Source organism: Thalassospira sp. ER-Se-21-Dark, assembly GCF_017922435.1.
Classification (GTDB): domain Bacteria; phylum Pseudomonadota; class Alphaproteobacteria; order Rhodospirillales; family Thalassospiraceae; genus Thalassospira.
This window is the reverse complement of the sequence record NZ_VDEZ01000003.1, coordinates 1-57,671: the sequence shown is the minus strand read 5'-3', so window position 1 is coordinate 57,671 and position 57,671 is coordinate 1. Positions and strand designations below refer to the sequence as shown.

Annotated in this window: 52 protein-coding genes and 3 pseudogenes; 23 read left to right on the top strand and 32 right to left on the bottom strand. The window is 55.3% G+C overall.

The window, feature by feature from the left end; genetic code table 11:
- The first annotated feature begins 95 nt into the window (after positions 1–95).
- The 3 genes from FHI25_RS12960 to FHI25_RS12950 all read left to right on the top strand — a co-directional run bounded on the left by FHI25_RS12960 (position 96) and on the right by FHI25_RS12950 (position 3,247).
- The gene (locus tag FHI25_RS12960) at positions 96–1,037 is read left to right on the top strand and encodes an aldo/keto reductase (protein WP_210518402.1); all 942 of its coding nucleotides are present in this window, start codon (positions 96–98) and stop codon (positions 1,035–1,037) included.
- 24 nt (positions 1,038–1,061) lie between these two features.
- A complete protein-coding gene (locus FHI25_RS12955) occupies positions 1,062–1,778 on the top strand; it encodes a hypothetical protein (RefSeq protein WP_210518399.1) in 717 nt (238 codons plus the stop codon).
- Between the two features lie 167 nt (positions 1,779–1,945).
- Entirely contained in the window at positions 1,946–3,247 is a 1,302-nt protein-coding gene (locus FHI25_RS12950; RefSeq protein ID WP_210518397.1) for an MFS transporter, read from the top strand.
- 15 nt (positions 3,248–3,262) lie between these two features.
- Here the strand turns inward: FHI25_RS12950 and FHI25_RS12945 are convergent, their stop codons facing one another.
- The 3 genes from FHI25_RS12945 to FHI25_RS12935 all read right to left on the bottom strand — a co-directional run bounded on the left by FHI25_RS12945 (position 3,263) and on the right by FHI25_RS12935 (position 5,138).
- Complete coding sequence (locus tag FHI25_RS12945) at positions 3,263–3,919, bottom strand: LysE family translocator (RefSeq protein ID WP_210518395.1); 657 nt, start codon at positions 3,917–3,919, stop codon at positions 3,263–3,265.
- Between the two features lie 121 nt (positions 3,920–4,040).
- Positions 4,041–4,736, bottom strand: a complete 696-nt coding sequence (locus FHI25_RS12940) for a DsbA family oxidoreductase (protein WP_064782103.1) — start codon at positions 4,734–4,736, stop codon at positions 4,041–4,043.
- A gap of 153 nt (positions 4,737–4,889) precedes the next feature.
- Entirely contained in the window at positions 4,890–5,138 is a 249-nt protein-coding gene (locus FHI25_RS12935; RefSeq protein ID WP_008891599.1) for a hypothetical protein, read from the bottom strand.
- Positions 5,139–5,475: 337 nt separating this feature from the next.
- Here FHI25_RS12935 and cimA point away from each other — a divergent pair, with 337 nt between their 5' ends.
- The 3 genes from cimA (at position 5,476) to rpsD (ending at position 8,934) form a co-directional block, all read left to right on the top strand.
- The gene (cimA, locus tag FHI25_RS12930) at positions 5,476–7,089 is read left to right on the top strand and encodes a citramalate synthase (RefSeq protein WP_064782185.1); all 1,614 of its coding nucleotides are present in this window, start codon (positions 5,476–5,478) and stop codon (positions 7,087–7,089) included.
- A gap of 192 nt (positions 7,090–7,281) precedes the next feature.
- Positions 7,282–8,064 (top strand): RNA methyltransferase, encoded by a 783-nt coding sequence (locus tag FHI25_RS12925; RefSeq protein WP_063087426.1) that lies wholly within the window; start codon positions 7,282–7,284, stop codon positions 8,062–8,064.
- A 252-nt stretch (positions 8,065–8,316) separates the two neighbouring features.
- Entirely contained in the window at positions 8,317–8,934 is a 618-nt protein-coding gene (gene rpsD / locus FHI25_RS12920) for a 30S ribosomal protein S4 (protein ID WP_063087428.1), read from the top strand.
- Between the two features lie 87 nt (positions 8,935–9,021).
- Here the strand turns inward: rpsD and FHI25_RS12915 are convergent, their stop codons facing one another.
- From FHI25_RS12915 to FHI25_RS12900, 4 genes are all read right to left on the bottom strand, one after another.
- Entirely contained in the window at positions 9,022–11,232 is a 2,211-nt protein-coding gene (locus FHI25_RS12915) for a mechanosensitive ion channel family protein (protein WP_210518393.1), read from the bottom strand.
- Between the two features lie 201 nt (positions 11,233–11,433).
- A complete protein-coding gene (grxD, locus tag FHI25_RS12910; RefSeq protein ID WP_044827586.1) occupies positions 11,434–11,769 on the bottom strand; it encodes a Grx4 family monothiol glutaredoxin in 336 nt (111 codons plus the stop codon).
- Between the two features lie 93 nt (positions 11,770–11,862).
- Complete coding sequence (gene rarD / locus FHI25_RS12905; protein ID WP_210518391.1) at positions 11,863–12,771, bottom strand: EamA family transporter RarD; 909 nt, start codon at positions 12,769–12,771, stop codon at positions 11,863–11,865.
- A gap of 182 nt (positions 12,772–12,953) precedes the next feature.
- Positions 12,954–13,187 carry a BolA family transcriptional regulator gene (locus tag FHI25_RS12900; protein ID WP_044827588.1) on the bottom strand — a complete coding sequence of 78 codons (234 nt, stop codon included), beginning with the start codon at positions 13,185–13,187 and terminating at the stop codon, positions 12,954–12,956.
- Between the two features lie 324 nt (positions 13,188–13,511).
- Here FHI25_RS12900 and FHI25_RS12895 point away from each other — a divergent pair, with 324 nt between their 5' ends.
- The 3 genes from FHI25_RS12895 to FHI25_RS12885 all read left to right on the top strand — a co-directional run bounded on the left by FHI25_RS12895 (position 13,512) and on the right by FHI25_RS12885 (position 15,543).
- The gene (locus FHI25_RS12895) at positions 13,512–14,006 is read left to right on the top strand and encodes a glyoxalase superfamily protein (RefSeq protein WP_210518389.1); all 495 of its coding nucleotides are present in this window, start codon (positions 13,512–13,514) and stop codon (positions 14,004–14,006) included.
- A 71-nt stretch (positions 14,007–14,077) separates the two neighbouring features.
- Entirely contained in the window at positions 14,078–14,458 is a 381-nt protein-coding gene (locus tag FHI25_RS12890) for a DUF123 domain-containing protein (protein ID WP_210518388.1), read from the top strand.
- A 47-nt stretch (positions 14,459–14,505) separates the two neighbouring features.
- Positions 14,506–15,543 (top strand): hypothetical protein, encoded by a 1,038-nt coding sequence (locus FHI25_RS12885; protein WP_210518386.1) that lies wholly within the window; start codon positions 14,506–14,508, stop codon positions 15,541–15,543.
- Between the two features lie 13 nt (positions 15,544–15,556).
- Here the strand turns inward: FHI25_RS12885 and moaA are convergent, their stop codons facing one another.
- From moaA to FHI25_RS12870, 3 genes are all read right to left on the bottom strand, one after another.
- Positions 15,557–16,555, bottom strand: a complete 999-nt coding sequence (gene moaA / locus FHI25_RS12880; RefSeq protein WP_210518384.1) for a GTP 3',8-cyclase MoaA — start codon at positions 16,553–16,555, stop codon at positions 15,557–15,559.
- Positions 16,556–16,777: 222 nt separating this feature from the next.
- Entirely contained in the window at positions 16,778–17,590 is an 813-nt protein-coding gene (locus FHI25_RS12875) for a hypothetical protein (protein WP_210518382.1), read from the bottom strand.
- A gap of 156 nt (positions 17,591–17,746) precedes the next feature.
- The gene (locus FHI25_RS12870) at positions 17,747–17,932 is read right to left on the bottom strand and encodes a DUF3553 domain-containing protein (protein WP_008891614.1); all 186 of its coding nucleotides are present in this window, start codon (positions 17,930–17,932) and stop codon (positions 17,747–17,749) included.
- A 282-nt stretch (positions 17,933–18,214) separates the two neighbouring features.
- Here FHI25_RS12870 and FHI25_RS12865 point away from each other — a divergent pair, with 282 nt between their 5' ends.
- The 8 genes and pseudogenes from FHI25_RS12865 (at position 18,215) to FHI25_RS12835 (ending at position 26,436) form a co-directional block, all read left to right on the top strand.
- Positions 18,215–18,820, top strand: a complete 606-nt coding sequence (locus FHI25_RS12865) for a histidine phosphotransferase family protein (protein ID WP_008891615.1) — start codon at positions 18,215–18,217, stop codon at positions 18,818–18,820.
- 142 nt (positions 18,821–18,962) lie between these two features.
- Complete coding sequence (locus FHI25_RS12860; protein WP_210518380.1) at positions 18,963–21,668, top strand: chemotaxis protein CheW; 2,706 nt, start codon at positions 18,963–18,965, stop codon at positions 21,666–21,668.
- A 16-nt stretch (positions 21,669–21,684) separates the two neighbouring features.
- On the top strand, positions 21,685–22,191 hold the full coding sequence (locus FHI25_RS12855) for a chemotaxis protein CheW (RefSeq protein ID WP_008891617.1): 507 nt from the start codon (positions 21,685–21,687) through the stop codon (positions 22,189–22,191).
- A gap of 82 nt (positions 22,192–22,273) precedes the next feature.
- On the top strand, positions 22,274–22,639 hold the full coding sequence (locus FHI25_RS12850; RefSeq protein WP_008891618.1) for a response regulator: 366 nt from the start codon (positions 22,274–22,276) through the stop codon (positions 22,637–22,639).
- A gap of 68 nt (positions 22,640–22,707) precedes the next feature.
- Positions 22,708–23,058, top strand: a pseudogene (locus tag FHI25_RS20635) (response regulator); the annotation flags it as partial.
- Between the two features lie 732 nt (positions 23,059–23,790).
- Positions 23,791–24,357: pseudogene (locus tag FHI25_RS20630) on the top strand (chemotaxis protein CheB); the annotation flags it as partial.
- Between the two features lie 9 nt (positions 24,358–24,366).
- Positions 24,367–25,173: pseudogene (locus tag FHI25_RS20625) on the top strand (protein-glutamate O-methyltransferase); the annotation flags it as partial.
- Positions 25,174–25,788: 615 nt separating this feature from the next.
- Entirely contained in the window at positions 25,789–26,436 is a 648-nt protein-coding gene (locus tag FHI25_RS12835; RefSeq protein WP_210518374.1) for an isoprenylcysteine carboxylmethyltransferase family protein, read from the top strand.
- Positions 26,437–26,536: 100 nt separating this feature from the next.
- On the opposite strand, the gene ctrA is transcribed toward FHI25_RS12835, so the two are convergent.
- Entirely contained in the window at positions 26,537–27,232 is a 696-nt protein-coding gene (gene ctrA / locus FHI25_RS12830) for a response regulator transcription factor CtrA (RefSeq protein ID WP_008891622.1), read from the bottom strand.
- 405 nt (positions 27,233–27,637) lie between these two features.
- On the opposite strand from ctrA, the gene fliI reads away from it, so the two are divergent.
- Positions 27,638–29,224, top strand: coding sequence for a flagellar protein export ATPase FliI (gene fliI, locus FHI25_RS12825; protein ID WP_063087450.1), 1,587 nt, complete (start codon positions 27,638–27,640; stop codon positions 29,222–29,224).
- 26 nt (positions 29,225–29,250) lie between these two features.
- Positions 29,251–29,679, top strand: a complete 429-nt coding sequence (locus tag FHI25_RS12820) for a flagellar FliJ family protein (protein WP_210518365.1) — start codon at positions 29,251–29,253, stop codon at positions 29,677–29,679.
- Here the strand turns inward: FHI25_RS12820 and FHI25_RS12815 are convergent.
- The 3 genes from FHI25_RS12815 to FHI25_RS12805 all read right to left on the bottom strand — a co-directional run bounded on the left by FHI25_RS12815 (position 29,672) and on the right by FHI25_RS12805 (position 31,576).
- Complete coding sequence (locus tag FHI25_RS12815) at positions 29,672–30,244, bottom strand: hypothetical protein (RefSeq protein WP_210518363.1); 573 nt, start codon at positions 30,242–30,244, stop codon at positions 29,672–29,674. The genes FHI25_RS12820 and FHI25_RS12815 overlap by 8 nt on opposite strands.
- A 118-nt stretch (positions 30,245–30,362) precedes the next feature.
- Positions 30,363–30,842 (bottom strand): YbaK/EbsC family protein, encoded by a 480-nt coding sequence (locus FHI25_RS12810; RefSeq protein ID WP_210518362.1) that lies wholly within the window; start codon positions 30,840–30,842, stop codon positions 30,363–30,365.
- The gene (locus tag FHI25_RS12805; RefSeq protein ID WP_063087458.1) at positions 30,842–31,576 is read right to left on the bottom strand and encodes a TerC family protein; all 735 of its coding nucleotides are present in this window, start codon (positions 31,574–31,576) and stop codon (positions 30,842–30,844) included. The genes FHI25_RS12810 and FHI25_RS12805 overlap by 1 nt, the downstream gene beginning before the upstream one ends.
- A 207-nt stretch (positions 31,577–31,783) precedes the next feature.
- Here FHI25_RS12805 and FHI25_RS12800 point away from each other — a divergent pair, with 207 nt between their 5' ends.
- The 4 genes from FHI25_RS12800 (at position 31,784) to FHI25_RS12785 (ending at position 36,065) form a co-directional block, all read left to right on the top strand.
- Complete coding sequence (locus FHI25_RS12800) at positions 31,784–33,013, top strand: ABC transporter substrate-binding protein (protein ID WP_246879097.1); 1,230 nt, start codon at positions 31,784–31,786, stop codon at positions 33,011–33,013.
- A 6-nt stretch (positions 33,014–33,019) separates the two neighbouring features.
- Entirely contained in the window at positions 33,020–34,705 is a 1,686-nt protein-coding gene (locus FHI25_RS12795; protein WP_210518358.1) for an ABC transporter permease subunit, read from the top strand.
- Between the two features lie 12 nt (positions 34,706–34,717).
- The gene (locus FHI25_RS12790; RefSeq protein ID WP_210518356.1) at positions 34,718–35,368 is read left to right on the top strand and encodes an ATP-binding cassette domain-containing protein; all 651 of its coding nucleotides are present in this window, start codon (positions 34,718–34,720) and stop codon (positions 35,366–35,368) included.
- Positions 35,369–35,510: 142 nt separating this feature from the next.
- Positions 35,511–36,065, top strand: coding sequence for a 2OG-Fe(II) oxygenase (locus tag FHI25_RS12785; RefSeq protein ID WP_008891630.1), 555 nt, complete (start codon positions 35,511–35,513; stop codon positions 36,063–36,065).
- A gap of 4 nt (positions 36,066–36,069) precedes the next feature.
- On the opposite strand, the gene FHI25_RS12780 is transcribed toward FHI25_RS12785, so the two are convergent.
- The 18 genes from FHI25_RS12780 to FHI25_RS20740 form a co-directional block, all read right to left on the bottom strand.
- The gene (locus tag FHI25_RS12780; protein WP_064788884.1) at positions 36,070–36,471 is read right to left on the bottom strand and encodes a hypothetical protein; all 402 of its coding nucleotides are present in this window, start codon (positions 36,469–36,471) and stop codon (positions 36,070–36,072) included.
- An 86-nt stretch (positions 36,472–36,557) separates the two neighbouring features.
- Positions 36,558–38,201: a hypothetical protein gene (locus FHI25_RS12775; RefSeq protein WP_210518354.1), complete on the bottom strand. Its 1,644-nt coding sequence runs from the start codon at positions 38,199–38,201 to the stop codon at positions 36,558–36,560.
- A gap of 6 nt (positions 38,202–38,207) precedes the next feature.
- Positions 38,208–38,996, bottom strand: a complete 789-nt coding sequence (locus FHI25_RS12770) for a MinD/ParA family protein (protein WP_008891633.1) — start codon at positions 38,994–38,996, stop codon at positions 38,208–38,210.
- Positions 38,993–39,973, bottom strand: coding sequence for an AAA family ATPase (locus tag FHI25_RS12765; protein WP_210518346.1), 981 nt, complete (start codon positions 39,971–39,973; stop codon positions 38,993–38,995). Before FHI25_RS12765 ends, FHI25_RS12770 begins: the two co-directional genes overlap by 4 nt.
- A 57-nt stretch (positions 39,974–40,030) precedes the next feature.
- Complete coding sequence (gene flhA / locus FHI25_RS12760) at positions 40,031–42,193, bottom strand: flagellar biosynthesis protein FlhA (RefSeq protein ID WP_210518344.1); 2,163 nt, start codon at positions 42,191–42,193, stop codon at positions 40,031–40,033.
- An 89-nt stretch (positions 42,194–42,282) separates the two neighbouring features.
- On the bottom strand, positions 42,283–43,854 hold the full coding sequence (locus FHI25_RS12755; protein WP_210518341.1) for a sigma-54 dependent transcriptional regulator: 1,572 nt from the start codon (positions 43,852–43,854) through the stop codon (positions 42,283–42,285).
- Positions 43,855–43,940: 86 nt separating this feature from the next.
- Positions 43,941–44,735, bottom strand: a complete 795-nt coding sequence (locus FHI25_RS12750; RefSeq protein ID WP_008891637.1) for a MotA/TolQ/ExbB proton channel family protein — start codon at positions 44,733–44,735, stop codon at positions 43,941–43,943.
- A 21-nt stretch (positions 44,736–44,756) separates the two neighbouring features.
- Positions 44,757–45,119, bottom strand: a complete 363-nt coding sequence (gene fliN / locus FHI25_RS12745; protein WP_008891638.1) for a flagellar motor switch protein FliN — start codon at positions 45,117–45,119, stop codon at positions 44,757–44,759.
- Positions 45,112–46,368 carry a FliH/SctL family protein gene (locus FHI25_RS12740; protein WP_210518339.1) on the bottom strand — a complete coding sequence of 419 codons (1,257 nt, stop codon included), beginning with the start codon at positions 46,366–46,368 and terminating at the stop codon, positions 45,112–45,114. The genes fliN and FHI25_RS12740 overlap by 8 nt, the downstream gene beginning before the upstream one ends.
- A 79-nt stretch (positions 46,369–46,447) precedes the next feature.
- Positions 46,448–48,049 carry a flagellar basal-body MS-ring/collar protein FliF gene (gene fliF / locus FHI25_RS12735; protein WP_008891640.1) on the bottom strand — a complete coding sequence of 534 codons (1,602 nt, stop codon included), beginning with the start codon at positions 48,047–48,049 and terminating at the stop codon, positions 46,448–46,450.
- A 354-nt stretch (positions 48,050–48,403) separates the two neighbouring features.
- The gene (locus FHI25_RS12730; RefSeq protein WP_210518336.1) at positions 48,404–50,149 is read right to left on the bottom strand and encodes a flagellar hook-basal body complex protein; all 1,746 of its coding nucleotides are present in this window, start codon (positions 50,147–50,149) and stop codon (positions 48,404–48,406) included.
- A gap of 48 nt (positions 50,150–50,197) precedes the next feature.
- Complete coding sequence (locus FHI25_RS12725) at positions 50,198–50,986, bottom strand: flagellar hook capping FlgD N-terminal domain-containing protein (protein ID WP_210518334.1); 789 nt, start codon at positions 50,984–50,986, stop codon at positions 50,198–50,200.
- 21 nt (positions 50,987–51,007) lie between these two features.
- Complete coding sequence (locus tag FHI25_RS12720; protein ID WP_210518331.1) at positions 51,008–52,648, bottom strand: flagellar hook-length control protein FliK; 1,641 nt, start codon at positions 52,646–52,648, stop codon at positions 51,008–51,010.
- 260 nt (positions 52,649–52,908) lie between these two features.
- Positions 52,909–53,409 (bottom strand): flagellar export chaperone FliS, encoded by a 501-nt coding sequence (gene fliS / locus FHI25_RS12715; RefSeq protein ID WP_008891644.1) that lies wholly within the window; start codon positions 53,407–53,409, stop codon positions 52,909–52,911.
- Between the two features lie 57 nt (positions 53,410–53,466).
- Positions 53,467–55,239, bottom strand: coding sequence for a flagellar filament capping protein FliD (fliD, locus tag FHI25_RS12710; protein ID WP_210518329.1), 1,773 nt, complete (start codon positions 55,237–55,239; stop codon positions 53,467–53,469).
- A gap of 102 nt (positions 55,240–55,341) precedes the next feature.
- Positions 55,342–55,710: a flagellar protein FlaG gene (locus FHI25_RS12705; RefSeq protein WP_210518318.1), complete on the bottom strand. Its 369-nt coding sequence runs from the start codon at positions 55,708–55,710 to the stop codon at positions 55,342–55,344.
- A 93-nt stretch (positions 55,711–55,803) separates the two neighbouring features.
- A complete protein-coding gene (locus FHI25_RS12700) occupies positions 55,804–57,144 on the bottom strand; it encodes a flagellin (RefSeq protein ID WP_210518315.1) in 1,341 nt (446 codons plus the stop codon).
- Positions 57,145–57,575: 431 nt separating this feature from the next.
- Positions 57,576–57,671, bottom strand: a 96-nt coding sequence (locus tag FHI25_RS20740) for a flagellin (protein ID WP_282597590.1), incomplete at its 5' end; no start/stop codon positions are given.

Below are 57,671 nucleotides of genomic sequence, written 5' to 3'. Positions count from 1 at the left end.
AAGTACCTAAGGTTGCGGCAGGGCAGAATTCTGCCCAAATCTTGATGGATCATGTTTGAAGATTGGTCCGAAGCAACGAAAAGGTGCTCTAAGCCATGTCTGAATTTGACCGCCGAGGGTTTCTGAAGGCTTCTGCCTCATTAGGCGCGCTTGGCCTTTTGGCGTCGGGTGTCCCGGCGTGGGCGCAGGGAAGCTCCGATGCGCGCGCATCGGAAGTATTGCAAAAGCAAATCCCGTCAACCGGCGAAGAAATCCCCGCTGTCGGGCTTGGAAGCTGGATCACGTTCAATGTCGGCCAAGACATTGAGCTGCGCAATCAGTGCGCGGATGTGATGTCGGCGTTTTTTGATGCCGGTGGCCGCATGATTGACAGCTCGCCGATGTATGGTTCTGCCCAGGATGTGATTGGCTACGGGCTTGATAAGCTTGGTGCGCGGGATCGGGTGTTTTCGACCGACAAGGTCTGGACCGCGGGCGATGGTGCCGAACAGATCGCCGAGACATCAGATCGGTGGAAGGTCGAGCAGTTTGACCTTTTGCAGGTCCACAATCTGTTGGGCATCAATGAAAACCTACCGCTTCTGTTTCGGATGAAGGATGAGGGGCGGTTGCGCCATGTCGGTGTGACGACTTCGCACGGGCGACGTACCGAAGACCTGATCGCGGTGATGAAGAACGAACGGCTTGATTTCGTGCAGGTGACCTATAACCCGATAGACCGCAAGGTTGAGGACTACCTGCTGCCACTGGCATATGATCGCGGCATTGCGGTGATTGTGAACCGGCCGTTTCGTGGCGGCAGCCTGACGGAGCGTCTGGAAGGCCAACCGTTGCCGGAATTTGCCGCCGAACTTGAAGCCAAAAGCTGGGCGCAGTTGATTTTGAAATATCTGATAGCCCATCCGGCGGTGACCTGTCCGATCCCGGCCACCACCAAACCGGCGCATGCGGCTGAAAACATGGCGGCCGCAACCGGGCCTTTGCCCGATGATAAAATGCGCGAACAGATCGCCGCTGTCATTGGCGTACTGGTGTGATCAAGGCAATCGGGGGCAGACAGCATGACTGAATGGTGGGATTACGGACTGGCGGATTTGTTGCTGTTTTCGCCGCGTGTCTATTACCGGCTGTTTGAAACCATGAACACCACCTGGTGGCTGGTGGTTGCCAGTGCGCTGATTGCCGGGTTGATCGCATCGGGCCTTGCCGTGCGTCACGGTTTTCGCGGCAACCGGGTTATTCTGGTGTTGTTGGCACTTGTCTGGGGCTGGTCGGGCTATGGCTTCCTTTGGCAATATTATCAGCCGATCAATTGGGCGGTGCCTTATCTGCTACCGGCCTTTGCCCTGCAGGTGGTTTTGTTTGCCATCTTTGCAGCGCGTCCGTTGCCGCTTCGTTTTGGCTGGCGCGGGGATTTGTCGTGTTATATCGGGGCGTCTCTGGTTGCCTTTGCGCTGATTGTCTATCCGTTTATTGGCCTGATTGAAGGGCGCGACTTGGTGCAAGCCGAAATTTTTGGCAGTGCCGCCGATCCAACAGCGCTTGGCACGTTGGGTTTTGTGCTGCTGTCGCGTGGCACTTGGCGGTGGGTTTTGTTGCCGGTTCCCCTGGCGTGGTGCGTGATATCGGCAGGCACGCTTTGGGTGATGGATCAGTATGTCGCGTATTTGATGCTAGCCGCCGTCTGGGTGACTGTTTTTTGCGGCTGGCTTGATCTTAAAAACGGGGTCACCACTAAACGCCTGACCGAGGCCGAGATCAGAGACCCGGCAGCTTAGGCCAAAAAATCCCCTTCATACCGAAAAAAGTCTGGAAACTGAATGTGATCAGTGGTTTCGTACTTTTTGCTGAGACTTGTCATTTGTCTGAACCAACACGACATCAGACCAAGGCGCGCTGAGCTCACAGACAGTCCGGTAATCCCCAAAGTGCGAAAGGGCGATTCATGATCCAGGTTTTAACCAGTGTCTGGGCACTTCTTATTGGAGTTGTCCTGATCATGCTGGGCAATGGCATGCATTTCACCCTGATCGGTTTGCGCGGCGGGATTGAGGGTTTTTCCTCTGCCGAACTGGCGATTGTCACATCGGGTTACTTTGCCGGTTTCCTGTCGGGCGCGCGCATTACACCGCGCATGATCAAGCGGGTTGGCCATGTGCGCGTCTTTGCCGCACTTGGCAGCTTTACCTCGGCCGGGTTGATTGCCTTTCCTCTGATTGCCGAGCCATGGGCATGGACGGCGTTGCGCGTGATCTTGGGCTTTTGCATGTCGGGGATCTATGTGACGGCGGAAAGCTGGCTTAATGATGCCTCGACCAACGAAACCCGCGGCAAGGTTCTGTCGGCTTATATGATTGCCCAGACGCTTGGTATTATCGGTGCACAGGGGCTTTTGACGCTTGGCGATGCCGCGAACTCGGCCTTGTTTATTGTTGCGTCCATTCTGGTCTCGATTTCCTTTGCCCCGATCCTGCTGTCGGCCTCGTCCGTGCCAGTGACCGAGGCGGCCCGTCCGATGGGGCTTAGGGAACTGTTTGCGGGGTCGCCGCTCAGTACCGTGGGCATCTTCCTTTTGGGGTGTGTGTATGCCACCCAGACCGGTATGGCGGCGGTTTATGGCACCCAGATTGAAATGACGACCGTGCAGATCGCGACCTTTGTTGCGATGCTGTTTGCCGGTGCGTTGGTGTTTCAGTATCCGATTGGCTGGTTGTCGGACCGCATGGATCGCCGCAAGCTGATTTTTGGTGCGGCGGCAGTTGCCATGTCGGCCTGTATGCTTGGCTGGCTATCAGGTAACCAACTGGTCTTTATGATGTGTGCAGCCTTTGTCGCAGGCGGCATGACCACGCCGCTTTATGCGCTGTTTCTGGCCTACACCAATGATTTCCTGTCGCTTGAGGAAATGCCTGCGGCATCAGGTGGTCTGGTTCTGACCTTCGGGGTGGGGGCAATTCTTGGCCCGTTGATTGCCGGTTGGTCGATGGAAAATTTGGGCCCGCAGTCGTTCTGGCTGGTGCTTGCCGGGACGTTTGCGGTGATTGCGGTTTACGCGCTTTATCGCATGACGCGCCGTGAGGCCCTGCCGGTTGAAGAAACCGAAAGCTATGTCAGCGTTCTGCCGACGGCATCCCCCATGGCGGTTGAAACCGCCGGGGTTTGGGCGGCTGAGCAGGCCGAGGCCGCCGCAGAAGAAGCCGAAGCAGAAAAGGCCGAGGCTGCAGAAGACAAGACGCCCAAGGCATAGCCTTTCACTGACAGCTTAGCGGTTGAACAACAACCGTAGCCCGACGGCTGCAAAGAACACACCAAGCAACCCGTTGATCCATCCGGCTGCGCGGCGATAAATAGAAATCGCCGGAGCGGTGGAAAAGGCGGTGGCATACAGCAAATGAATGCTGGTGGAAATCAGACCACAGCCAATCACAATCGCCGCCCCGACCCAAAGCGGGGCACCTTCGTGAAAGCCGATTGAAATGATGGCGATCCAGGTCAGGATGGCCTTGGGATTGGTCAGGTGAAGTCCCAATCCGCGAAAATAATACCCGCGACCGGATATCTTTCGGGCGTCAATGGCGTCGGCAATGTCTGATGTGGTGGGTGGTTTGCGAAATGCCGTGCGAAACGCCCGATAGGACATCCACAGCAAATATAACCCGCCAAAAATCCGGATGGCCGTCATCGCATCGGCATAGGTGGCAAGAACAGCCGACAGCCCAGTCAGGGTCAAAAGACCGATCGAAAACGATCCGGTTCCAATGCCAAGGGCAAAATGTTGACCAGCACGACGGCCCTGATCAAGCGACACGCCCATCAAGCCCAAAAGGGCCGGGCCGGGGCTAATCAGGCCGACAAGCAGGGCTGCATAAGACAGCAATATTCCAGGCAGATATTGCCCAAACTCGGCAAGGCTGATCATGGGGCGTTTCCTTGTGTGGTGGCAAGATCAGCCTAGATCGGTATTTGAGTTCTGTCGAGGGCAACGAAAAAGCCCGATCCAATGGACCGGGCTTTGTTCATCTGTCTGCACTTGGGCCTAATCAGGCGTCGTTTTGTGCTTCGGCAAGGATTTCATCACCCTGACGCGCGATTTCCGAAAGGGCCTGTTCGAACACTTCTGGTGGGTGGCCGCCGGAAATGGCGAATTTTCCATTGACCACATAGGTTGGTACCGAACTGATGCCGGCATCGCCAAATTCGTCTTCCTCGGCGCGGACTTCCTTGGCGAATTCGTCGCTGGCAAGGATTTCGGCGGCGCGTTCCGGTGAAAGGCCAACTTCCTCGACCGCGCGTTTCAAAACACCATGGTCGGCGGTGTTGTCACCGCCCTGGAAGTAGGCGGCAAACAGGTTGAGTTTAAGCGCGGTCTGCTGGCCGTATTCGCCTTCCTTGCCCGCCCAGTACAAAAGGCGGTGGGCGTCAAAGGTGTTATAGATGCGTGCATCTGACCCGAAATGGATCGGGAAGCCGACATTTTCGCCCATCATGGTGATGCGGGCGCGGTTATCGGCACTTTGATCGGCGGTCAGGCCGTATTTTTCGCTGATATGTTCCGACAGGTCCTGGCCTTCGGGTGGCATATCGCGGTTCAGTTCGAACGGATGCCAGCGCAGGGTGACGTCAATTTCGCCGTCCAGGCGGCTGATGGCATCTTCAAGGTTCTTGTACCCGATGATGCACCACGGACAGACAACGTCCGAAACAATGTCGATCTGCATGGGAATGGCTTTGGTCATTGGATTAGGCTTGCCTTGGATTATGTAACGTTGTGCTACCCCAACACATAATCGACATGGCGTCAAACGCAAGGAAAAGCCGGGGCGGACGCTTATTCGAAGGGCAATTCATTAGTTGTATCTGATTTTGCGGGCATGGTTACCCGCCGGTCATCAGGACGATTGCCGCCGGGCGTTATCAACCATGTATTCGGCAAAAGTTTCAAGGATTGGGCAAGACCAGTCCGCACGGGTCAATTCCCCGTCCCGTTCCCAGTCGCCATACCAACGTTCATCGATGTCACGGAATATGATGTAGCGGGCAAAACGGTCTGATGCAGTCCAGCAATTGCGACCGGTACGTTCCCACGTCAGGCCGGCAAGCATCATGATATCAACGCTGGTGGGGGCGTCATTTGCCATTTTTATTGTCCTTGGACGTCGCGCGATCATTAGCTTTGTTCTACATGTGCAGGGATTTGATCAAGCGTACTACAACCTAGGATAAAGGTAATCATCGCATAGTGGTGGTTGCAACCATTCAAGGGGACAGGTCGGCTATCCTAAAGATGGGTAATTTGTTGAAATAGAGCAGAAATTATCGTCGGAATGCCAATTTGAGTAATGCTGTTGCGCTGCTGTCTGTTTTGCGGCAATTTGCCAGACCCGCAAAAGACATGAAATCATGAGCCTTGCGAACAGAATAGCGGCGGCCAAAAACGGCCGCGGCACCCGAGACGATCGATCAGTTGGAATGAAAATGTCAGACAAGCGCGTCTATCTCTATGACAGTACCTTGCGCGATGGGCAGCAGACCCAGGGCGTGGATTTTTCGGCCGCGGACAAGACCGCGATTGCCAAGGCACTGGACGAACTGTCGATTGACTATATTGAAGGCGGCTGGCCGGGGGCAAACCCGACGGATGATGCATTCTTTGCCAATCCGCCCAAACTCAAGAATTCCAAACTGACCGCCTTTGGCATGACCCGCCGTGCCGGGCGTTCGGCATCAAACGATCCGGGGCTGACCAGTTTGGCACAGAATGCACCGATTGTTTGCATGGTCGGCAAAAGCTGGGATTTTCAGGTGACCGAGGCGCTCGGGATCGAGCTTGATGAAAATCTGGCGATGATCTCGGACTCAATTGCCCATCTGAAAACCAAGGTTTCCGAAGTCATGTTCGATGCCGAGCATTTCTTTGATGGTTACAAGGCCAACCGGGACTATGCGCTTGCCGCGATCAAGTCGGCCTATGAAGCCGGTGCGCGCTGGGTTGTTTTGTGTGACACCAATGGCGGCACACTACCCGACGAGATTTTTGACATTGTCACCGATGTCTGCCGCCAGATCCCTGGCAGCCATGTTGGCATCCACTGCCACAACGATACCGAGAATGCGGTCGCGAACTCTTTGGCCGCCGTACGTGCCGGTGCGCGGCAGGTGCAAGGTACTTTGAATGGCCTTGGTGAGCGGTGCGGCAATGCCAACCTGATTTCGATCATTCCGACGCTGATGCTCAAAATGGGCTATGACGTTGGCATTTCCCATGACCAGCTGACCCATTTGCGTCGCATTTCGCACATCCTTGATGAGCGGCTGAACCGTGAACCTCTGCGTCAGGCGGCCTATGTCGGTGACAGCGCCTTTGCCCACAAGGGCGGCTTGCATGTTTCAGCGGTTGAAAAGAACCCGACCTGTTACGAGCATATCGAACCGCATCTGGTTGGCAATCAGCGCCATATCCTTGTTTCCGATCAGGCGGGCCGGTCCAACATCCTTGCCCGTTTCCGCGAGATCGGCGTTGAAGTTGATCCCAAATCCGAAGCCGTCGGCAAACTGGTTGAGACCGTCAAGCGCCGTGAGTTTGATGGCTATGCCTATGACGGGGCCGAGGCCAGCTTTGAATTACTGGCGCGCAAGGCCATGGGCGAGCTTGATCGGTATTTCCGGGTGACGTCTTTCCGTGTGATTGACGAACGCCGCTGGGTTGATGAGCAGGACGAACAGGTCATCACCATGAGTGAGGCCACCGTCAAAGTCGTGGTTGGCGATGATCAGTTCATGTCGGTCGCCGAAGGCAATGGCCCGGTTAACGCGCTTGATGCGGCCCTTCGTAAGGTCCTTTTGACCGTGCCGGAATACCGCGATGCGGTCGAACAGATCGAACTGATCGACTATAAGGTCCGCATCATAACCCGCGGCGATGGTACGCGTGCGGTGACCCGCGTCATGATCGAAAGCCGCGATGCCGAGGGCAATAACTGGGCGACGGTGGGCGTTTCGACCAACATTATCGAGGCGTCCTATAACGCGCTTCGCGATTCCATCACCTATAAACTGTTCAAATCCGGTGTGCGCAGTCAGCACGCCTGATGATGTGATCGGATATCAGCCAAATATATGCAGCCGGGCCATATCAAGGTCCGGCTGTTTTCGTTTCAATCCGGAGGCTTAAATCTGGAGGCTGGCGCGAACGGTTGGCTTTTGCTAAGTAAGCGCCAATATGGACGGGGACGCCCGAAAAACAGCTTCTATGCCTTCCTTTGACGACCGGAGAATACCGCGATGAGCGAGCCTATCGGCAGTGCCAAGCCTGAAACAGGAGGGATTGCCAATCCGCCCGTAATCATTCTGATTGAGCCGCAGCTTGGCGATAATATCGGCAAGGCCGCGCGCGCGATGCTCAATTGTGGTTTGGTGGATTTGCGTCTGGTGCGGCCGCGTGATGGCTGGCCAAATGAGCGGGCAACCGCCAATGCGTCAGGTGCCGATATCGTCATCGACAACACCAAGGTGTTTGAGCGCGAAGAAGATGCGCTGGCCGATCTGAATCGGGTTTACGTCACCACCGCGCGCACCCGTGATGCCATCAAGCCGGTCTTTACCCCCAAGGGGCTGGCACCGGAAATGCGTGCTGTGATCGGGCGTGGTGAAAAGGTCGGCGTGATGTTTGGTCCGGAACGCACCGGCGTTCGCAACGAACATATCGCCATGGGTGATGCGGTCGTCACCGTGCCGCTTAATCCCGGTTTTACGTCGCTTAACCTAGCCCAGGCGGTTTTGTTGATCGGCTATGAATGGTGGCAGGCGGGCGTTGATGTGCCCGATTATCAATTGATGATGGCGGATACCTTCCCTGCGACCAAGGATGATATGGAACGCCTGTTCCTTCATCTTGAAAGCGAACTTGATGAGTCGGGGTTCTTTCGGGTGGCGGAAAAGCGCCCCGGCATGGCGCGCAATATTCGTAACATCTTTAACCGTGCCAATCTGACCCATCAGGAAGTCCAGACTCTGCGCGGGATGATTGTTGCCATGCGCGGTGGCAAGCACAAGCCAAAGGACTGATTTTCCACCCGATTGCCAATCGCGGTGCAGGTGGGGTGCCATTCAAGCAGAACTCGGCAGAAATGCAGGGCTTCCATGCGGGATGGCGGGCGCGATTAATGTTTGACTCTTGATCAATCATCTCTATATTGCGCCTCACTTCCGAGAAAGTGGGTCGAAACATGTGGTTTCGTCCCCGTTCCGCATGCTCAGGTTTGGGCGGCTGGAAACTATCGGGACAATAAGTGATCTTTAAAAAAAGAGAGTTACAAAATGTCGAAACGTATTGCTGCAAAGCATAAGATTGACCGCCGCCTTGGTGTGAACCTTTGGGGCCGTGCAAAATCGCCGCTGAACAAGCGCGAATATGCACCGGGCATGCACGGCGCAACCCGCCGTAAGAAGCCGACCGACTATGGTACCCAGCTGTTTGCGAAACAGCAGCTCAAAGGCTACTACGGCTCGATCTCTGAAAAACAGTTCCTGCGCTACTACAAAGAAGCATCCCGTCGTCCGGGTGATACCTCCGAAACCCTCGTTGGTATTCTTGAGCAGCGCCTCGATGCGGTTATTTACCGCATGAAATTCGTTCCGACCGTGTTTGCGGCACGTCAGTTCGTGAACCACGGCCACATTCTTGTTAACGGCAAGAAAGTAACCATTCCGTCCTACCTGGTTCAGGAAGGTGACGTTGTTGAAGTGAAACCTGCTTCGCGCGAAATCCCGATGGTTATGGAAGCTGCCAACCTGAACGAACGTGACGTTCCGGAATATCTCGACGTTGACGCGAAGGCCTTCAAAGGTACCTTCGTTCGCGTTCCGAAATTCGCAGAAATTCCGTACCCGGTTCAGATGCAGCCGAACCTGGTCATCGAATTCTACTCGCGTTAATCCTTACGGATTTCGCGACGAACCGATACGAAGACGCCCGCTGGAAACAGCGGGCGTTTTTGTTTGTCTGCGTTCTGGGCAACGCGATCAGGCGGGCGGTTTGTTCAGTTGCTCGGATGCCTGCTGGGCGGCGGCGGCAACCGCTTCCTGTTTTTGTTCAGGTGTGGCATCTGGCGGCACATCGACCTTGACGTTGCGCGAGGCCATCTGGATGCCGTTTTCCTTGAACATGGCGAGAACCCGCTGATAGACGGTCTTGCGGATGGTGAATTGTTCGCCGGGTTTTGATGTGTATTTCAGCCCGATCACCATGTTGAATTCTTCCATCCGGCGCACGCCCTGGGATTTCAGCGGTTCGATGAAGCTGTCGCCAATCAGCGGATCTTCCAGAAGCTCTGCCGCCAGCTTCTTGACCAGTTTCTTGATCTTGTTGACGTCGGTTTCAAACGGCACACGGAATTCCAGTTTGACGATCACCCAGTCGCGGCTGTGATTGACGATGGATTTGATCTCGCCAAACGGGACGGTCTGAAGTGGGCCACGATGATGGCGCAACTGCATGGACCGGATGGAGATGTTTTCGACCCGGCCACGCAGATTGTCGACTTCGATATATTCGCCAAGCCGAAACGCATCATCAAGCAGGAAGAACACACCGGCCACCACATCGCGCACCAGCGCCTGACTGCCAAAGCCAAGGGCAAGGCCGACAACGCCGGCACCGGCAATCAGTGGCCCGATATCAACGCCCAATGATGACAAGGTCACCATTGCCACCATGATGACAATCACGGTCAGCGCGAAGTTTTTCAAAAGCGGCAAAAGGGTTTCAACCCGCGAAAGCCCGGTGCCACCGCCTTCATCGCCGGCATTGCCCGTTGCTGAGGCGCTCATGCGTTCATCAAGGAACGTCTTGATCAGCGACCAGATCAGATCGGCGATCAGAAGGATCATGATGATTTCGGTCGAGCTATCAATGATCCGGGCAATGATCCCGGCATCATCGGCCTGAGCCAACCGGTCAAAGCCCCAGATGCGCCAGATACTTGCCAGCACAAACACCAGTGCCAGAAGCCGCACACCGCGTTTAAGCACCTTGGTAAAAACAGGTGCCTTGGGCTTTATTGGTTCAAACACTTCGTCATGTTCATGGGCCGCCGCCTCTGCCCTGGCATTGTGCTCTGCGGCTTCCTGTTCGGCCACTTGCAGCTTCTTGCGATGCTGGCTTTCGATGATGTTGCGAAACACCACGTCAAACAAACAGGCAAGCCCGATGGCAAGCAGTGCCTTAAGGATGCGTTCGGCACCAATGATTGCCACCCCGCCCACCAGAATGAACCAGCCACAGACAATCATCGGCCACAGACGGGCAATCGATGTTGGCAGGGCCATCTTCTCGACCTCGGCACTTGCCGCATGGCTGGCAAAGAACCGGCCAATTGACAACGTGACCGCGCAAAAGGCGACGACAGAAATCACCACGGCCGCATCAAACAGGATGATATCACCCGAAACCATGGTCGGCGCGGCACCGAACACATTGGCCAAGGCAAAGGCAAACAATGATATCCCCACCGCCCAGGTCAGGCGTTTGGTCAGCACGGTGGCGGCCTGCGGATCGACATTGATCATGCGAAGACCTTCTGCCTTGGGCGCAAACAGGAACTGCAACACGATGATCAGGACACGCAGGGCAAAGAACGCCATCAAAAGCGACATCACGGCCGATTTCATGATTGGCGGCCAGTCAAACATCATGAACGCGCCAAGCGATCCGATGGCAAAGACAAGCAGAGAAAACAGCGACAGCGCACAAAGCCCAACCATGTGTTTAAGGCGTTCCGAGAATTTCCGGGGGCTTTGCGATTCAAGATAGGCACAGGCCGGTGCCGAAAGACGGCGATAAATCACCTCGGCCAGGATACCGACACCAACGAAAATGACGGTAAACAGCAAAATACGCATCAAGCCGGTCTGGCCAAAATCGGTCGACAGCAAGGCCCGTGTGGCATCGAGTTCTTCTGGAAAGGCATCAAGGCCGGACATGGTTTCAGCAATGCGGGCCTGGGTGCGGGTGACGCCTTCTTCAAGGAAGCCATAATAGCTGAAGGTTTCGGCAACCACCCCATCTTCGGGAAGTTCTGTGGCGGGTTCTGATTCGTCTTCTGAGCCGCCCTCTGAGCCGCTTAGGGCGGTAACGACCGCCATCTGGGCTGCTGTGGGCGGGATGGGCAAGGCAAACCAGATTGCAAACAGCCAGATCGCAAAACATGCCATTGTTTTGATTGCCGGTTTCATGCCTGTGATTTCCCCTGTGGCGCAAATTGCAGCATGCCCTAAAGATGGGGAATGTCGATCAAACCATCAAGAAATAGTTTTATCCAGAACAGGATATGATCGCATTTGGCGAGTTTTCCGGAAGTCCGGGCACAAAAAACGCGCTGGCAGAAAACCTGCGCAGCGCGTTTTGAATGGGGTCAGGCCTTATGCCTTCTTGCCTTAGGCGGCAACGGCAACGCCCTTGTCTTTAAGGTGCTGGGACAGCTCGCCGCTGGCGGCCATTTCACGCACGATGTCGCAACCACCAAGGAACTCGCCCTTGACGTAAAGCTGCGGAATGGTCGGCCAGTTGGAGAAGTCCTTGATGCCCTGACGGATCGCCGGGTCGACCAGGACATTGATATCCTTGAACTGAACGCCAAGCTCGGCCAGGACCTGAACAACAGCGGCAGAGAAGCCGCACTGCGGGAACATTGCGGTACCCTTCATGAACAGGACGACGTCATTGTCATTAACGTCTTTCTGGATGCGCTCGAAAACCGGATTGTCGGTCATGATGATTGTCCTTGGCTTTGGGCGGTGATCTCTCGACCGCGAATACGGAGTAAACTTTTATGGCCGAAGATATGGCTGGAACCTGTGGTTCTGTCAACTCTTGGCGCGATTTTGTCGTGCGGTGCGCAGGTTGTCCCAGGTGAAAATAGCCAATCCGAACCAGACCAGCCCATAGGTGACCATGTGCGCTTCGGTGAACGCTTCGCCAAAGATCATAACAGCCACAAAGAATTGCAGCGTCGGATTGAGATATTGCATCAATCCAAGGGCGGAAAACTTCATATTGCGCGCGGCATAGGCAAACAGCACGAGCGGTGCGGTTGTGCAGACCCCAAGTCCAATCAGAAGCGCGTCTTCGACTGGCCCGATATTCCCGAATGTCATCTCGCCGTTATAGGTCAGCCAGCCCAAATAACCGAGTGCGAGTGGCGTAATCAGAATGCATTCGACAAACAGCCCGGCAATCGGATCGGCCGGAACAAATTTTCGAATGACGCCGTAAAATCCAAACAGGGTCGAAAGCCCAACCGCCACCCATGGCATGTCGCCATAAAACACCAGAAGGTTCAAAACCCCGGCAGCACAAATCGCGACAGAAAGGATCTGTATCCGGTTGAGTTTTTCGGCAAAGAAAATCCGGCCAAGGATCAGCATGATCAGCGGCATGATATAGTAGCCAAGGCTGGCTTCAAGGGCATGGGCGCTGTTGACCGCCCAAATGTAAAGCAACCAGTTGCCCGCGACCAAAAGACTTGAGAGAAACAAAAGCCCGATGGTGCGGGCCGATGAAATCAGTTCCCAAAGCTTCTTGCGTCGGCCCAGCACAAAGACCAGCAACAGGGTCAGGGCGGCAGACCAGACAATTCGGTGCGACAGGATTTCAAGCGGGGTGGCAAAAGCGACCTGTTTGAAATACAGGCCGAAAAATCCCCAGAAGATAAAGGCACCAAGGCCTGCGAGGGGGCCGGGACCGATCAATGCCGGTTTTTCCTGAGACGACATGGGGCAGGACCTAACGTATAGCGGTGGTCAGTTAATTGGGGCGTTGTGACCGGCCGCTACGTTTTTGGACCAGTTCAGTGTGCTCTGAAAGTCGTTGAGGGCCGAAATGAAACGGCCCTCGAAAAAGTTTGGCAAGGCGGTCGTGGTGGTGGCGAGGTGGCGCTGCCTTGCAGATGGTATGATCAGTCCGGGGCAGAGGTTTGCAGGGCCAGCGCATGCAGATCACCGCCCATTTTGCCCTTGAGCGCGGAATAGACCATTTGATGCTGAACCACGCGGGTTTTGCCGCGGAACTGTTCGGAAACGACAATTGCCGCATAATGATCGCCATCGCCGCGCAAATCCTCGATGCGGACCTGTGCATCGGGCAGGGCTTCCTTGATCATGCTTTCGATTTCATAGGCTTCCATGGCCATGGCGCGTATTCCTCATGGTTGATCGGCGCAATATTCGGGACCGCCGATATGACTTGTTTTCACTGGTATATGTCGTTGTTAAGGGGGCTGTCAATTTTTGTGAAACGCCCGTTATCCGGTGATAACAGGCTCATCCGACGGAGGATGTGCCCCTTGTATTTCTGACGGTATTGGGCTAACACGCTTTTTGAAGGTTGCGCACGCCTGCCGTCCGCACGGTTTATACCGTTGGTAAAGTGCGTTGAATGAATTTTTCGGACCCGTTTCCCGATCAGGGTACGGCCCGGCAATGCGGACCCCCGGCCTCCTGCGTGGAGACGATCTATGACTTCCAATACGCTCAATATCGCTCACACCGATATTCAGTCTGAACCGACCGACGCGCTTAAGGCACAGGCCAAACGCCTGCGCAAAGCACTGGCGGCGCGTGATGTGTCCGTTTCACATGCCGGTTCGCTTGAACTGCTCGCACAAAGCCACGGCTATCGTGACTGGAACACAGCTGTTGCCATGGCACGGCGTAATATCCCGACCAATGTGTCGGACCTTGGCATCGGCAAACGTTTTGCCGGGTCCTATCTGGGGCATGCGGTGACGGGGCTTATCCGTAGTATCACCGCTACCCCGACACCCGGTGTCTTCCGGGTCGAGGTGCATCTGGATGAACCGGTCGATGTGGTGGCATCAAAGCGTTTCACCGGTTTTCGCCAGCGCATCGGTGCACGGATCAACGAGCATTGTGAACCGGTGCTGACCAACGGCATGGCCGGACCCGGACTTTCGATTGATCTGTTGCTGCGAGAGTCTCCTGACGCGTGAGCACGTTTTTCCCAGAGATAAATGACCAAACCCTCCGGCAGCTTCCCAAAGTTGCCGGAGCTTACGTTCTGGTGATCGAACTCGAAACTGACCTGACGCTTCAAAACAAACGTTTCGCCGGGATCACCCTTGCCAAAGGAACCTATCTTTATTGCGGCTCCGCCAATGGCCCGGGAGGTATCGCCGCCCGCGTAAAACGCCACTGCAAGGCGACCAAGAAACCCCATTGGCATGTCGATGAACTGACGTCAAATGGGTTCGGACGGGTTGTGTCGGTGCTGGTGGTGCCGGGTGGGAATGAGTGTGAATTATGCGCTGCCTATCAGGAAACGGATACACAGGTTCCGGTTCCGGGATTTGGCAGTACTGATTGCGTAAGTTGCCATTCGCATTTGCTGGTGGTTCAGAGCTTCGAACTTACTTGGCAACCATTGGTTGCTTGTGCGCCCTAGAGTGAGCATTATTGATTTCTAATCTCATAATCAGAGAGAAGTAAGCTGTGGCTGGAATTCAAGGAAGTTGGAATGGGCGTATTGTCGGGACGCATCCAGGAAACGTCTCTTTAAAGCTTGATGAAGAAGGGAGAGGCTTGCTGAGGCTAAAGGAGGCCGACTTTAGTGAGGTCTTGGCATTCCGTGTTGAGGTTAAGAGTTTTCCTGACGGGCGACTTGACTTAACCGGCTATCGAGTTGATCCGGTTCCGGAGAGCGGTGCTGGTTCCTTTAATGCTGTAGGAGAAGTTGACAGCGAGGGGAATTTTCGCGGTGAATGGAACACAGATAACAATGCCGCCGGCGACTTTCTGCTTTTCCCATCTAATCTCAAAGAAGAACCGAAAAAGTCCATTCCTGCTGTGAGCTTAAGGATGGAGAGGCACGAGTTTGGTGCTGTTTCATTTAGTTTCAGCGAACTAGTAAGGCTATTCGAATCTATTCAGAATGAATTTCAAGCGCCTGTGTTTATTTCATTTAAGCAAGGTGTTCATAACATTCTTTCTTTGAGCAACTTTAAGGAAGCCGATTTTGAGCCCGATATGGCAGACTTTGTTACTATTAGGGGAGCTGAACCGTCAGACGCTGGCCTAAATAAGGTTATTCAGGTGGATTTTGGGCAGAAACAGAATGTTCTGACTGTGCAAGGGCCGGATGAAAATTGGACCTTCGCGACTTTTGAGCGGCTTCGAAGACGCATTAAATCGAAGGAAGACTTCTACGTAACCTACGCGAAAAGATACGTTGGAGATTTGAACTTCTTACTGTTTTGTTTGGCGCTTGTTTTTCTAATGGGCGTACAAAACGATATTCACAGATACGTATCAATGCTCGTGGTGATATTGGGGATTTCATCACTCACTTTTTACAACAAAAAAATACTTAGAAACTTCAAATGTTGTTTTGGAGAGCAGAACTCGGCTGAAACTCGCGGCATCAAAGGGGCTGTATTTTCGAAAGTGGGTTCGTTGCTTTTTACCGTTGTAGACGGTCTTTTGGTCGCCGCGGCGTTGTGGGCAATCAAAACCTATTTTGGTATACTGTGAAGCGGTTTAGTTCTTAGCCCCCGGTCATACTCATATGCCGACCAACAGCCGGTTTCTGGCCTTTGCGATCAATCACAAAATCATGGCCTTTGGGTTTGAGGTCCATGGCAGCATCAAGCATCTGATCAAGGGCACGCGGGTCGCCGGTACGAAGGGCGGCGCGCAGGTCAACGTGGTCTTCCTGACCAAGGCACATGTAAAGGGTGCCGGTGCAGGTCACGCGCACACGATTGCAACCTTCGCAGAAATTATGGGTCAGCGGCGTGATGAAGCCAAGACGTCCGCCGGTTTCGGCCACCGTGGTATAGCGGGCCGGGCCCGGGGTGACATATTCGGACGGTATCAGGGTGTATTCCTGTTCCAGACGTTCACGCACAGCGGTCAGGGGCAAATACTGATCGGTGCGGTCACCGTCAATGTCGCCAAGCGGCATGGTTTCGATCAGGCACAGGTCAAACCCTTCCTTGCCACACCAGGAAACAAGGCGTGACATTTCGTCTTCGTTGAAATTGCGAAGGGCGACGGTGTTGATCTTGATCGAAATACCGGCCTGTTTGGCGGCCTCAAGCCCGGCCAGCACCTGTTCAAGGCGGCCGCGACGGGTGATTTCGGTGAATTTCTGGGAATCCAGACTATCAAGCGAGATGTTCAGGCGCTTCACACCAAGGCGGGCCAGATCATCGGCATAGGTGGTCAACTGGCTGCCATTGGTGGTCATGGTCAGCTCATCAAGCGCGCCGGTTTTTAGATGGCGAGAAAGATTGGCAATCAGATCCATGATGCCCCGGCGTACCAGCGGTTCGCCCCCCGTCAGGCGCAGTTTGCGCACGCCACGCGTGATGAAAGCCGTGCAGAGCTGATCGAGTTCTTCGAGTGAAAGAACATCGGATTTTGGCAGAAATGTCATGTTTTCCGCCATGCAATAGGTGCAGCGGAAATCGCAGCGGTCGGTTACCGAGACGCGCAGGTAAGAGACATGTCTGCCATATTTGTCGATCAGCGGTTTGGTCATGGTGGCGTTTCAAAGGTGTTGTTGAGTTTCCGGGCTTTTTGCAATCGTTGTGAGGCGAATGTGGCACAGCAGACGGGGGTTTGACCAGTCTGTTTCGATCTGTGGTGTTCACCTTTCCGTCAGGTGAAAACGATATAAGCCACGATTCGATAACAGATCGCAGCTCATATATTCGTTCGTTAAGGGGTAACCGTCAGGTAACGGGTGCCCGCAGGTCCACCATCACTTTGGTAATTTGGCGACGTCCGCATCAATGCATTTGACCACTTCGCGCAGCGTGGCGACGTTTTCGCGGCCCATCCGCGCGACCAGTTCGGCGGACTGTTCCGGCACGGCAAGCGTTTTGCGCACGTCGGCAAACAACGCATCAAGCAGGCGGATGCAGTGGGTTTCGGTAAATTCCCAACGTTCTTCGCCATGGACCATGTTGTCATTGACCAGCTGGATCAGCCATTTCTTGCGGTGTTCATAGTTGCTGAAATGCAGCGCCATGCGGGCAAACACCAGATTGACCCGCGACCGGACTTCCGGGGTTTTCGCCAGATGATCCCAGTATTCGGAAGGATTGCGCAACTCGTCATCATCATTGGCGTGGGCTTCGATGATTTCGTGAATTTCGCGATCGATTTCCTGAAGCATGTCCATGCCGACCATCATGCGGATGACCTTGAAGAAAGGCTGCAGGATGGTGCGGGACAGAGCGCCGTGTTCGGTATCGCCGGCTGCGTTGCCTTCAAGCAGATGATCAAAGCGCGAGACCAGCAGACGTCCGAACGGATCGTGGCGCAGGGCAGCATGTTCGCGGGTCTTGATCGCTTCGAGGTCGCTTTCAAGGATCGCCCATGCATTGTCGAACAAATCTTCGTTGTCGCGCAGGCTATTGAGCGATTTCAGGATCTGTTCTTCGGTAACGGAACCGCCATGGTTGCGGGCAACATGCACAAGGCCCTGGGCAAATTGTTCCAGCACGGTAAAGGCCGCGACGTGGTGGCGCTGTTTAAAGCTGTCACGCGGTGGTTTATTGGCTGCGATCATGGGCTTCGAAACCTTCTTAAGACTGTTGTGCTCGTGTCAGGTTCATCTATCGAGTGTGTGATAGAGTCCATCTTGTATGGTGAATTGATTAACAATTCGATCCGAGCAATCCATGTGCCAAGCGTTGCCTTCAAGGACCGGTTGCAGGAAGGGCGCTTATTCGTAGCCCGCCGCGGCTTCGACAATTTCCAGAACGACATAGCGCTGGCGGATGATCTGGCGACCGGCCTCTTCGAAATTGACAGCGATTCGATCTCCGTCAACGGCCTGAATGCGGCCCAGTCCCCAGTCCGGTTGATTGGGATGACGCACGATGGCGCCTGGCGTCAGCAAGAAATCCATTGGGTGCTCTGTATCCTGTGTTGCTGGCTTCAATATAGGTCGTTTGCCGAGGTCGCGCAATTTGCGGCTGCGTGTTGCGGACCCGATATCGCCAAGAGGCAAAATTTGCCGGGTCGGAAAAGCCTGATTTTCGAGCGTGCTAAATAAGCTCTTAATATATCGGCGGCAATCTTGTGGCTTCTGCGAGTGACCTGTTCGGTCAGAACGGACCATTCGGGAAGCGCATTGTGTCTTGGGGCACGATGTTGTGACGATACGCAAAGACCTTGGAGAGCCCGCGCTATGGAAGAGGATGCCACCCTTGAACTGACCTTGATCGAACTGATCAGTTCGCGGATCTGTCATGATCTTGTCGGTCCGGTCGGGGCGGTCAATGCCGGGGCAGAACTGATGGGGGAAGACGGGGTTAGCGACGATGAGGCGCTGGCACTCATGCGCAAAAGTGGTCTTGAGGCCGCACGTCGTTTGCAACTGTTCCGGTTGGCCTTCGGGCGTGCGGGCAGCAGTGCCGATACCGCCGCGATGCGAGAAGCGGCAAAACAGACTTATGCGGCCGAAGGGAAGGTCACACTTGATTGGCCGGATCTTCCGATTGATCCATCTCACGGGCGAATCGTATTGAACATGGTTATGCTTGCCCGTGAAGCTTTGCCGTTCGGTGGAACGCTTTCGGTTATGCGCGACTCCGGTAAAGTAACGGTTCTGGGCGAAGGCAAACGCGCTGCCTTGCGCCCTGAAATCATGAATGTATTGGAAAAAGAAGTTTCTACTGATGCACTCGATCCGCGCAATGTTCAGGCGTTTTTCTTGCGGAAACTGGCTAAACTCGGGGGTGGAGTGCTTTCGGTCTTGCAACAGGACGGAAATATTGCATTGATCTATGGATAAAAATTTGACCGGCAGGTCTGGTAATGGCGTGCAATAGCTTCTACCTAAGATACCGAAGTATAGTACGTTTGCGCCATTTGGCGCTTTAATGGGAGTTCCAGTTCCGACAAGCTATTGATTGTTGGAGATTTGGAGGGGGTATATGGACGATCTTTTAAGTGAATTTCTGACCGAGACTTCTGAAAGCCTGTCGACGCTTGACGTCGAACTGGTGAAGCTGGAACAGAACCCGAATGATCCGGACATCTTGTCCAATATTTTCCGCTTGGTTCACACCATTAAGGGCACTTGCGGCTTTCTTGGCCTGCCGCGCCTTGAGGCTGTTGCCCACGCTGGCGAGAACGTGCTCGGTAAAATCCGTGACGGCGAACTGGTGGTGACACCTGATGCCGTGACGCTTGTTCTTGAGTCGATCGACACCATTAAGTATCTGCTGGGCGAGCTCGAACAGAACGAAGCCGAGCCGGACGGAAATGATGCTGATCTGATTGGTCGTCTGAACCACTTTGCCGATACCGGCCAAATTCCGGGTGGTGCGCCGGCTGCTGCAGCAGCCCCGGCAGCAGAGGAAGCCGACGAAGAAGTTCCGATGACGGACGACGAAAAACTGCAGGCTGCTTTTGACGCCGCAGAATACGATCCCGATTTTGAAGTTCCTGACGAACCGGCGGCGGCCGCTGAACCGGAGCCTGAAGCACAGGCAAAACCGGCAGCTCCGCCCGCTGCTGCGAAATCCCAGGAAGTTGCGCCGGCCAAAAAGGCTGCCGAAAAGCCAAAGGCAGAGGCACCGCGCGCAGAAGCCAAGGAAAGCTCGGTTGCAGCCCAGACCATTCGTGTGAATGTCGAGCTGCTTGAAAACCTGATGACGCTCGTTTCCGAACTCGTCCTGACCCGTAACCAGCTTTTGCAGATGGTTCGTGGCAAGGATGACAGCGAATTCACCGTGCCGTTGCAGCGCCTGTCGCACATCACGACCGACCTTCAGGAAGGCGTGATGAAGACCCGTATGCAGCCGATCGGCAACGCATGGGCGAAACTGCCGCGTATCGTTCGCGACCTTGCCCTCGAGATGAACAAGAAAATCGATCTGCAGATGATCGGTGCCGATACCGAACTGGACCGTCAGGTTCTTGAACTGATCAAGGACCCGCTGACCCACATGGTGCGTAACTCTGCCGACCATGGTCTGGAAGATATTCCGGGCCGTCGCGATGCAGGCAAGCCTGAAACCGGTACGGTCACGCTGAATGCGTATCATGAAGGCGGTCACATCATCATCGAGATTTCCGATGACGGTCGCGGTCTGAACCTTGAGCGCATTAAAGCCAAGGCGATTGCCAACGGTCTTGCGACCGAGGGCGAGCTTGAAGGCATGGGTGAACAGCAGATCCAGCAGTTCATCTTCAAGGCCGGTTTCTCGACCGCGGAAAAGGTGACTTCGGTTTCCGGTCGTGGTGTGGGTATGGACGTTGTGCGTACCAACATCGAAAAGATCGGTGGTACGGTCGAACTGAAATCGGTCGAAGGCCGTGGGTCGACCTTTATCATCAAGATCCCGCTGACGCTGGCCATCGTGTCGGCCCTGATCGTGGAAAGTGGCGGCGAACGCTTTGCCATTCCGCAGATCAGCGTTCTGGAACTTGTTCGTGCATCGAACAATTCCGAACATTCCATCGAACGCATTCACGACACGCCGGTCCTGCGCCTGCGTAACCGTCTGCTGCCGCTGGTCACGCTCAAGAAAATTCTTGGTCTTGATACCACTCAGGAAAGCGACGATGCCGTCGATGAAGAAGCATTCATCGTCGTCGCACAGGTTGGTACCTATTCGTTCGGTATCATCGTTGACCGCGTGTTCGACACCGAGGAAATCGTTGTCAAACCGGTGGCCCCGATCCTGCGCGATCTGTCGCTGTTCTCGGGTAACACCATCCTTGGCGACGGTAGCGTGATCATGATCCTTGATCCGAACGGCATTGCCACCCGCACTGGCGAGATCACCGTTGGTGGTTCGCAAGGTGTCGAAGGCAAGGCCAAGGCGGATGCATCGGATCGTGAAACCACATCCATGCTGGTCTTCCGGGCCGGTGGCAGCGAAGTGCGTGCGGTTCCGCTGGCACTGGTTGCCCGTCTTGAAGAAATCGATGTCGAGAATATCGAACATTCGAATGGCCGTCCGCTGGTCCAGTACCGCGGCAAGCTTATGCCTCTTGTCTTTATCGACGGTAGCTACCAGATGAAGTCAGAAGGCCGTCAGCCGACCCTTGTGTTCCAGGATCGTGAACGCACCATGGGTCTGGTTGTCGACGAGATCGTCGATATTGTTGATGACGTGCTGAATGTTGAACTGACCGCGGATCAGGATGGTCTGGTTGGTTCGGCCGTGATTGACGGCAAGGCGACCGACCTGATTGATGCCGGTTACTATCTTGAATTGGCCTTCAGCGACTGGTTCGGCACCGAGGATAACGGCGGCGAGAAGAAGCGTGTTCTTTTGATCGATGACAGCCCGTTCTTCCGTAACCTGCTGACGCCGATGCTGTCGGTTGCCGGTTTCAATGTGACTGCGGTCGAAAATGCAGAACAGGCCATGGACCTTAAAAACCGTGGTGTTCTGTTTGACGCGATCATCAGTGACATCGAAATGCCGGGCATGAACGGCTTTGAATTTGCCGAAGCGCTTCAGGATGATGCAGAATGGGGTGAAATTCCAATCATTGCCCTGTCCTCGCACACCAAAGAGGAAGACTTCGAACGCGGTCGTCAGGTCGGTTTCAGCGACTATGTGGCCAAATTTGATCGCGATGCGCTTGTCTCGACCCTGATCCAGACACTGAGCAGCATGTAAGCGGGAGAACAGTCCTATGAGCGATAAAAACGCACTCGTCCCGAGCCAGGAAAAAGGCGGCGCCCTTGAACTTGGTGGTGACAGCCAGGATTTCGTGACCGCGAATATTGGCAAGCAGCTTTTCGGTATCCCTGTCCTGACCGTTCAGGATGTCCTGGGGCCGCAACGCATTACCCGCATCCCGCTTTCACCGCCGGAAGTGGCCGGATCGTTGAACCTGCGTGGTCGTATCGTGACCGCGATTGATGTTCGCAAACGTCTTGGTCTGCGTGACCGTGAAGACGATGAACCGGGCATGAGCATCGTTGTCGATGAAGGTGGCGAGCTTTACAGCCTGATGGTCGATCAGGTGGGTGAGGTTCTGAGCGTTCCGAAAAAGGCGTTCGAACAGAACCCGGCAACGCTTGATCCGCGCTGGCGCGAATTTTCGGACGGTATATTCCGTCTCGACAAGAAGCTTCTGGTGATTCTCGACGTGACCCGTCTGCTTGATTTCACGTCTTCGATCAAGCAGGCCGGTTAACCTGATTTCCCATGCCGGGCACGCAATGTGCCCGGTTCCTGCCATTGTGGCTTAACGACCTAAGTAAGCGAGAAGGAAGTCGATGAAGAGTTGTCTCGTCGTCGATGATTCGAAAGTCATCCGGATGGTAGCAAGACGCATTCTCGAGGAAATCGGGTTTGCGGTTGTAGAGGCAGTGGACGGTCAAGAGGCGCTCGACAAGTGCCTTGAGTCCATGCCCGACGCGGTTCTGCTTGATTGGAACATGCCCGTCAAAAGCGGGATCGAGTTCCTGCGTGAACTGCGTGCAACGCCTGGTGGCGATGATCCTGTTGTTGTGTTCTGTACAACTGAAAACGACCTTGAACACATTCAGGAAGCCATCACCGCTGGCGCGAACGAATACATCATGAAGCCGTTCGATAGCGAGATCATCCAGGCCAAGTTCGAGCAGGTCGGCCTGATCTAGGCCGGGGTGCTCACGAACCTTTAAGCCTTCAAGATCCGATCTCCATCATCAAGCGGGGACGCTACCACGTGGAAGAAACGCCCATCCATTCGCCATACAAAGTCCTGATCGTGGATGATTCCGCCATCGTGCGCGGACTTGTTACACGTATGATGACCGAAGACGCCGAAATCGAAGTCGTCGGATCGGTCAGTAATGGCGAAGAAGCACTGGCAGTCATGGAAAAAGGCGGCATCGAAGCCGTTGTTCTTGATATCGAAATGCCGGTAATGGATGGTTTGACGGCCTTGCCGAAACTGTTGGAGATCGATCCGACAGTCCGCGTGATCATGGCGTCCACACTCACCAAACGAAATGCCGATATCAGTTTCCAGGCGATGACGCTGGGGGCTGTGGATTACATCCCCAAGCCAAGCTCGTCAAAAGACCTGAATGTCGGCGAGGGGTTCCGCGAAGAACTTCTCGACAAGGTGAAAGCCTGGGCTGAACAGCGTCGCAAGATGCTTGAGGTCGAAGAAACTGCCGCGGCAGAAACGGCTGCTGCCCAAGCCGCACCCGAACCGGAACCAGAGGAAAAATCAACTGCGCCCGATGCCGAGGCATCCGAGCCGGATGACGTGACTTCTGACGGCAAGGCGGCTGCTTTCCGGGCGGAGATGTCGGTCGAACATCAGCAGCTTCACAAACAAGGCCGGATCCAGCGCAAACGATTTACCGCCGAATTGCGCCCCCGCCCGATGCAGCAACACCGTCCGCAGCCAACGCAGATGCGCCAGACGCCGATGCCGCAGCAACCGGCACCAAAGCCGCAACCGGCCACACCGGCATCGTCGGAGGCCGCAAAACCGGCTGCCAACCCGGCTGGTGGTGCGGTGCGTTCGACGGCACCGTCACGCGATCCGGGCAGACTTATTCGCGATGCGGCCATTGCGGCAGGCGGGCAGGGCAAAACCGTGCCCAAAATGCCGGAACGCCCCGCCACAGCAGCACCAAGCGCAAGAACGGCACCGCCGGCCAAACGGCCAACCGCACCCGCGCCACAAAAAAGTGCGCGCGCCCAACAGGCCCGTTCGGCAAGTGCACCGGCCCCGGCAAAACGCCAGTCCGCACGCGGTGGCGTCACGCTTCTGCCCGAAAAACGCATCAATGTCGAAGCCATCGCGATTGGCAGCTCGACCGGTGGGCCGCAGGCCTTGTTTGAAGTGTTGCGCGGCCTCAATGGCGTGCGCCAGCCGATCTTCATTACCCAGCATATGCCCGCGACCTTTACCACCATTCTGGCCGAGCACATCACCCGTCTGACCGGGCTTAAATGTCAGGAAGCACAAAACAATATGCCAATTGTTGGTGGACAGGTTTATCTTGCCCCCGGTGATTACCACATGACTGTAGAGGGGCGTGGTGCCAGTCGGCATCTGAAGTTGAATCAGAACCCGCCCGAGAATTTCTGTCGTCCGTCGGTCGATCCGATGTTGCGCAGTCTGGTCGCGAGTTACGGAGGAAACATTCTGACTGCAATACTTACCGGAATGGGGCAGGATGGTATGCTTGGTGGACGTGACGTGGTCAATGCGGGGGGCATGGTCGTGGCACAGGACGAGCAGAGTAGCGTTGTATGGGGGATGCCGGGCGCTGCGGCGCATGCCGGTATCTGTTCTGCGGTTTTGCCGGTGGGTGGGATTGCGGCCTATATCAAAAAATTCGCGGGGGGTCGTTAACCCACAATGATGAAGCCGGATGACTTCGAGTTTGTAAGCAGATTGATCAAGTCAAAGTCCGGGCTCGTTCTGAGCCAGGACAAGACTTATCTGCTCGAAAGCCGGTTGATGCCGATTGCACGCAAACGGGGTCTCAAGGACCTGACGGAGCTGATCGGTACGCTGCGCGGTGGCGACCGCAATCTGGTCGAAGAAGTCGTTGATGCGATGACGACCAATGAAAGCTTCTTCTTCCGCGATACCAAACCGTTTGACCAGTTCCGCCATGTTGTCCTGCCGCACATGATCAAGACACGTGCGTCGAAGAAACATCTGCGCATCTGGTGTGCTGCCGCCTCTTCCGGGCAGGAACCCTATTCACTGGCGATGATCCTTGATGAATTCAAGTCGCAGCTCGCTGGCTGGCGGATTGATATCGTCGGGACTGATATCTCGCGCGAGATCCTGACCAAGGCGCGTGCCGGCCTGTATTCGCAGTTCGAAGTCCAAAGGGGCCTTCCGATCGGCCTTCTGGTCAAGTACTTCCAGAAGAAGGAAGACCAGTGGCAAATCTCTGCCGATATCCGGTCCAAGGTACAGTACAAGGAATTCAACCTTCTGGAAGATTTCCGTCCGCTTGGGCAGTTTGATGTCGTCTATTGTCGTAACGTGCTGATCTATTTCGATCAGCCGACCAAAAGTGATGTTCTTTCGCGTGTTTCTGCCCTGATGCCAGATGACGGTTTCCTGTTCCTTGGCGGGGCAGAAACGGTTCTGGGCATTTCCGACAAGTTCAAACCGCTTGCACGTCAGCGTGGCATTTATCAGCTTAACCGTCCGGGGGCACCGGAAGTCGATCTGACAGCGCTTGAAAAGGCGCAGGCGGGGGCCGCAAGTGCGGCCGGTGCTGCTGCACCCGGGGGCTTGGCCTTCCAGAAGCCCAAACATATGCAAACCGGTGCCGCAACCACGACCGGTACAACGGCCCGCCCGGCAGTCGGGACAACAGGAACAACCGGAACAGCAGGGACGGCAACAACCCGCCCCGCAGGTTCAGGTTTTGGCACAACGTCTACCCAGCGCCCGCTTGGCACCCCCCCGTCAACCACCCGCCCGGGAACAACCGGAACCGGTAGCACGGGATCGGGTACAACTGGCAGCGCGTTCAGCAGGCCGTCAGGTTCGACTGGTACAGGTTCAACCACACGTCCGGGAACAACGGATACCACTGGTTCGACCTATCGCCGCCCGCTTGGCACCGGAACCGGTGCAGGTGCCGGCGGTACAACACAACGGCCGGGGACAGGCAGCAGCAATACAAGCGGTTCCAGCGGAACCACGCGCCCGTCCACGACCTTTGATCGGTCCCGCTTTGGCAAACCGGACGACAAGAAGTAGCTGACAGTTGGTTTCTTGCCGACTGTTCTGTTGAACTGAAAGTCGGGAAGGCCAATGACCTTAAATCCATCAAACACGATCGCCACACCGCGTCAGGACCTTCGCCGTGTCCAGCGCCGTCGCAAGCTTGCCATTGCAGGCATTGCGCTGTTGGTGCTGTGTGCGCTTCCGCTTATGCAGTCGCTGGCACAGGTGGAGATGTTTACCCATGAAACGGTCGAGACCGGCGGGATTGTCCTGATCCTGATGGCTATTTTCGGGCGGGCCTGGTGCACGCTGTATATCGGCGGGCGCAAGGCCCGCGATCTGACCGATACGGGCCCCTATTCCATCAGCCGCAATCCGCTTTATATGTTCAGCTTCATCGGCGCGGTCGGCATTGGCGCGCAAACCGGCAGCCTTTTGATTGTCCTGTTGTTCGGGGTGGGGGCGTTTGGTGTGTTCTTGCCGGTGATCCTGCGCGAAGAAAGGGCGCTCGAGACACTTTTTGGCACATCGTTTGAAGATTACAAGGCGCGCGTGCCGCGCTTTGGTCCGCGGTTTGGTGCCTGGCGCGATGCCGAGATCCTTGAAGTTCGCCCGCATCTTTTGTGGCGGACATTGCGCGACGGGCTGGTCTTTCTGATGGTGATCCCGATTTTCGAACTGATTGATCGGTTGCAGATCAGCGGCCTTGTTGATCCACTTATCTATTTGCCGTGATCGGAAACGAAAAACGCCCCGGATATGAACCGGGGCGTTTTTCGTATAGCGGCAACTGTTGGGGCGGCATCAGGCATGCCTGATACCAAGTTCCCGAAAATCAGGCCGCAGCGCTGTTGGTGTCGGGATCGCGCAGGACATAGCCCCGGCCCCAAACCGTATGGATGTAATTGTCGCCCTTGGTCGCAGACTGGATTTTCTTGCGCAGTTTGCAGACAAAGACGTCAATGATCTTGAGTTCCGGCTCGTCCATACCGCCATAAAGGTGGTTGAGGAACATTTCCTTGGTCAGTGTCGTGCCCTTGCGCAGCGACAGCAGTTCCAGAATGCCATATTCCTTGCCGGTCAGATGCAGCGGTTTGCCATCGACATCGACGGTGCGTGCATCCAGGTTGACGTTGAGCTTACCGGTCGAAATCATCGACTGGGCATGGCCGCGTGAACGGCGAACAATTGCCTGCACACGTGCCAGAAGTTCGGTTTTCTCGAAAGGCTTGGTCAGATAATCATCTGCGCCAAAGCCAAGGCCTTTGACCTTGTCTTCGGTTTCGGTCAGACCCGACAGGATCAGGACCGGTGTTTCGACGCGTGCGTCGCGCAAACGTCTCAGGACCTCGTAGCCGTCAATATCTGGCAGCATAAGGTCCAGAAGAATAATGTCATAATCGTAAAGCTTGCCGATCTCGAGACCATCTTCCCCAAGGTCGGTAGTGTCAATCACCATGCCCTCAGACTTAAGCATCAATTCGATGCTGTCAGCATAGGTGTTGTCATCCTCAACAAGCAGCACCCGCATGTCTCTGCTCCGTTACCGTGTTCCGCAATAAGTCCGTGTTGATCCGGTAGATCGACAAGCGCCCCAACGATTGCCGGCCTTTGGGAAATTTTCCCCATTCGGTTAACGATACGTTGCTTTGCGACTCGTGGCAAGCAGGCGAGTCGCAACTTGTTAACTTTTTTTCGTTCAAAGAAGCGACTCGGGGACGGAACGCAAGTTTTCCCAACGGTTTGCGGTGTTAATTCCAAAAGCCTTATGCAACGAAAAAAAATCGAATTAATCGTCTACACGGCTTTTTAATACCGATTATGACTATATATTTGGTACGACGCGGTACGATTTGCCACCCCTGTGACCGTTCGGCGGGGCAAATTTCCGTGTTACAAGAGTTGTTTGTACCATTTTCGCTGAAAAGAACCGCCCGTGTTTCAGATTGGCCGCAATATCGTTGCAGAACTCCGCCGTATTCCCGACTATCGCGTGGTTGGCCGGGTGACTGCTGTTTTGGGCCTTCTGGTCGAGATTGGCGGTGTCGAAGGTGCGTTGTCGGTTGGCGACCGCTGCAAGGTCAAACGCCGCGACGGCAAAACCGTCATTTGCGAGGTTGTCGGTTTTCGCAATGAACGCGCCCTTTTGATGCCGTTTGGTATTCTGGACGGGATCGGGATCGGCTGCGAAGTCGAACTTGGCGATACCCAACCGCAAGTCTATCCCGATGAAAGCTGGCTGGGCCGTGTGGTCAATGCCTTTGGCGAGCCTGTGGATGGCAAAGGCCCGCTGTCTGAGGGCAATCGCCCTTATCCGATCCGCAACATGCCGCCATCGGCCCATTCGCGCCAGCGCGTGGCGGGCAAGATCGATCTTGGCGTTCGGGCGATGAACACGTTTCTGACCTGCTGTCGCGGGCAACGTATGGGCATCTTTGCCGGGTCGGGTGTTGGTAAATCAAGTTTGCTGTCGATGATGACGCGCCATACAACATCGGATGTGTCGGTGGTGGGGCTGATTGGCGAACGTGGCCGCGAAGCGCGCGAATTCATCGAGGATGATCTGGGCGAAGAAGGCCTGCGTCGTTCGGTCGTCGTCGTGGCGACATCGGATGAACCACCGCTAATGCGCCGTCAGGCGGCCTATATGACTATGGCGCTTTCGGAATATTTCCGCGATGTCGGGCGCGATGTGCTGTGCATGATGGATTCCGTGACCCGCTTTGCCATGGCGCAACGTGAAATCAGTCTTTCGGTGGGCGAGCCGCCGGCATCAAAGGGCTATACGCCGACCGTCTTTGCCGAATTGCCGCGTCTTTTGGAACGTGCGGGTCCCGGCGGGCCTGGGCAGGGATCGATCACCGGGCTGTTTACGGTTCTGGTTGATGGTGATGACCATAACGAACCGATTTCTGACGCGGTGCGCGGTATTTTGGATGGGCACGTGGTGCTGGACCGTGCGATTGCGGAGCAGGGCCGCTATCCAGCGATCAATATCCTGCGCAGCGTGTCGCGTACCATGCCGGGCTGTAATAACGAGGAAGAAAACCAGATCGTTGCCCGCGCGCGCCAGCTTCTGGCGACCTACGATGATATGGCCGAACTGATCCGCCTTGGCGCCTATCGCAAGGGAACTGATCCCAAGGTCGACGAAGCCATTCATTACTTCCCGCTGATCGAGGAATTCCTTAAACAGCGCAAGACGGAATGCACGCGCCTCAATGAGGGATATCTGGAATTGGCCCGGCGCCTCGATATGCTGGCCGAGCAACCCGAACAACCTGCCCCTGCCCAAGGACAACCGGGTGGACAGGCGCGGCAAGCGGGAAGTGCCAAGCCGCAACAGCCCGCCGGAGGGCCGGAAATGCCAGCCCCCCGCCCGGCACCACCGCCGTCAATCGGGCCCAAGATCAATCGCGGACCCAAGGTCAACAGCCGGTCACAACGTGACGGGCAGGACCTGAACGCGGCCAAGCGTGCGCTGAGCGAAGGCGGGAATGACGCATCGGGGAATGGATCGTAATGATCGCGGACCCTAGGGGGTAACCCATGGCCAAAGATTTCAAAACACTGGTGCGCATGCGCAAATGGGCGCTTGATGAAAAGCAGCGCCAATTGGGCGAGATGCTTGGTGTGCTGGGAAATCTTGAGGCGGAAAAAGAGGCCCTCGAACAGGCGGTGCTGGCCGAACAAAAAATCGCGGCCGAAAATCCGGAACTTGCGGGGTTTGCCTATGGCGGGTTTGCCACCGCGGTGATCGCCGAGCGTGAGGCAATCGAAAAAATGATTGCCGAACAGGAAAAAAAGATCGACGTCTTTCGCGATGAAGTTGCCGATGCCTTTAAGGAATTTAAAACCGCCGAAATTGCCGAACGCAACCGGCTTGAGGCCGAACGCGCCGAAGAAGACAAGAAAGAACAAGACGAACTTGACGAAATCGGCATGCGTTCGGCGACACGCGATGACGGGCTTATTTAAGCGCTACGTTCCCGCCTGACATTTCAGGCGAAACGGTGATGACGCGTTCAATGAAGGCGGCGATATTGTTCTTTGCAGAACCTTCGTTTGCCAGTCGCAGACGCTGGATCGCAAACGGAGAATCGCCAAAGGTCGCGGTATGGGTTGCTGGAATTTCTTCACTGAAAACAGTTTTATCGCTGTCCTTTTCGATGATTTCGTAACGCACACGGGTTTTGACCGTCAGGTCCAGGCCAAACAGGGGCTGGTCAACCTCGAGCAACGTGACACGCAAACGATATGGCGCATTTTCATCAAGCTTTGCCAATAGCTGCGCATTTTCGAGTGATGCGATCAAAGCCTTTTCAAAAGCCTGACTGCTGATTTCAGACGTCCACATCGGATTGGTCTCTTCGCCGCCATCGACCGATTTCACGACAATGCTGTCTTTGAAAGCGGAGTTTTGCGTCGCGGCAGTGTCAATGCCTTCGGTCACCACCATGTTCTGGAACTCTGCCGGTGATGCGCAAGCGCTCAAAAGTGCCAAGCACAGAATTGCTGCAGCTTTTTGGATGGCGGTCTTCATCTGTTTGATACTCCAGTAGAAATCAGAAACTCGGTCCGATTCAGGAATATCTTTTCAGATTGTTTTTGTGAATAGAAAACAATCTGAAATAGAGAAGGTTTAAACTGCGTTGGCGTTGTCAGACGGCGATATTAACGCCGGTTTCGATGCCGGTTAAGCGCTTGAGGTCGCTTGTTTTAAACTCAAACACTGTTTTGGGTGTCCCGGCGGCAAGCCAGACGGTTTTCTTTGCCAGAAGTTTTTTATCAATCAGCGTTTCCACGGGCTTGGCGTGGCCAAAGGGCGGAACGCCGCCAATGGCGTAGCCTGTATGTTCGCGGACTTCGGCTGCATCGGCCTTGCGGACGGATAAACGCAGCAGGGCGGCGACCTTGTCGAGATCGACTTGATCGGCACCGTTCATGATGATCAGGACCGGGCGGGATGCCTCGGTCATGAAGACCAGTGATTTCCCAATGTCGCTGATATCGCAGCCAATGGCGTTTGCGGCGTCGGCGGCTGTGCGTGTGCCTTCGGGAAACTCAAATACGTCGACGTTTTCAAGTTCGCGTTCCATGAAGGCGTTTGCCAGACATAGCGGCGGATCAACTTTTTTCATCAGCCATTCTCTTGCGCACGACGTTTGAGTTTACGTTTGTGGTTCAGAAGATTGAGCGTCTCCACCGACAGGCTAAAGGCCATTGCAAAATAGATGTAGCCTTTCGGCACGTGTATTTCGACCCCGTCAAGCAGCAGCACAAACCCTACCAGAATAAGGAATGATAGCGCTAACATTTTGACAGAGGGATTTTGTTCGACAAAATCGCCAATGGTCTTGGCCGCCATCAGCATCACCAGAACTGATGCGATGACCGCAATCACCATGATCGAGATATGATCGACCAGACCAACCGCTGTGATGACGCTATCAAGCGAGAAAATCATATCAAGCAGCATGATCTGCACGATGGTCATGGCAAAGCTCGACATGATTTTGCCCGGGCCGTGTTCTTCGGGCTCGTCAATGGTGTGATGAATTTCCTTGGACGCCTTGGCAATCAGGAACAGACCACCAAAAATAAGGATCATATCGCGGCCGCTGATTTCCTGACCAAAGGCTGCGAAAAGCGGCGAAGTCAGTTGCATGACCCATGCGATACCCGCCAAAAGCCCCAGCCGCATGCCCATCGCCGCAAGAAGACCGATGCGGCGCGCCGATGCCTGTTGGTTTTGCGGAAGTTTCGAGACAATCACCGACAGGAAAACGATGTTGTCGATGCCCAGAACAATTTCCAGCGCGGTCAGGGTGGCAAGGCCCATCCACATGTTGGGATCACTCATCCATTCAAACATCGAAAACTTCCTAAACAGGGGCGCAAAAAGCGAACAACTTGTTGCAGACAAAGTGTGTTTGATAGGCCCCTAACGCAAGCGTGAATTGATTTTATGTGCCGTCTGTTGAAAAACTGACGGGTATAAAACCAATCAACCAGTCACACCCGGCATGCGGGAACGGCTTTGGGTCATCAGGTAAAAGGATTGTCCGAGATGCGATCAAAAATGCGCACTTTCGTTTCTGCTTTGGCGTTGGCAGTGGGGTTTGCGACGACGACGTTGTCGACGCCTGCCTTTGCAGACCCGGCACCGGATGTCGGAAACTGGCAATCGGTTCTTGATCAGGCCCGTGGCCAGACCGTTTACTGGCATGCCTGGGGTGGGGAGCCGCGCATTAATGATTACATCGCCTGGGCCGGTGAACAGGTGCGCGAACGCTATGGCGTTGAGGTGGTCCAAGTCAAACTGACCGATACCGCCGATGCCGTTACCCGCGTTTTGTCGGAAAAGACCGCCGGTGTTGATGATGGCGGTGCCGTCGACATGATCTGGATTAATGGCGAAAACTTTGCCGCGATGAAGCGCAATGACCTTTTGTTCGGGCCATGGGCAGAACAGACGCCAAACTTTGCCTATGTCGATGTCGAAGGCAAACCAACCGTGATCAATGACTTCACCGTTCCGACCGACGGGCTTGAAGCCCCATGGGGCATGGCGCAGGTCAGTTTCTATTACGATACCGCCAAGCTTGATACTGTTCCGAAGTCCGCCCAGCAATTGCTGGAATGGCTGGTGAAACATCCGGGCCGCTTTACCTATCCGCAGCCGCCGAACTATATGGGCTCTACCTTCCTTAAACAGATTCTGACCGAACTGGTCAAAGATCCGAAAGTTTTGCAACAGCCCGCCGATGAAACCGATGCCGAGGCGACCCTGGCACCGCTTTGGGGCTATCTTGAAGACTTGCAGCCGCTTTTGTGGCGCGATGGTCAAGCCTATCCGCAGAATGGGGCATCGATGCGCACCCTTCTGGCCGATAACGAGGTCGATATCGCGTTTTCGTTCAGTTCTGGAGAAGTGTCATCGGCGATCGAGGCGTTCGAGCTTCCCGATACCGTGCGGTCCTATGTGTTTGAGAATGGCACCCTTGGCAATACCAACTTTGTCGCCATCCCCTATAACGCGTCGGCCAAGGCAGGCGCGGTTGTACTGGCCGATTTCCTGATGTCACCCGAAGCCCAACTGCGCAAGCAGGACCCGAAATATTGGGGCGCGGATACGGTTCTGGCGATGGATAAACTTCCCAAAGACATGCAGGAAGCCTTTGCCAATCTTGATCTCGGCATCGCATCGCTTGCGCCCTCTGAGCGCGGCACTGTCTTGCCCGAACCGCATCCAAGCTGGATGTCGCTTGTCGAAACGGAATGGCAGAAGCGTTACGGCGTTGTGCAATAATCGCGCATGCTGCGATTTATCCCGATCCTGACGATTGTTCTGATGATTGGCCCGGTTTCTGCCGGACTGATCGGAACAATCTTGCCTGCGTTCGGGATATTGCCGGCCCTTGGGGGCACAACGCCCAGCCTTGATCCATGGCAGGCTTTGGTAGCACAGCCGGGGTTAGGGGCCTCGATCCGGCTTTCATTGGCCAATGGATTGATCGCAACCTTTGTCTCGGTTGCGATTGTCATGCTGTTTTGTGCCGCATGGCAGGGCACGCGCACTTTTCACGCCTTGCAGCGGATCCTCTCGCCGATCCTGTCGGTACCGCATGCGACGGCGGCGTTTGGTCTGGCATTTTTGATTGCGCCATCGGGCTGGTTTGTTCGGGTGGTGGCCCAATTTACCGGTTGGGATCGACCCCCGGATGTTGCGATCATCCATGACCCGTGGGGCATCGCCCTGATTGCCGGACTGGTTGCCAAGGAAATCCCGTTTCTGTTTCTGATGACGCTTTCAGCCTTGCCGCAGGCAGACACAGACCGCACGGCACAGGTCACAGCAAGTCTTGGCTATGGCAGGATTGCCGGATGGTTCAAGGCAACATTGCCACGCATCTATCCACAGATCCGTTTGCCGGTTCTGGCGGTTCTGGCCTATTCGACGTCGGTTGTTGATGTGGCGATCATTCTGGCCCCGACAACACCGGCTCCGCTTGCGGTGCGCATTCTGGGATGGTTGTCCGATCCCGATCTTGCATTGCGGTTCATGGCATCAAGTGCAGCCGTGCTGCAATTGCTGATCGTGATCGCGGCCATGGCAATCTGGATTGCGGGCGAGCGGCTTGTGGCGATAATCGGTGCGCAGTGGGCTGTTGATGGCAACCGGTGCAAGCGTGATGGTGCTGCGCGCGGGGGGGCAGCGGTGATGGCGCTGGTGGCGGCTGGGACGGTGGTTCTTGGGCTTGTGGTCTTGCTGGTCTGGAGTGTTGCCGGGTTCTGGGCGTTTCCCGATCTTTTGCCGCGTGGTTTTTCATTGCGTCTCTGGGCGCGGGAACTTGATGCGATTGGCAATAGCCTGACCACGACCCTTCTTATCGGTATTCCGGCGGTTGTGATTGCCGTGACAATGGTTCTGGCCTGTCTTGAGAACGAGGTACGCACCGGCAAGGTCGCGGGGCGGCGGGCGATGTTTTTGATTTATCTGCCGCTTCTGGTGCCGCAAATCAGCTTTATGTTTGGCTTGCAGGTGTTCTTTAGCCTGCTTGGGCTGGAACGTACCTTGGTCTCGGTCGTTCTTGGGCATCTGGTGTTTGTTGCACCCTATGTGTTTTTATCCCTGTCTGAACCGTTTCGCACCCTTGATCCGCGCTATGGGCAGACGGCCCTTTGTCTTGGCGCGTCGCCCGCGCGGGTGTTCTGGCAGGTGCGTTTGCCGCTGTTGACCCGTGCGGTTTTAACCGCCGCCGCCGTCGGGCTTGCCGTGACGGTCGGGCAATATTTGCCAACGCTTCTGATCGGGGCAGGGCGCTTTGCCACCGTCACCACCGAGGCGGTTGCCTTGGCATCGGGCGGAGATCGTCGGATGATCGGGATTTATGGGCTGTTTCAGATGGTTTTACCGTTTGCCGGATTTGCCCTGGCCTTGCTGATCCCGGCGGTTTTATTCCGTCACCGGCGCGGCATGGGTGCCCAGAACAAAGGATGAGAAGGATGCTGCATGCCTGAAGCAGCCAAAAACGGTCTGGAATTGCATGACGTGCGGGTGCGCCTTGACGGGCGTGAACTGGTTGCGGTCGATATGACCATTGCACCGGGCGAGATTGTCACCCTGATGGGGCCCAGCGGATCGGGGAAATCCAGTTTGCTTGGGCATATCTGTGGCACCTTGCCCGATGCGTTTGAGGTGACCGGCCAAGTGGTTCTTGATGGCAGGTTGCTTGATGGCTTGGCACCACAAGACCGCCATGTCGGCATTCTGTTTCAGGATGACTTGCTGTTTCCTCATCTTTCGGTGGGCGGCAATCTGGCCTTTGCCTTGCCCTTGCATATCAAGGGGCGTGCGGCCCGGCGGGCGCGGGTTGAGGCAGCCCTTGGCAGTGCCGAGATGGACGGGTTCTATGATCGTGATCCGGCAACACTGTCGGGCGGACAGCGCGCGCGAGTGGCCCTGATGCGGGTTCTGTTGTCAGAACCTTGTGCCTTGTTGCTTGATGAGCCATTTTCAAAACTCGATAGTGGTCTTCGATCCCAATTCAGGTCGTTTGTGTTTGACCTTTGCCGCAAGAACAGCCTGCCGACCCTGATGGTAACCCATGATCCCGAAGACGGCGCAGCGGCCGGTGGTAGGGTGATTGAACTGCGTGGCTAGATACACGAACATGGATCGATGACATGTTTTGAATTTTCTGGTATCGCGCGATGATTGGTCTTAAGAGCATCTTGTCGCAAAGAATGATCTTGGGCCCCAGACGTTAAATCAAAAGGCCCGTGCGGCCTGGAGAGTGTCGTAAATGTTCCCTGAAGAAATGTTTGCAATTGTCCCGGATGCGCTTGATCCGGCGACCTGTGACCGTCTGATCAATGGCTTTGCCCACGAGATGGATGAAGGTGGCCTCGTACAGGGGCAGGCAGCGACCCATATTCGCCGATCCAAAATCACATGGTTTAACGAAGAACAGGAACCGGTTGTCTGTCGGCGCATTGTCGATCTGGTTGCCGAGGTCAATCGCAACGTCTTTGACTTTTCCCTGACAGAGTTTGCCGAGGATGCCCAGATTGCCTGCTATGCCGGGGATTTGCGCGGCCATTATGATTGGCACAGTGACGTCGGCGCATCAGACGTTGCACGTCGTCGCAAACTGACCATGGTGATCCAGCTTTCCGAGCCCGATCAGTATGAAGGCGGGCAATTGCAGCTTAACCCGGCCGGGCATTTTATCGATGCACCGATGGCGCGGGGATCTGCGATCTTCTTTCCGAGCTTTGTTTTGCATCGCGTTGCACCGACCACGGCGGGTCTTCGTTATTCCCTGACCCAGTGGGTGCACGGGAACCCGTTCCGCTGATTGCTTAGTAACGTTCAAGCCGATCCAGAAGCCGCGGGTTGCCCCATTTCGGCTGCCGGTCTTCAAGCGCGGTTTCGTGGTGGAAGACCTGATCGTTATCGGCTGTCTGTTTGTCCAGACGCAGGCTGATCCAGCGCGGCACCAGTTCGTTGTTGAAATCATCCATCAACAAAACGGCGGCGGCTTCGAAATTCTCGAACTCGATACTGGCGATCTCTGCGTAATATTCTGCGAGATTGCTGGTTTTAAGGATCAGGCGGTCCGGCACATAACGCAGCGTCAAGCGTGCCGGAAAGACATCCTTGGCACCGGTCAGATTGCTTTGCAGGGTAACGACATAATCAATCCTTGTACCCGGGTTCGGCTCTGTCTGGATCAGATTACGGCGCTGATAAATCTCAAGCATGGCTTCCAACCGTTGTCATAAGAGGTAAATTCAAGGATAGGTCCGCGCCCGAGGCAGGAAAAGCATTCATTTCAGAATGATGATGCTTATGCCTCGATCCCATGGTGGGAATGCGGGTCCTTGCCATCGGGCACCGGGGCAATTTCGACAAAACGCGACCCATCCTGAAACAGGATATGGCCGGTGTAACCGGCAATTTGAAGGGCTTCGCGGAAGATGCCGCGAATGTCATCGCGGTTATGGGATTGCAACGGGTTTTCGGTGCGGACAATCAGATCAAACTTGCTGTCCTCGCCCTTCACCAACCCATCAAGCTGCGTGTGACCCACCACACTGAAAGACAGATCCAGCAGGAAACGGGTGCCCTGATCATCGGGTTTGTCGGGATCATTTTCACGATCGCCATGCCGCCAACCCAATTGAAGCTGTTCGATCTTGTCGCCCATATTGAACGGCATCGCCATCACGCGCCAGCCATCCGGACGTTCTTCGGTTGCCATCGCTCGCAACTGGGCAAAATCACCTTCAAGCCGTTTAAGCCCGCCACCGTCTGTATCGGATAGTGTGGCCAGGCTGGTCGCGGCGCGATCGCCGAGCCAGCCACGCAAACTGCCGCCCTGACCTGTCATGGCAGCAAAGAAGAACATCATCGTGGTGGTCAGTTTGGGGCCAGCCTGGGGAATGTTGTTCAGCATGCTGAGTGCTGCACCGGGATCATGTTGCTGAAGGGCACTAACCGCCCTGTGCAGACTGTCCCAGTCATGGGTAAGGGCGGCGGCCTGACCGCGCGCAATCAATTGTGCCTCGGTCATCGGGACGGATGTCGATACCTTGGCACCGCCCGATGGATCAACGTTAAATGACAGGGTTGCGCCCGTGGGCGCGGGAACCGGCAATTTGATGCCAACAATCCCGGCAGAGGTGCGAAGGGCGGTGAAACCCTGCGGCAGCAGGCGGGCCTCGGCACTATCAGGGGGCAAGACTGTCCCGGTCAGCATCAAGGTGCCAGCGGGGGCCTGCCCGGCGGCTGTTTGTGCGGCAATGGTTGGTCCCATTCCGGCAGCCATGCTGCCCGTGCCAGCGCCACCTGCCATACCCGCCGAACCAGCAGAACCGACTTGGGCAGCGGACGCCATGGCATTGGCGGCCTGCTGTGCGGTTACCGTGCCCTGACCCAGGAAGATGACCTGTGTCTGGCTTCCGGCCGGCAACTGGGTGCCATTGGGCATGGTCAGGATGGATGTCGTGACCGCGCCAAATGTCTGGCCGGGTGTCAGGCTGCTGCCAGCGATATTTCCGTTGGCAAGGGCACCGGTCACCCCGGATCCCCCTGGCAACAGGGTTTGCGGCAGAAGTTGCAGGCGCATGCCATCGGAAGGGTTGCCGCCCGTTGCGGATTGTCCGGTGCCGGGATTGGTTGTAGGAATGCGGGCCCACAGAAGATCGCCGAGATTGCTTGGAAGCGGAGTGGGGATCCTGACCGTGACCGAACCAAGGGCGGTGGCAAGGGTCAGTTGATTGCCCGATTGCGATTGAACCGATGCCTGCAACAACGTTTCCACCGGGAGTTTTGCCAGTGCGGCAGCGACCTGTTGCGGGGTGGCGGTTGTGACGGTTGCATTGATTTGTGCCGGGACCGACCCCTGATTGGCCTGCCCGGCAGTACCACCCGCCGAAGCATGTCCACCGACGGCAGCGCCGGGCGATATTGCTTGTGGCGGGAGCGTCATGACAACCTACTCCTCAAGAAGGGTTTGGGCGATTGCCTCTATATCTTGGGCGGCATCGCAGTTCGGATGACGGGTCAAAAGTGGCGTCTGGTTGCGAATGCATTCCGATACCTTGGAATCCGCACGAATAACGCCAAGCAACGGCGGCGAAATCTTCAAGAAGCCCTCGCACGCCTTGAGAAGCTTGTTATAGATCGCCTGACCTTCTTTCTTGTCCTTGGCCATATTGACCACCACCCGGATATCGGTTTTCGGGCGGGCCATATGGGTGATCTTGATAAAGGCATAGGCGTCGGTCAAAGACGTCGGATCACCGTTGGTAATCACAATCACCGTATTGGCAAGGCCGGTCATCTGACGCACGCCCTGATCAACACCGGCACCAAGATCGATCAATACTTTATCATATTCCTTGCCGGTCTGGAGCAATTCGTCCGACAGCGCCTGAAGCCGGGTGGCCGGCAGGTTGGCAAGGCTGCCCGATCCGCTGCGCCCGGCAATGATATCAAAATCACCATCGGGGAAGTGGGTGACCGCATCTTTCAGGCTGATCCGCCCGGCAATCACGCCACCCAGATCATATTTCGGCATCAGGCCAAGCTGAATGTCGATGTTCGCCAAGCCAAGGTCACCGTCAAACAAAAGGGTCTTGTGGCCTTCGAGAACCATCGCATGGGTGAGCGTAATGGAAAACCAGGTCTTGCCAACGCCGCCTTTGCCAGATGCAACTGCAAGGACATTGCGGCCTTTGGCCCGCGGGGCAGATTTGGGTGATGCATCAGACTTGGTAGTCATTTCACGACCTCGGAGAAGCTCGGTTTCGCGGTATCAGCGCGATGGGACGGTATCAGAAGTTTTGCCAAGGCAAGAGGACTAAGGGCGGTGAGGCCGTCCGCAACCTGGGCTGTCATACTGACATTACAAAGGGAAAGATTTCCTGAATCGGCTCCATATAGCGCACCGCCAAGTCGGGCGGCAACATCAAGTCGCGAGATCACGACACGTGTTGCGCCACCATCGGCGAAGGCATTGGCAATGTCAGCCGCCTCGTAGGCATCAATCCCCGCAGGGTTCACCAGCACCGGTTCGCTCGGCACTGCTTTCATGAATTCACGAAGCGTGCCAATTTCGGTTTCAAGATACGGGTTGCAGCTTGCCGTATCGATCAGGATGACATCGGCTTCGCGGATTTCGCCAAAGCGGGCCTTGAGATCCTCCGGTGATTTCGCCGCAAGCAGATCAATCTTGAGAATTCGCGTAAAGGCCTCAAGCTGGGCCATGCCACCGGCACGTTTGTAATCGGTTGAAAGAACAGCAACTTTGCGTTTTTTCATCACCGCACGTGCCGCGGTTTTGGCAACCGCCAGTGTTTTGCCCGATCCGGGCGGGCCAACGAAGGCCAGCGCGCGCGGCGTGTTCTTTTCCGGCAGGGGTGAGAAATCAAAGATTTCATCAAGCGCACCAGCCAGCAATTGTTGCTCGGATGCAGCAGCCGTTTCGCGCCCCATCAAATCGCACAGGCGAATGCGCAGCCGTTCCGGCAAATTATGCCGCGTCAGGGCGGCCTCGACCGCATCAAGTTGTTCCTGAAGGGCGGGGGCCGGGCCGTCGTCATCGCCATAGTCGGGATCACGATCAAGGGCGGCGGTCAGGCGCACACCACTGCCGGGGATATCCTGGGTGGAGACGATGATGGCATCTGTGCCCATGTGCTCTTTAACGAGCCCCATCGCCTCGGTCATGGTGGGGGCAGTGAAGGTCTTAAGACGCATTCAGTTCCCCCCGGTTTGTCATTTCCGCAAGCAGGGCGGTTTGGTTGATCATGCGCATCAAACCTGCCCCAGCGTTTTCAGCTGTGCCTTGGGGTGGATTTCGTTTTGCGACATCACCACGGTGCTCGGGCGGAAACGCTCGACAATGGATCGCACATAGGGGCGAATGCCCGGGCTGGTCAGAAGAACCGGGCTTTCGCCCATCATGCCGAGGCGCTCGAACGTCGTTCTGACCTTGTTGATAAATTCCTGAAGCTGGCTTGGCGGAATGGAAAGCTGCTTTTCCTCGCCCTGACCAACCAGGCTTTCGGCAAAGATCTGTTCCCACTGCGGCGACATGGTCACCAGCGGAATGACGCCATCCTGATTGGTATTCACATCCGACAACTGGCGCGCCAGTCGTGACCGCACATGTTCGGTCATGAAGGTCGGATTGCGGGTAAAGGCGGTGGATTCTGCAATGCCTTCAAGGATCGTCGGCAGATCGCGGATGGAAACGCGTTCGGTCAAAAGGTTCTGCAATACGCGCTGAACACCACCAACCGAAACCTGACCCGGAACGATATCCTCGACCAGTTTTTTCTGGTCTTCATCAAGTTCATCAAGCAGCTTTTGCGTTTCGGCATAAGACAGCAGTTCGGGCATGTGATCCTTGATCACTTCGGTGATGTGCGTCGTGATCACGGTTTGCGGATCAACCACCGTATAGCCACGGAACATGGCCTCTTCCTTCATGCCCTGTTCGATCCACATGGCCGGCAGGTTGAAGGTCGGCTCCATCGTCTTTTCGCCAGACAAGGTAATTTCCTCGCCGCGCGGATCCATCACCAGCAACATGTTCGGGCGCAGATCACCGCGGCCTGCCTCGATCTCCTTAACGCGGAGCACATAGGTATTAGCGGGCAGTTGCATGTTGTCCTGAATGCGCACCGACGGCATGACAAAGCCCATGTCACCGGCAAGCTGGCGACGCAGTGCCTTGATCTGATCGGTCAGTTTTTGGCCACGTTCGGTGCTGATCAGCGACAGCAAGCCATAGCCGAGTTCAAGACGGACATAGTCCATGCGCAAGGCATTGGCGATGGGTTCTTCTGGTGGCGGGCCGGCGGCATCGGCCGCGGCCTGGGATTCTTTCATCTGTTCTTCGGCAACGGCTGCGTTCTGGCGTTTGCTCATGTAGTAGGCGAGATACCCCAACCCGATCGCCAATCCGAGGAACCAGATCATCGGAATGCCCGGCAGAAGTGACATGCCGCCCATCAGGGCAGCAGCAACGCCAAGGGCCGCCGGATAGTTACTGACCTGCCCGAAAACGGCCTTCTCGGTTGCGCCATCAAGGCCACCCTTGGTGACCAGAAGACCCGCAGCAGTCGAAACGATCAGGGCCGGGATCTGCGAGACCAGACCGTCGCCGACGGTCAGGATCGTGTAGGTTTCGGTTGCCTCGGCGAGGGAAAGGCCCATCTGGGCGGTGCCGATGATGATGCCGCCGATCACGTTGATAAACGTAATCAGAATACCGGCAACCGCATCACCGCGAACAAACTTGGATGCACCATCCATCGAGCCAAAGAAGGAACTTTCATCTTCAAGTTCCTTACGGCGGGCCTTTGCCTGTTCTTCATTGATCAGGCCTGATGACAGGTCGGCGTCAATCGCCATCTGCTTACCGGGCATGGCATCAAGGGTAAAGCGTGCCGCGACCTCGGCAATACGGCCGGAACCCTTGGTGATAACGACAAAGTTGATGATGACAAGGATGGCAAAGACGATAATCCCGATGACGAAATTGCCCGAAATCAGGAAGCTGCCAAACGCCTCGATCACCGCACCGGCGGCATGGGTACCTTCGTGCCCATAGCCAAGGATCAGTCGCGTTGTCGCAATGTTCAGCGCGAGCCTGAGCGACGTTGCCACCAGCAGGATCGTCGGGAAAGAGTTGAATTCAAGCGGCTTCTGGATGAACAGCGATGTCATCAGGATCAGCACAGAGAAGCTGATTGAAAGCGCCAGCATGAAATCAAGCAGCCAGGGCGGCATCGGGAACATCATGACCACAAGGATCATGATAAAGCCGAGCGCCATGGCGATATCGCCACGTTTCATGGCCGAAGCGACACGCGACTGAATGGCGCCGAGATTTAACCCGCCCGGCGCACCGCCGCCGGGGCCGTCAGAGCCGCCGGAACCAGTCGGTGTGATGTCTTGACCTTCGGCCATTGTCTTTGCTTGTTATCCTGTTGCTTGCTCGATGTTCGTTGCGCCTTTACCTGCCTTGAAGATGGGGACAGCGCGCCGAAATTTCATGTTCAGTCGTGACCGTCGCCCGGGGCCGGTACAGCAAGTCCTTCGTCGGTATACTGGCGCAGCTTGTTGCGCAGGGTCCGGATGGAAATGCCAAGAATGTTGGCCGCATGGGTGCGGTTGCCAAAGCAATGCTTGAGCGTATCAATAATCAGATCACGTTCGACATCAGCAACAGTACGCCCGACAAGTGCCGAGGTCACAGAACCGTTTCCAGCCGTGCTTTCATCGGATGCACCATCATCGCCGCTGTCTGCGTCATTATCCCGAGAAGGGGCCTCATTCGCCGGTGCGGACGGCGAAGGGGCGGCAGGTGCAGGTGCGCTGGGCTGATAGGCCGATGATGCCGCGCCATAGGCGGCATTGGCACTGGCATAGGCCGAACTGGCGCGTGCCGTCGTAGACGGGGCCGGTGCAGACGCAGATGGTGCCGGGGCCTGCGACACCGGCGCTGCGGCTGCCGGGGCAGGTGCGTTGCTTTCGCCCGACAGCATGATGGCTTCTGGCCCGATTTCATCGGGACCGGCGATCAGAACCGCACGGTGCATGGTATTTTCAAGTTCGCGGACATTGCCCCGCCAGTGGTGAGACAGCAGGCGCTGGATGGCAAGCGGGCTGATCGGGCGGACCGGAACGTCATTGGCATCAGAGTATTTTTTGACAAAGAACTCGGCCAAAACCGGGATGTCATCGGGACGTTCGCGCAGTGACGGGATGTCGAGATTGACCACGTTCAGGCGGAAATACAAATCCTCGCGGAAGTTGCCGGCATTGACTTCGGCCTCAAGATTGCGGTTCGAGGTCGCAAGAATTCGGACATCGACCTTGACCGGGCTTTTGCCGCCAAGCCGGTCAATTTCCTTTTCCTGAATGGCACGCAGAAGCTTGGCCTGAAGGCGCACATCCATTTCGCTGATTTCATCAAGCAAAAGGGTACCGCCATTGGCTTCTTCGAACTTGCCGATACGTCGTGCCTGAGCGCCGGTAAAGGCGCCCTTTTCATGGCCAAACAGTTCGGATTCAAGAAGGTTATCAGGGATGGCCGCACAGTTAACCGCAACGAACGGCTTGTCCGAACGATTGGACTTGCGGTGCACATAGCGCGAAATGATTTCCTTACCGGTGCCGCTTTCGCCCGTGATCAGGATGGATGCCGAACTGTTGGCCACCTGACTTGCCAGGCGGAGCGTCTCGGCCATGCGCGCATCGCGATGGATCAGGGCGTGACTTTCTTCGGTGACGGCTTCGAAAATCGCGGCAATCAGATCGGCTTCTGGGGGCAGGGGGATGAATTCCTGGGCACCTGCCTTGATCGCATTGACCGCACCATTGACGTCATTGCCGATGCCACACGCGACCACCGGGGTTGTGATGCGCTCGGCAACCATGCCTTCAATCAGGGCGGCGACATCAAGGGTGATATCCGCCATAACCAGATCAATCCGGTTGCCCGCCCGCAGGATGTTAAGCGCAGTCGTGACACTTTCGGCCAACTGGACCGAAGCGCCGCGCGCCATTGCGATCTTGCTGGCTGCGCCTATCTGTCCGCCCAGTCCACCAACGATCAGTACCTGCATCGTATCATCTCTTTCCGATCAGTTTCGGGGACCCGGCGCATCACAAGAGCGTTGATGCGCCAGAACCACCATATTCACATTCACGATCAATCGAAGTAGCTGACGCGTTTTGACGGCGGCAGGATCGAGTTGATCAGCATTTCCAGACGACGGGGGTTTTCCTGTCGACCGATGGAAACAGCACCAACCATGTAGACCGAATTCAAAAGTTCCTCGTCGCTGGAGTTGCGTTCAAGCTTCCCGGCAAGCGGCATGAACACCATGTTGGCCAGAACCGCGCCATAGAAGGTCGTCAAAAGTGCAACAGCCATCGACGGACCAATCGAAGACGGATCATCAAGGTTACCAAGCATCTGCACCAGGCCGATCAGCGTCCCGATCAGGCCCATCGCAGGTGCAACGTCACCGGCTTTTTTCATGATGTTGGCACCTTTCTGGTGGCGGCCGATGGTGGCGTTCATGTCCTTGCGCATGATGGCTTCGACTTCTTCGGGCGGGGTGCCGTCAACGACAAGCGACAAGCCTTTCCAAAGGTATTCTTCGCTTTGCAGGCTATCAAGATGCCCCTGAAGGGACAGAACACCGCCTTTGCGGGCGATTTCAGCAAGCTGAAGAATTTGAAGTGCCGCATCTGCCGGATTGCGCGATTTGTGGAAAATCGTGCGCATCAGCACTTTGCCAGAGCCGAGAAACTCGCCCAGCGCAAAGCTGACAGCCGTGATGGCTGCTGTACCGCCGATAACAATCAGGACAGAGGGGATATCGATAAACGCACCAGGCGATCCACCAAAGATGATTGCAGCAATCACCAACGCAAAGCCAATGGCCAGTCCCCCGACTGTCGCAATGTCAAACGACGTTTTAGTCCCCCCTTCGGCCATAGTCGGATATCCTCTCTTACGTTAGCTTTTCTCGGATTTGATGATTTCCGTCATGGTCACACCAAGCCGGTCTTCCACGACCACCACCTCGCCGCGTGCGACGAGACGGTTGTTCACATAGATATCAATAGCTTCACCAACTTTACGGTCAAGCTCTACCACGGCACCACGACCAAGTTTCAGCAATTGACTGACTTGCATGGTTGCTTTGCCAAGAACTGCCGAAACCTGAACGGGAATATCGTACACGGCTTCGAGATCCTTGGAAGTCTTCATCTGCTCGCTGCCAGCTTCGGCCGCAGCAAGAAGTTCGGTCCCTTCGCCCTCGAGTTCGATGTTATCGTCGTCGAGCTCCGAGAGTTCTAGATCGTCATCATCAGCCATTTTCGTCTCCTGCGTCTTTGGTCGGTTGCTTCACAGCAGCCGTTTCATCGGCTGTGGTCGTCGGGTCTTCCTGCGCAGCCGTCTGTTCGGTTTCCGGGCCGGAATTGCTTGGCTGTGCAGGGCCTTGCGCTGTCGCCGTTGTCTGGTCTTTTTGTGGTTCAGGCTTGTTTCCCGCCTGATCTGTAATGTTTGCTTCTGGTGTCGGCTGTGGCGGCGGTGTCGTGTCCGTTTCAGGTCCGTGCATCGCGCCATCGGTGGTTGCCGATTCAGCCTTCGTATCTTCTTGCAATGTTTGCATATTCCGCGCCGCGGTGCCATCGCCTTCTTGCGTATCAGAGCCGGGCTCAGCGGGTTCTTCGGCGGATGGCATCTCGGGTGTGATCTGATTTGCTGGTTCTGCCTGATCCGGCGCCGGTCCGCTTGGCTGAACCGGTGCAGAAGGCTGTGCCGGTGCCTTCGCCTCGGGGGCGAGGCGGCTTTCCTGAATTTCGGGATCGCCCATATCGCTTTCGGGCAGATCATGGTCGTTGGCATGCAGGGTCAGTGCATTGTCGATGATGGCGTTGATTTCCGACCATATCCGCGCACTGTCGCGAACCGCGGTGCCATCGCCCCAGGATACCTGACAATCACCCCTTGCGACGTCCGGTTCGCCAACCACAACAACCTTGCCGGAAAAGCCACGGGAGTCTGCAATGCGCTGGGCTGCGGCACCGACTTCTGTTTCAAGGTCGGGATTGACCTTGATCATGACTTTCGGCGCTTCAAACAGGTTGGCAAGACATTGGCGCACGATGTCTTCGATTTCGGTCATCTGGTACTGTTTTGACCAGGCCGGTGCCAGCTTGCGAATGACACCAAGGGCAACGTGAATGGCGTCTTCGTTGATTTTGGCATTGGCGCGCTTTTGCTGCTCGTCAATCTGGGCGAGCTTTTCGGCGATTTCGGATTCCACATCGCCAACCGCCTTTTCAAGCGACGCCATGATTTGCTGATGGGCTTCATCAAAGCCCTGTTTGTGACCTTCGGCAAAACCCTGTTCGTGGCCGCGCTTTTCGGCATCGGCGACCATCTGTGCGCCCTGGTCCTCTGTATAGACAGGCGGCGGGGGCGGCGGGGCTTCTTCTTCTTTCTTTTTCTTCTTTTTCGTGCCCAGTTCGTAATGCTCATCCTCTTTGCCTGCCGAACGGATTACGTTGTCGGCATCGTCGAAGCTGAGTGAGAATGTGAACTTTTCAATGGCCGTCATATCGAACTGCTAAAACGCCTTGAGCAACAAAAGGAAGGCAGCCCTGCGGCTGCCAGTGAGCCGATAACTGTCAGGAGAATTAGCTCTCCTGATACAGCCAGTTGCGAATGATCGAGAGAGCTTCTTCCGGGTGTTTCTCCACGATCTCGCCAATCTTCTTGACCGAGGATGCTTTCACGCGACCTTCAACCTGCGACAGGTTGATCAGTTCTTCGCCGTCATCCATGCCAGGTGCCATCGGAACAGGTGCCGGACCTTCAAGGGCCGGCGTGCCGTCGGCGGTCATGTCATCGGCAAGAAGCTGACGCTGTGCCATATCCGCCGCACTCGGCAGAGTTTCGAACGCACGGGTCAGAAGCGGGCGTACCACCAGCAGGATGACGAGGATGGCAACAATCGCCAGCACCAGCATCTCGGCGATGCGGAAGATCTCAGCCTTGTCGAGGCCAAGGAACGTCTCGATCTCTTCATCCGGGAACAGGTCGGCAGTATCAGCAAACTGCATGTTGATGACTTCGACCTGATCGCTGCGTTGCGGGTCATAGCCGATGGCACTTCGCACGAGTGCTGCGATCTTTTCAAGGTCTTCCGGGGAGCGTTCCTGATACAGGCGCTCGCCATTTTCATCCGTGGTGTAGGTGCCATCAACAAGGACGGCCACTGTCACACGCGAAATCTCGCCGATTTCCTTGATCTGTGTGGTGGTTGTTTTGGAAATCTCGTAATTGACCGTTTCTTCGGTGCGGCTTTCCTGACTTTGGGTTCCTGCACCGTTTGCGGCATCAAAATTGGCATCCGGCAGATTGTTCTGAAGCGTTACCGGATCGGTGCCCTCTGTCTCGGAATTGGTCGCGTTTTCTTCAATCGTCTGGCTTGAACGAATGACGCGCTCATCCGGATTAAACCGCTCGTTGGCGGTCGTAATCTTGTTGAAGTCCATTTCGACCGAAACTTCGGCACGGACTTCGCCATAACCAAGGGAACGCGACAGAAGATCTTCGATGGTATTGCGCAGGCGGCTTTCGGTGCGAATGCGCATTTCATCGGCGGTCTGGGTCAGGAATGTCGAAGACTGTTGTTCGCCATCACCGCGCGCAAGCAACCGGCCGCGTTCATCAATGATCGATACCTTGCCCGGATCAAGCTGGGGCACCGCAGCAGCCACAAGATGCTGGATTGCGACAACCTGTTCAGGTTTCAGTTCGCCACCGGCCATCTTGACCGCGATAGAGGCACTGGCTTCCTGGGTTTCACGTGAGAACATCTGACGTTTTGGCAGAACCAGATGAACGCGTGCCTGCTGGATCGCCTGAATGGATGCGATCGTGCGGGCCAGCTCGCCTTCAAGGGCGCGAACATGGTTGATGTTCTGTTCGAAACTGGTGGCGCCAAAGCCGTCGGAATTGTCAAATACTTCATACCCGACAGAGCCGCCGGTCGGCAGGCCGCTTTCGGCCATGGTCAGACGCATGCGGTTGACCTGATCGGCCGGGACAAGAATTTCGGTACCGTTGTTCAGCAACTGGTACTGAACCTGCTGGTCTTCGAGGCGATTGACGATCTGGCTGGCGTCAGCCGGATCCAGATCGCGATAGAGCAGTTCCATATTCGGGGCTGAAACACGCATGATCAGGAATGCAAAGAAGACAAGCAACAGCACGCCCACGCCACTGATAGCCATCAGCCGCGTTGGTCCCAGACCCTTGAGTGTTTGTAACAAGCCGCCCACGTTCGACTGCTCCGAAACGAAAATTTACCACTGTCCCCATGCGGATCGATCCGTGCGGAATACGACCAGCATTAACAACGAATAGTTCTCCATGCTGAAGAACAGGTTAACAACCGGCAATTTTTGCCCAGTCATCGGATTCAAATTTATCAGTGATTTGAATCGCTTGGATATCTGATGACCGAATTGTTCTGCCCTTAATGTAGTGAGTCAATCGGGCAAAAAGAAGCCCGGCAATTGTGCCGGGCGAGTCTCTATTGGTGCAATATGTTTCAGGGCGGGCTAACGCCCTGAAACAGATGTCAATTACCGTTTGATACGGATCAGCTCGTCGAGCATTTCATCGGTTGTGGTGATCGTCTTGGTGTTCGCAGAGTAGGCGCGCTGGGTAACGATCATGTTGGTGAATTCCTCACCAAGATCGACGTTCGATCCTTCAAGCGCAGATGCGACAACGTTACCGGCACCGTTCAGGCCCGGTTCACGCAGCAGGTAATCACCCGACTCACGTGTCTGTCGATAAACGTTACCAGTGTGGTTTTCCATTTCATCAGGGGCTTCGAACGTTGCGATCGCCAGCTTGTAGACCGGGCGTTTCACACCGTTTGCGAATTCCACCTGCAGGAAGCCTTCCTCGGTGAAGGCATAGTTCACCATGGTCCCGGCCTGCGCACCGTTCTGGTTGATGAAGTGAGTTGTGTATTCGACGAGGTTACCGTTCGCATCAGAACCGGCAGCGAACTGGGTAATGCCGTTGCCAAGGCCGATGGTACCGAAATCAAGGGTGAATTCGCTGGTGTCGGAACCATTGGTCCATTCAGCCGAGATATCAGTGTCGACCAGGCTGCCGTTTACACCGATGGTTGTGGCGCCGATGGTCGCCTGCACACCCGTAAAGCTCTGAAGGTTACCAGAACCGTCGAATGTGACCGTACCTGCCTGGATCAAACCGTTCGGATGATCGGTGGTATCAAGTTCACCGGTCGTGGTGTTGCCAATAAGCTCGAAGCCCCAACGGTTCTGACCCAGTTTGACAACCTGAAGGTTCACAGTGTGCGCCGAACCAAGGGAGTCGTAGATCGTAACAGGCATCGAGTTGTCTTCGGCAACTGTTCCGGTTGCAAGGTTACCTGCAGTATAGGTCGGCGCGAGGGTGCCTGGGACACCAGGAACCGTAATGCCCGTTGCACTAAATGGTGTGCCGGTGACGTTGGCGAAGGTCACTCCTTGATCGGCAAAAGCAGCTGTGAGTGTCAATGTGTCGTTCGTGCCAGTTGTGGTGGTGCTGGCATTGATACCGGTCACCGCACTGATGGCAGTTGCCAGATCTTCGAGCGTATCACCCGTATTGATGGTGATTGTCGTCGTTGTGCCGTTGTGAGTGATGCTGAACTGGTCGCCGTTGTTGATGCCGGCAAGTGTCGTCAGATCGGTCGTATCATAATCGAGACCCGTGGTGGTCGAGGTTGCCGTGCCACCGGTAACAGCCGTTTCGTCCGAGTTCAGGTTGGCGCCAAATTCGATAGTAGTGGTAGAAGCAGCTGCCGTCAGGATCGAGTTGATATCAAGGACCTGAAGATCGGTGACAGCCGAACTGTTTGAAGTCGTGGCGTTACCGTTCGCATCAAGAAGGCCACCTTCGCGGTCAGTCGCCCAACCCTGAACATAGTAGCCTGCGGTGTTGCGCAGATAGCCGTCATCATCCGGCTTGAAGTCGCCAGCACGGGTAAAGAACAGCTCGTCATTGGTGCCAGGCGATGCGGTACCGCGAACGATGAAGAAACCATCGCCAGAAATGGCTGCTGCCGTGGTTGACGAGGTTGCCTGCAACAGACCCTGCTTGCTGATCAATGCGGTCGGATGGAACCGAACGCCACCAGGCGTGTAGCGGGTATCTGTGGCAGATTCAGTTACAAGGGTCGAGAAACGACCGATGGTTCCCTTGTAACCGATCGTGTTTAGGTTCGAGATGTTGTCCGAGATGACGCCCAGGTTCTGAGACTGGGCATTCAGGCCGGAAACACCGGAAATCATTGCACCAAAAAGGCTCATTTTTCTTCTCCTGTTTCACAGGGTGTTGATCAAATCCGGATGAATGCCCTAGGCGGCTTCTTCCTGCTGTTCAGATCCGGAGTTATCCCCGGTATTATCAGTATTATCGGTATTGTCAGTGCCAGTATCGGTGCTGTTCGCGCCCAACTTAACGTTGGTAAGCGTCGAGAACGGCACAGAGACATCGCCAAGACGGAGATAGATGTCGGTATCGTCGATATCGACACTGTCGACAGTGCCGATGATCCCAATCGCGACAGAGGCGGGTCTGCCCTTGTCATCCTTGAAGGTGTCACCGTTTGCGGCCATAGGTTGAACAACCAGCGTGTAGGCACCTGCGTCCTGTTCAACACCATTGTTGTTTTTGCCATCCCAGGTAAAGGTCTGGAGGCCAGAAACATCGGTGAGTTCTTCGGAGTAGATCGTTTTCCCGCTCTGATCCTGAATTTGCAGTTTCAGGCGCGGAACTTCCGGCGCGACATTGTATTTGTAGGTGAGCTCTTCGCCTTCGTCGCGCCAGTTGGTATCACCAACTGCCTCGATCTGCGCACCGACATAAGACAGGGCAGAGAGCTGACGCTGCTGTCCCTGCATTGCGAGCAGGTCTTCGAGGTTCTTGTTGCTCTGAATGCCTTGCTCAACCTGGGCGAACTGGCTCAGCTGGTCGGTGAATTTGTCACTTTCCATCGGCGAGGTCGGATCCTGATTCTTGAGCTGCGTGGTCAGCAGGGTCAGAAACGTATCAAAGTTTTGCGCTAGCTGACTGGCAGAGCTGCTTGAACCGGCATTGGTGTTGGACTGAGAAAGGCCAACGTTTGTCAGGGATGAAACGGTCATGGGATGTGCCCTCTACCTTTTCTATATCCGGATATCGACAAGGCCGTTGGGATTAATCCCGTAGCCAATGGCGACATGTTCGGCGAGTTCGGTTCCACTCATGACGTCACCTTCATCCGGGCTGCTGCCCTGATCGGCGGTCATACGGGATTGGCCGTTGCCTTCCTGACTCTGGCCACCTTCATTCCTGTGTTCGAAGGTGAAGCTTTGACTGTCTGCATTCAGACCGGCGTCTTTCAGCGCTTGCTGCAAGGCACGGGAGTCTTGACGCAACATGTCGAGTGTTTCGCGTGTGTCAGCCTGAATCACGCCCTGGATTCGGCCATCCTGACCGATTTCCATTTTGACATCGACGCGCCCAAGATGTTCCGGTCGAAGCTGAACAGAAATCTTGTCAACGCCTTCGCTGGCTGCATTGCGGATCGAAACGGCGACTTGCTGCTGAACCTGTTGCGAGGGGGCCTGACGTGCGGTGTGCGCGGTCTGACCACCCGTGTTGGTCTGATGCAGACTGCTGGTACTTCCCGGTTGGCCGTTGGCTGTTGCTGTGGCCTCAGTGCCGCCAGTTGCTGTAACCACACTGTTGGTTGACACATTCTGCGCGGCGGTCGGGTTGTTTTGCGCGTTCGGCCCGGCTGCTGCGGCCATTGCCTGCTGTGCTGCCTGGGCAGTTTGTGCCGGGTTGGCTGCGGAAGCCTGCTGGGTGCTATTATTGGTCTGGCCGGTGGTTGCTGCGTTCGTGGTGCCGGTGACATCGGTTTTACCTTTGCCGTCACCGGTCATTGAATCGACAACCCGCGAAAGGAACTTGTCCGAGGACATTTCATCACCGGCCCCTGCATCCGCACCATTCAGTGCCATCTTGGCAGAGGACGCTGCAGCAGGTTGCGACAGGGCAGTTGAATTCATCAAGCCGTCTGTCGTGCTATCCGCAGTGGCGCTACCATTGGTGGCACCGGTTGCTGCCTGACCATTTGCCAAGGCTGCGTTCTGGGCATTTGCTAAACCATTAGTACCAGCAGCCTTCATTTTAGCGGCTTCGGCCTTGGCCAATTCAATGGCTTCGGGGGATCCCGGAAGCGGAACGGCTTGTGTCGGCTGGTTGGGATCGACCACGTCAGCGTCGGCCGTCAGGGCGCTGTTGCCATCTGACTTGGTATCATCTGATTCTGCTGATGTGGTTTCGTCGGATGCGGAAGCAGTTTTTTCACCGTCCTGGGACGTCGCTTCGTTATCGTTTGAACGATCACCGCCATCTGCAGTTTCCATGTCCTCGCCAGCGCGATCATCTTCCGAGTTGGCTTCCACGTCGCGCGGTTCATCGGATTTTGGATCTTCGATTTTGGCATGATCATCATGATCTTCGTAGTCATCATGTGATGCGCGGACAGGGTCGTCTTCGCGGCGATCTTCGGAACGCGCCTCATTGATGCTGCGTTTGTCGCGTGCGGATCTTTCGGCTTCCATATCTGAGCGCCGATCATCGAAATTCTTCTGGGCAGATTTTGCCGCGTCGTATTTGACCTGATGACTTTGCTCAGACCAGTTGTCTGTGATTGACGCCATGACATCACCAAAGCCCGATCCCTTGCGTTCGCTCGGGTTTGTGCCGGGAATGGAGACAGTTGGCATCACGCTGTTTGTAATCGCAGAGCTGTTCATGACCTTGGTCCTTATGGAAGCAGTGTCAGAACATGTGCAAGTGGCGGGCCAGTTTTGATTGTTAACGTTTTCTACATAGTTTCAGCAGGTTAGCAGTGTGTTAGCAGAAAGGGCAGATTTTGCCTTCTGCGGGGTTGGCCGATGCCGGGCAAAAATGAACCTGTGATTTAGGGGCCCGGTCAAAAGCAGGCCAAAAACAAAAAAGACCTCCGAAAATTTCGGAGGTCTTTAATCCGGTGCGCGATACCTGGTGTTTGGGATCAGGCAGAAATTGACAGGCCGGTTTTCGCCGGTGCCTGTGGTTCTGTTTCTTCGCTTGCAGTTGCCGTTTCGTTGGTAAGCGCCGGGCGTGCTTGTTGCGCGGTCAAAACTGCCTGACGCAGTTCGCCTTCGCTTTTCTCAGAAAGCTCGGCCCATGAATCCCGAAGTGGTGTCAGAAGCTTGATCACTTCTGCTGCGGCGTTGGGATCATTTTTCCGATCCACATCCATCAGACGGAGCATGCAGTGGGTATAGAGTCGTTCCAGATTTGCAGCGATCTCGCCGCCCTGTTCCATATCCAAAGTGTTCGAAAGATGGGCAATCAGTTCCTGTGCACTGCAGTTCGCATTGCAACGGCCCTGAATGTCATTCCGCTCAATCGCGTGTTGCGCCTCCTGCAAGCGCGACAAGGTCTTTTCAAACAGCATGAACACCATCTTTGCCGGTGTGGCTGTATTGACCTGCTGTTGCTTGTATGTATGGGCGGCGTGTTCGTTCATGCGACACTCCTTGGTATGCTAAGCGTGAGTTCAGTGTGCATGTATGGCAGACAAAAGTTAACCTTTATCTCGTCCTGCAGCCATTAATTCGTCAAGAGAACTCTGAATGTTCTTCATGCGTGCAAGGGCCGATTCCATTGCAATGAACTGATCCATAAGGACTTCTCGCTGCCGGGTAAGACGTTCGTCAATGCGGTCAACTTTTTCTTCGTAAGAAGTGGTCTGCACTTCCAGATCGGAGATGGCCTGGGTCAAAGTCCCGTCTTCTTCGTCCAGAATAGAATCCAGTTCGAAGTAGAATTGCGCACCGATCCCGATGCTGGTGGTTACAGTCGCTGTATCGGATGCATTTGCATCCCCACCATAAAACAGGCGCAAACCGTCGGCCGTGCGGATGCTGTTGCCCGATACAACGGCGTTCTTGCCGGTCGTTGTCACGCCATTGACGGTGATATCGTAGGTGACGCTGTTGATCGTACCGCCCGATGCATCAATGTTGAACTCATAGGTTGCAGCATTGGTTTTGCCATCAAAACCGGTCATGGTGACGTCAGAATTGTCCGACTTCCCGCGGAACAGGAACAGTTCCATCACTTCTTGCGGTTCGTTGAGCAACGCCTCGTTCAGGGCGGCCTCGTCAAGATCGATGGTCTTGCTGAGCATCGGGTCTTCGTTCGCGCCATAGGCAACGAAATCCAGACCAATTTCAGCCAGAACCGAATAATCGTCCTTGTCGGGTCTGTCGGTTACGCCGTTCGCAAAGGAGCCCGCAATCTGTTGCAGGGCAGATTCAATGCCTTTGACAGACGTATTGCCGAGCAACACCGCATCTTCCGATGACTCGCCCGTGGTCGGGTCAACAAAAGTCTTTTCATTGATGAATGTCTGAACAGCATTATAGGCTTCGACAAAATTGAGGATTGCCGTTTTCGCCTGATTAAGGTCCTGTTCGATCTCAATCGTGATCTCGGTCCCCGGTTCAGCGTCATAGAGGCTGATGCTCAGGCCATCAATAAGATCAGAGAATTCGTTGGATCCGCGCGTAACAGTGATGCCATCAAGCGTAATGCTGGCATTGTTGCCATCATCAATAACGTTGGCAGCATTGATCGTTGTTGAGTCTGTCAGAACACCGAGGTTTTGCAAAACACTGCCGCTGTCGTCACTGAACGACATGCGATTAGCTTCGCCTTCCTCGACCGAGGTCAGGATCAGTGTACTTTCGGTTTCTGACACCTTGACGACCGAGGCCTGGATGCCGGTCGTATCCTTGACGTTGTTGATCTTGTCACGGATGTCCTGAAGCGTATCACCGGCCGCGACGGTCACGCTTGAGCTGCCAGTGCCACCGGTTATCGTAAATGTGCCAGTGCCCGTAAGTCCGGTGACGTCAGCGCTTGCCGCGACAGTCTGGGTATTACTTGAAAGCTTGTGTTTGCTGGCGACCTGGTTGATTTCGAACTTGTAGCTTCCGGTCTCGGCGGCGTTTGAGGCGACAACACCTATTAAAGATCCTGCTTCGGTGGTGTTGTTCGTAGAAGCAAAAATTTGTTTGGATTCAAAGATGTTGCGCGAGTTGTCAAAGCTGGTCGCACCATAGAGGTTCGCCATGGAGTCCTTAAGGGTACCAACAAGCGTCTGCAGCTCTTTCAGCGCAGCAATTTTCTCGTCGTTTGCTTCAATCCGTTTTTCAAGATTGTCGGCAGGAATACGACGGGCAGCAATCATCTTGTCGACGGTGTCGACGAAATCGATGTTGGAGGAGCCGCCAGACAACTGGACACGGCCGTTATCGCCAACATAGATATTATTTAAATTCAGACTGCTCATTGGTGTAGCTCCTTGGGTGCTCCCGGCTGATTTTGCCTGCTAGCGGTATGTTTTGTCAAACCGAACTGCAAGAACCGTGCCTATATGCGCCCACTCGCTGTGTTAAATTTCTTCGTCGACAAAGCTGCCGAGATACTCGCGCATTTGCGAGAACAGTTGCTGCAGTTCCTTGGATGGCAGCTCGCGCAGGACTTCACCGCTGGTGCGGTCGGTGACTTTTGCCACGACGCGGCCGGTGTCCTGGTTGAAGTTCAGCTCAACCCGTGCCGTGCCATCGGCAAGGTCAGGCAGATCCATACTTGCAAGGGCATCCTGCATTTTCTGCGGAACTGCAGAAGGTTTGTTGTCCGGTTTTGCCACCGGTGAAGAAACCGCACTGACTTTGGCTGGTGCGACTTCCGGTACGCTCGCAGCAGCATGGGGGATACCCCCAGAGCCACTCGACGCACTATAGTTTTTTACGACTTCCATTTTTCAGCTCCTTAAAGCCGCCATCCTGTAACAGCAGGATGAAACTTGAAAAAGACGATTGCCGGCAATCAGTGCCGGGGGACGAGAGTTAGGTTACTGTAACAGACGCAGCAAGTTTTGCGGCATCTGGTTTGCTTGTGCCAACATTGCGACACCCGACTGAACCAGGATCTGCTTGGAGGTGAAGGCGGTCATTTCTGCCGCAACATCAAGATCAAGCAGGGTCGAGCGTGCAGACTCTGTGTTTTCCTGCGTGGTCGCCAAGTTTTGTCCGGCGAAGTCCAAGCGGTTTTGATAGGTACCGATATTGGCACGGGCACGCTGCAGGTCGTCAATTGCGCGACCTACAACTTCTACAGCCTCCTGTGCACCGGCAGCCGTATCAATCGCATTTGCCCCAAGGTCAGCGATGGAAACTTCTGTACCAAGGGCGCCGGCACCCAAGGTATCGGAGTCTACTGACGAAAATTCAATCGACATTCGATCGTTTGCGGTATTTCCTGCTCCGACTTGGAAATCAACGCTCTGCTGGAGAGCCTGACCGTTGTCAGCGGCCATGTTAACGACATTCAATGAAGAGTCGTTACCGGCAACGCCGTTGAAGGTGGTGTCAGAGCCGAAGTTCGACGCACCAGTGTTGTCTGCGGCAATCGACGATACAGATGCCGAGAAGTTGGTGTTCACCGTGAAGCTCAGGCCAAGCTCATCGAAGTTCAGGGTCGCATTTTCACCAGCCCCAATTGCGGTGGTGCCGCCCGAAGCATAGTCCGTTACGTCGATCGACTGCGAACGGTTGTCGCCATCAACAGTGGCATTCACCGTCATGATGACCTGACCACCGGCAGCATAATCAATATCAACTTCAAAGTTGTTATCGGTGATGTCACTATCGGTATCGGTCGCCCAGTAGTTGTTATCGGTGATGGCAAAGTTGTCGAAGCCGTTGACCGGGCTCAGGGCCGCGCCGCTTCCGCCGGCCGCGAGATCGTCGAAGTTCAATGCAACGTCACCACCATCGCCGAGCAGCTGAATGCCGTTGAAGTTGGTCGATGAAGCAATGCGGTCGATTTCTTCGCGCAGCTGAACGAATTCGTCATTGAGGAACCCGCGTTCGGTGTCGGACAAGTTGCCCGAGGATGCCTGAACAGCAAGTGTCTTCATTCGCACCAGAATGTTATCGATGGTTGCCATGCCGCCATCGGCGATCTGGAGCATCGAGTTGGCTTGACCAACGTTCACCGAAGCTGTTTTGAGAGACTCTGTCGTTGCATTCAAACGCGCGCCAATCGCCATCGACGCAGCATCATCTCGCGCAGAAACGACGCGTGTACCTGACGACAGTTTAGATAGGGAGCGGGTCGCTGCTGTGTCCGACGCAGTCAAGTTGCGATGTGCAACATTGGCAGCATAGTTCGAAATAATGTTAAGAGCCATAACGCATCTCCTACATGGATAGCTCTGGGCAACATCTTGTTGTCCGTGATCCGGCGCATTTGCCAGAAAATTTTCAGCCCAGACGTAGGGATGAAAACGGTAATATATATAGGGTGAAATATACTTTTAGGTTAGATTTGTGTCCAGTGAAAAAAGATTCCTCGCTTTTTGCAGTAAAAACAAATGGTTGCGTAAGGGGCAAAGCACTTACCGTGCCGGGCTTGTTAATGATTTGTAAATGAATCCGACTCCTAGCCACGCGATCTAATTCTGGGTGGGCAATTATCCTGATGTATATATTTTGTGCTGATCTCTAAATGGATGTGGTCATGATGAAGCACGCCACTTGGACTTTAATTACTACAGTTGCGACGCGAAAAGGGGCGGCCCGAAGGCCGCCCCTTTTGTAAAGACGTGTTTTGCTTTGCAGATTACTGCAGCAGACGCAGCAGGTTCTGCGGCATCTGGTTTGCCTGTGCGAGCATGGCAACACCGGACTGAACCAGGATCTGTTTTGAGGTGAAGGC

Bases quoted from the DNA above. Each gene is read 5' to 3' on its own strand.
- fliF (WP_008891640.1), bottom strand. From the start codon at position 48,049: ATGGCTATCAGTGGCGTGGGCGTGCTGTTGCTTGTCTTCTTTGCATTC.
- FHI25_RS12755 (WP_210518341.1), bottom strand. From the start codon at position 43,854: ATGCAGGTACTGATCGTTGGTGGACTGGGCGGACAGATAGGCGCAGCC.
- FHI25_RS12960 (WP_210518402.1), top strand. From the start codon at position 96: ATGTCTGAATTTGACCGCCGAGGGTTTCTGAAGGCTTCTGCCTCATTA.
- FHI25_RS12705 (WP_210518318.1), bottom strand. From the start codon at position 55,710: ATGGAAGTCGTAAAAAACTATAGTGCGTCGAGTGGCTCTGGGGGTATC.
- FHI25_RS12915 (WP_210518393.1), bottom strand. From the start codon at position 11,232: ATGAAACCGGCAATCAAAACAATGGCATGTTTTGCGATCTGGCTGTTT.
- FHI25_RS12870 (WP_008891614.1), bottom strand. From the start codon at position 17,932: ATGGATTTCTTGCTGACGCCAGGCGCCATCGTGCGTCATCCCAATCAA.
- FHI25_RS12835 (WP_210518374.1), top strand. From the start codon at position 25,789: ATGACCTTAAATCCATCAAACACGATCGCCACACCGCGTCAGGACCTT.
- FHI25_RS12785 (WP_008891630.1), top strand. From the start codon at position 35,511: ATGTTCCCTGAAGAAATGTTTGCAATTGTCCCGGATGCGCTTGATCCG.
- FHI25_RS12750 (WP_008891637.1), bottom strand. From the start codon at position 44,735: ATGGCCGAAGGGGGGACTAAAACGTCGTTTGACATTGCGACAGTCGGG.
- FHI25_RS12775 (WP_210518354.1), bottom strand. From the start codon at position 38,201: ATGACGCTCCCGCCACAAGCAATATCGCCCGGCGCTGCCGTCGGTGGA.
- FHI25_RS12940 (WP_064782103.1), bottom strand. From the start codon at position 4,736: ATGACCAAAGCCATTCCCATGCAGATCGACATTGTTTCGGACGTTGTC.
- FHI25_RS12730 (WP_210518336.1), bottom strand. From the start codon at position 50,149: ATGAGCCTTTTTGGTGCAATGATTTCCGGTGTTTCCGGCCTGAATGCC.
- FHI25_RS12725 (WP_210518334.1), bottom strand. From the start codon at position 50,986: ATGACCGTTTCATCCCTGACAAACGTTGGCCTTTCTCAGTCCAACACC.
- FHI25_RS12850 (WP_008891618.1), top strand. From the start codon at position 22,274: ATGAAGAGTTGTCTCGTCGTCGATGATTCGAAAGTCATCCGGATGGTA.
- flhA (WP_210518344.1), bottom strand. From the start codon at position 42,193: ATGGCCGAAGGTCAAGACATCACACCGACTGGTTCCGGCGGCTCTGAC.
- FHI25_RS12795 (WP_210518358.1), top strand. From the start codon at position 33,020: ATGCTGCGATTTATCCCGATCCTGACGATTGTTCTGATGATTGGCCCG.
- FHI25_RS12805 (WP_063087458.1), bottom strand. From the start codon at position 31,576: ATGTTTGAATGGATGAGTGATCCCAACATGTGGATGGGCCTTGCCACC.
- fliD (WP_210518329.1), bottom strand. From the start codon at position 55,239: ATGAGCAGTCTGAATTTAAATAATATCTATGTTGGCGATAACGGCCGT.
- rpsD (WP_063087428.1), top strand. From the start codon at position 8,317: ATGTCGAAACGTATTGCTGCAAAGCATAAGATTGACCGCCGCCTTGGT.
- grxD (WP_044827586.1), bottom strand. From the start codon at position 11,769: ATGACCGACAATCCGGTTTTCGAGCGCATCCAGAAAGACGTTAATGAC.
- FHI25_RS12935 (WP_008891599.1), bottom strand. From the start codon at position 5,138: ATGGCAAATGACGCCCCCACCAGCGTTGATATCATGATGCTTGCCGGC.
- rarD (WP_210518391.1), bottom strand. From the start codon at position 12,771: ATGTCGTCTCAGGAAAAACCGGCATTGATCGGTCCCGGCCCCCTCGCA.
- FHI25_RS12895 (WP_210518389.1), top strand. From the start codon at position 13,512: ATGACTTCCAATACGCTCAATATCGCTCACACCGATATTCAGTCTGAA.
- FHI25_RS12720 (WP_210518331.1), bottom strand. From the start codon at position 52,648: ATGAACAGCTCTGCGATTACAAACAGCGTGATGCCAACTGTCTCCATT.
- FHI25_RS12855 (WP_008891617.1), top strand. From the start codon at position 21,685: ATGAGCGATAAAAACGCACTCGTCCCGAGCCAGGAAAAAGGCGGCGCC.
- fliN (WP_008891638.1), bottom strand. From the start codon at position 45,119: ATGGCTGATGATGACGATCTAGAACTCTCGGAGCTCGACGACGATAAC.
- FHI25_RS12945 (WP_210518395.1), bottom strand. From the start codon at position 3,919: ATGATCAGCCTTGCCGAGTTTGGGCAATATCTGCCTGGAATATTGCTG.
- FHI25_RS12815 (WP_210518363.1), bottom strand. From the start codon at position 30,244: ATGAAGACCGCCATCCAAAAAGCTGCAGCAATTCTGTGCTTGGCACTT.
- FHI25_RS12820 (WP_210518365.1), top strand. From the start codon at position 29,251: ATGGCCAAAGATTTCAAAACACTGGTGCGCATGCGCAAATGGGCGCTT.
- FHI25_RS12790 (WP_210518356.1), top strand. From the start codon at position 34,718: ATGCCTGAAGCAGCCAAAAACGGTCTGGAATTGCATGACGTGCGGGTG.
- FHI25_RS12950 (WP_210518397.1), top strand. From the start codon at position 1,946: ATGATCCAGGTTTTAACCAGTGTCTGGGCACTTCTTATTGGAGTTGTC.
- FHI25_RS12900 (WP_044827588.1), bottom strand. From the start codon at position 13,187: ATGGCCATGGAAGCCTATGAAATCGAAAGCATGATCAAGGAAGCCCTG.
- FHI25_RS12700 (WP_210518315.1), bottom strand. From the start codon at position 57,144: ATGGCTCTTAACATTATTTCGAACTATGCTGCCAATGTTGCACATCGC.
- FHI25_RS12865 (WP_008891615.1), top strand. From the start codon at position 18,215: ATGGAAGAGGATGCCACCCTTGAACTGACCTTGATCGAACTGATCAGT.
- FHI25_RS12875 (WP_210518382.1), bottom strand. From the start codon at position 17,590: ATGATCGCAGCCAATAAACCACCGCGTGACAGCTTTAAACAGCGCCAC.
- ctrA (WP_008891622.1), bottom strand. From the start codon at position 27,232: ATGCGGGTGCTGCTTGTTGAGGATGACAACACCTATGCTGACAGCATC.
- FHI25_RS12860 (WP_210518380.1), top strand. From the start codon at position 18,963: ATGGACGATCTTTTAAGTGAATTTCTGACCGAGACTTCTGAAAGCCTG.
- FHI25_RS12810 (WP_210518362.1), bottom strand. From the start codon at position 30,842: ATGAAAAAAGTTGATCCGCCGCTATGTCTGGCAAACGCCTTCATGGAA.
- FHI25_RS12925 (WP_063087426.1), top strand. From the start codon at position 7,282: ATGAGCGAGCCTATCGGCAGTGCCAAGCCTGAAACAGGAGGGATTGCC.
- FHI25_RS12765 (WP_210518346.1), bottom strand. From the start codon at position 39,973: ATGCGTCTTAAGACCTTCACTGCCCCCACCATGACCGAGGCGATGGGG.
- FHI25_RS12800 (WP_246879097.1), top strand. From the start codon at position 31,784: ATGCGCACTTTCGTTTCTGCTTTGGCGTTGGCAGTGGGGTTTGCGACG.
- FHI25_RS12740 (WP_210518339.1), bottom strand. From the start codon at position 46,368: ATGACGGCCATTGAAAAGTTCACATTCTCACTCAGCTTCGACGATGCC.
- cimA (WP_064782185.1), top strand. From the start codon at position 5,476: ATGTCAGACAAGCGCGTCTATCTCTATGACAGTACCTTGCGCGATGGG.
- moaA (WP_210518384.1), bottom strand. From the start codon at position 16,555: ATGACCAAACCGCTGATCGACAAATATGGCAGACATGTCTCTTACCTG.
- FHI25_RS12955 (WP_210518399.1), top strand. From the start codon at position 1,062: ATGACTGAATGGTGGGATTACGGACTGGCGGATTTGTTGCTGTTTTCG.
- fliS (WP_008891644.1), bottom strand. From the start codon at position 53,409: ATGAACGAACACGCCGCCCATACATACAAGCAACAGCAGGTCAATACA.
- FHI25_RS12770 (WP_008891633.1), bottom strand. From the start codon at position 38,996: ATGACTACCAAGTCTGATGCATCACCCAAATCTGCCCCGCGGGCCAAA.
- FHI25_RS12780 (WP_064788884.1), bottom strand. From the start codon at position 36,471: ATGCTTGAGATTTATCAGCGCCGTAATCTGATCCAGACAGAGCCGAAC.